This is a genomic window from Catellatospora coxensis (assembly GCF_016862635.1).
Classification (GTDB): domain Bacteria; phylum Actinomycetota; class Actinomycetes; order Mycobacteriales; family Micromonosporaceae; genus Catellatospora; species Catellatospora coxensis.
On sequence record NZ_BONI01000077.1, the window covers coordinates 1 to 44,870 of the forward strand.

General features: G+C 72.6%; 36 protein-coding genes. 25 read left to right on the forward strand and 11 right to left on the reverse strand.

Annotation, left to right across the window (positions count from 1 at the left end):
* The 5 genes from Cco03nite_RS33255 to acs form a co-directional block, all read right to left on the reverse strand.
* On the reverse strand, nucleotides 1–1,134 hold a 1,134-nt coding region (locus tag Cco03nite_RS33255; protein ID WP_203697633.1), incomplete at its 3' end, for an immune inhibitor A domain-containing protein.
* A gap of 407 nt (nucleotides 1,135–1,541) precedes the next feature.
* Nucleotides 1,542–2,108 carry a hypothetical protein gene (locus tag Cco03nite_RS33260; RefSeq protein WP_203697635.1) on the reverse strand — a complete coding sequence of 189 codons (567 nt, stop codon included), beginning with the start codon at nucleotides 2,106–2,108 and terminating at the stop codon, nucleotides 1,542–1,544.
* On the reverse strand, nucleotides 2,105–3,175 hold the full coding sequence (locus Cco03nite_RS33265; protein WP_203697637.1) for a helix-turn-helix domain-containing protein: 1,071 nt from the start codon (nucleotides 3,173–3,175) through the stop codon (nucleotides 2,105–2,107). Before Cco03nite_RS33265 ends, Cco03nite_RS33260 begins: the two co-directional genes overlap by 4 nt.
* Before the next feature lie 144 nt (nucleotides 3,176–3,319).
* Nucleotides 3,320–3,550 (reverse strand): helix-turn-helix domain-containing protein, encoded by a 231-nt coding sequence (locus tag Cco03nite_RS33270; protein WP_203697639.1) that lies wholly within the window; start codon nucleotides 3,548–3,550, stop codon nucleotides 3,320–3,322.
* Nucleotides 3,551–4,028: 478 nt separating this feature from the next.
* On the reverse strand, nucleotides 4,029–5,981 hold the full coding sequence (acs, locus tag Cco03nite_RS33275) for an acetate--CoA ligase (protein ID WP_203697641.1): 1,953 nt from the start codon (nucleotides 5,979–5,981) through the stop codon (nucleotides 4,029–4,031).
* A 143-nt stretch (nucleotides 5,982–6,124) separates the two neighbouring features.
* On the opposite strand from acs, the gene Cco03nite_RS33280 reads away from it, so the two are divergent.
* On the forward strand, nucleotides 6,125–6,865 hold the full coding sequence (locus Cco03nite_RS33280; protein ID WP_203697644.1) for a Fic family protein: 741 nt from the start codon (nucleotides 6,125–6,127) through the stop codon (nucleotides 6,863–6,865).
* A gap of 443 nt (nucleotides 6,866–7,308) precedes the next feature.
* On the opposite strand, the gene Cco03nite_RS33285 is transcribed toward Cco03nite_RS33280, so the two are convergent.
* A complete protein-coding gene (locus Cco03nite_RS33285) occupies nucleotides 7,309–8,112 on the reverse strand; it encodes an HAD family hydrolase (protein WP_203697646.1) in 804 nt (267 codons plus the stop codon).
* A 506-nt stretch (nucleotides 8,113–8,618) separates the two neighbouring features.
* Between Cco03nite_RS33285 and ssd the strand changes: the two genes are divergently transcribed.
* The 6 genes from ssd (at nucleotide 8,619) to Cco03nite_RS33315 (ending at nucleotide 13,374) form a co-directional block, all read left to right on the forward strand.
* Nucleotides 8,619–9,716: a septum site-determining protein Ssd gene (gene ssd / locus Cco03nite_RS33290; RefSeq protein WP_203697648.1), complete on the forward strand. Its 1,098-nt coding sequence runs from the start codon at nucleotides 8,619–8,621 to the stop codon at nucleotides 9,714–9,716.
* A 36-nt stretch (nucleotides 9,717–9,752) separates the two neighbouring features.
* On the forward strand, nucleotides 9,753–10,862 hold the full coding sequence (locus tag Cco03nite_RS33295; RefSeq protein WP_203697655.1) for a TadA family conjugal transfer-associated ATPase: 1,110 nt from the start codon (nucleotides 9,753–9,755) through the stop codon (nucleotides 10,860–10,862).
* Nucleotides 10,863–11,704: 842 nt separating this feature from the next.
* A complete protein-coding gene (locus Cco03nite_RS42620; protein ID WP_373314392.1) occupies nucleotides 11,705–12,439 on the forward strand; it encodes a type II secretion system F family protein in 735 nt (244 codons plus the stop codon).
* A gap of 202 nt (nucleotides 12,440–12,641) precedes the next feature.
* The gene (locus Cco03nite_RS33305) at nucleotides 12,642–12,770 is read left to right on the forward strand and encodes a DUF4244 domain-containing protein (RefSeq protein WP_203697714.1); all 129 of its coding nucleotides are present in this window, start codon (nucleotides 12,642–12,644) and stop codon (nucleotides 12,768–12,770) included.
* Nucleotides 12,767–13,057, forward strand: coding sequence for a hypothetical protein (locus Cco03nite_RS33310; protein ID WP_203697657.1), 291 nt, complete (start codon nucleotides 12,767–12,769; stop codon nucleotides 13,055–13,057). Before Cco03nite_RS33305 ends, Cco03nite_RS33310 begins: the two co-directional genes overlap by 4 nt.
* Complete coding sequence (locus tag Cco03nite_RS33315) at nucleotides 13,054–13,374, forward strand: Rv3654c family TadE-like protein (protein ID WP_203697659.1); 321 nt, start codon at nucleotides 13,054–13,056, stop codon at nucleotides 13,372–13,374. Before Cco03nite_RS33310 ends, Cco03nite_RS33315 begins: the two co-directional genes overlap by 4 nt.
* Nucleotides 13,375–13,377: 3 nt before the next feature.
* Here the strand turns inward: Cco03nite_RS33315 and Cco03nite_RS33320 are convergent, their stop codons facing one another.
* Entirely contained in the window at nucleotides 13,378–15,792 is a 2,415-nt protein-coding gene (locus Cco03nite_RS33320; RefSeq protein ID WP_203697668.1) for a DEAD/DEAH box helicase, read from the reverse strand.
* 269 nt (nucleotides 15,793–16,061) lie between these two features.
* Between Cco03nite_RS33320 and Cco03nite_RS33325 the strand changes: the two genes are divergently transcribed.
* The 5 genes from Cco03nite_RS33325 to Cco03nite_RS33345 all read left to right on the forward strand — a co-directional run bounded on the left by Cco03nite_RS33325 (nucleotide 16,062) and on the right by Cco03nite_RS33345 (nucleotide 20,912).
* Nucleotides 16,062–16,397 carry an STAS domain-containing protein gene (locus Cco03nite_RS33325; protein WP_203697670.1) on the forward strand — a complete coding sequence of 112 codons (336 nt, stop codon included), beginning with the start codon at nucleotides 16,062–16,064 and terminating at the stop codon, nucleotides 16,395–16,397.
* Nucleotides 16,398–16,408: 11 nt separating this feature from the next.
* A complete protein-coding gene (locus tag Cco03nite_RS33330; protein WP_203697672.1) occupies nucleotides 16,409–16,819 on the forward strand; it encodes an ATP-binding protein in 411 nt (136 codons plus the stop codon).
* A 215-nt stretch (nucleotides 16,820–17,034) separates the two neighbouring features.
* Nucleotides 17,035–19,380, forward strand: coding sequence for a sodium-translocating pyrophosphatase (locus tag Cco03nite_RS33335; protein ID WP_203697674.1), 2,346 nt, complete (start codon nucleotides 17,035–17,037; stop codon nucleotides 19,378–19,380).
* A 192-nt stretch (nucleotides 19,381–19,572) separates the two neighbouring features.
* Nucleotides 19,573–20,106 (forward strand): hypothetical protein, encoded by a 534-nt coding sequence (locus Cco03nite_RS33340; RefSeq protein ID WP_203697676.1) that lies wholly within the window; start codon nucleotides 19,573–19,575, stop codon nucleotides 20,104–20,106.
* Nucleotides 20,097–20,912, forward strand: a complete 816-nt coding sequence (locus tag Cco03nite_RS33345) for a hypothetical protein (protein WP_239167867.1) — start codon at nucleotides 20,097–20,099, stop codon at nucleotides 20,910–20,912. Before Cco03nite_RS33340 ends, Cco03nite_RS33345 begins: the two co-directional genes overlap by 10 nt.
* Here Cco03nite_RS33345 and Cco03nite_RS33350 read toward each other — a convergent pair.
* Both Cco03nite_RS33350 and Cco03nite_RS33355 read right to left on the reverse strand, forming a co-directional pair.
* On the reverse strand, nucleotides 20,858–21,532 hold the full coding sequence (locus Cco03nite_RS33350; protein WP_239167868.1) for a M15 family metallopeptidase: 675 nt from the start codon (nucleotides 21,530–21,532) through the stop codon (nucleotides 20,858–20,860). The genes Cco03nite_RS33345 and Cco03nite_RS33350 overlap by 55 nt on opposite strands.
* Before the next feature lie 197 nt (nucleotides 21,533–21,729).
* Complete coding sequence (locus Cco03nite_RS33355) at nucleotides 21,730–24,756, reverse strand: AfsR/SARP family transcriptional regulator (RefSeq protein ID WP_203697678.1); 3,027 nt, start codon at nucleotides 24,754–24,756, stop codon at nucleotides 21,730–21,732.
* 247 nt (nucleotides 24,757–25,003) lie between these two features.
* Here Cco03nite_RS33355 and Cco03nite_RS33360 point away from each other — a divergent pair, with 247 nt between their 5' ends.
* The 10 genes from Cco03nite_RS33360 (at nucleotide 25,004) to Cco03nite_RS33405 (ending at nucleotide 39,423) form a co-directional block, all read left to right on the forward strand.
* Nucleotides 25,004–28,762: a S8 family serine peptidase gene (locus Cco03nite_RS33360; protein WP_203697680.1), complete on the forward strand. Its 3,759-nt coding sequence runs from the start codon at nucleotides 25,004–25,006 to the stop codon at nucleotides 28,760–28,762.
* Nucleotides 28,763–28,899: 137 nt separating this feature from the next.
* The gene (locus tag Cco03nite_RS33365) at nucleotides 28,900–29,895 is read left to right on the forward strand and encodes a helix-turn-helix domain-containing protein (protein ID WP_203697682.1); all 996 of its coding nucleotides are present in this window, start codon (nucleotides 28,900–28,902) and stop codon (nucleotides 29,893–29,895) included.
* 1 nt (nucleotide 29,896) lies between these two features.
* A complete protein-coding gene (locus Cco03nite_RS33370) occupies nucleotides 29,897–30,388 on the forward strand; it encodes a hypothetical protein (RefSeq protein WP_203697684.1) in 492 nt (163 codons plus the stop codon).
* A gap of 277 nt (nucleotides 30,389–30,665) precedes the next feature.
* Nucleotides 30,666–33,512, forward strand: a complete 2,847-nt coding sequence (gene topA / locus Cco03nite_RS33375; RefSeq protein ID WP_203697685.1) for a type I DNA topoisomerase — start codon at nucleotides 30,666–30,668, stop codon at nucleotides 33,510–33,512.
* Nucleotides 33,513–33,618: 106 nt separating this feature from the next.
* Nucleotides 33,619–34,248 carry a TetR/AcrR family transcriptional regulator gene (locus tag Cco03nite_RS33380; protein ID WP_203697687.1) on the forward strand — a complete coding sequence of 210 codons (630 nt, stop codon included), beginning with the start codon at nucleotides 33,619–33,621 and terminating at the stop codon, nucleotides 34,246–34,248.
* A 302-nt stretch (nucleotides 34,249–34,550) separates the two neighbouring features.
* On the forward strand, nucleotides 34,551–36,632 hold the full coding sequence (gene tmk, locus Cco03nite_RS33385; RefSeq protein WP_239167869.1) for a dTMP kinase: 2,082 nt from the start codon (nucleotides 34,551–34,553) through the stop codon (nucleotides 36,630–36,632).
* 153 nt (nucleotides 36,633–36,785) lie between these two features.
* Nucleotides 36,786–37,985 (forward strand): DNA polymerase III subunit delta', encoded by a 1,200-nt coding sequence (locus Cco03nite_RS33390; RefSeq protein WP_203697689.1) that lies wholly within the window; start codon nucleotides 36,786–36,788, stop codon nucleotides 37,983–37,985.
* A 99-nt stretch (nucleotides 37,986–38,084) separates the two neighbouring features.
* Nucleotides 38,085–38,414: a YbaB/EbfC family nucleoid-associated protein gene (locus Cco03nite_RS33395; protein ID WP_203697697.1), complete on the forward strand. Its 330-nt coding sequence runs from the start codon at nucleotides 38,085–38,087 to the stop codon at nucleotides 38,412–38,414.
* Nucleotides 38,411–38,692, forward strand: coding sequence for a hypothetical protein (locus Cco03nite_RS33400; protein WP_203697699.1), 282 nt, complete (start codon nucleotides 38,411–38,413; stop codon nucleotides 38,690–38,692). The genes Cco03nite_RS33395 and Cco03nite_RS33400 overlap by 4 nt, the downstream gene beginning before the upstream one ends.
* Nucleotides 38,692–39,423, forward strand: a complete 732-nt coding sequence (locus Cco03nite_RS33405; protein ID WP_203697701.1) for a hypothetical protein — start codon at nucleotides 38,692–38,694, stop codon at nucleotides 39,421–39,423. Before Cco03nite_RS33400 ends, Cco03nite_RS33405 begins: the two co-directional genes overlap by 1 nt.
* Before the next feature lie 8 nt (nucleotides 39,424–39,431).
* On the opposite strand, the gene Cco03nite_RS33410 is transcribed toward Cco03nite_RS33405, so the two are convergent.
* Entirely contained in the window at nucleotides 39,432–40,982 is a 1,551-nt protein-coding gene (locus tag Cco03nite_RS33410; RefSeq protein ID WP_203697703.1) for a hypothetical protein, read from the reverse strand.
* 223 nt (nucleotides 40,983–41,205) lie between these two features.
* Between Cco03nite_RS33410 and Cco03nite_RS33415 the strand changes: the two genes are divergently transcribed.
* Together Cco03nite_RS33415 and Cco03nite_RS33420 are read left to right on the forward strand one after the other, a co-directional pair.
* Nucleotides 41,206–42,060, forward strand: a complete 855-nt coding sequence (locus Cco03nite_RS33415) for a PSP1 domain-containing protein (RefSeq protein ID WP_203697705.1) — start codon at nucleotides 41,206–41,208, stop codon at nucleotides 42,058–42,060.
* Nucleotides 42,061–42,144: 84 nt separating this feature from the next.
* Nucleotides 42,145–42,498 (forward strand): hypothetical protein, encoded by a 354-nt coding sequence (locus Cco03nite_RS33420; protein ID WP_203697707.1) that lies wholly within the window; start codon nucleotides 42,145–42,147, stop codon nucleotides 42,496–42,498.
* An 82-nt stretch (nucleotides 42,499–42,580) separates the two neighbouring features.
* Here the strand turns inward: Cco03nite_RS33420 and Cco03nite_RS33425 are convergent, their stop codons facing one another.
* Entirely contained in the window at nucleotides 42,581–44,347 is a 1,767-nt protein-coding gene (locus tag Cco03nite_RS33425) for a metallophosphoesterase (RefSeq protein WP_203697708.1), read from the reverse strand.
* 133 nt (nucleotides 44,348–44,480) lie between these two features.
* Between Cco03nite_RS33425 and Cco03nite_RS33430 the strand changes: the two genes are divergently transcribed.
* Nucleotides 44,481–44,774: a DUF2218 domain-containing protein gene (locus Cco03nite_RS33430; RefSeq protein WP_203697710.1), complete on the forward strand. Its 294-nt coding sequence runs from the start codon at nucleotides 44,481–44,483 to the stop codon at nucleotides 44,772–44,774.
* Nucleotides 44,775–44,870: the final 96 nt, after the last annotated feature.

Here is a 44,870-nt window from a genome sequence, read left to right on the forward strand (position 1 = left end):
CGACACCTTCAGGTTCGTGCCGGGGATGGTGTAGCCGCCCGCGACCGCGGACGAGTGCGCCCAGATGGCGTACGCGCCCTGCGCGCCGCCGCCGCCGGACTTGTCCTCACCCGCGTGCACCATGACCAGGTGGTCGATGACGCCGTCGGGCTCGTAGAAGTTGCCGTCGCCGTCCCGGTCGCCCTGGTCCTCGATGTCGTAGTCGGCCCACGGGAAGTTCGGCTGGGCCGCGGCGAGCGCGTCCACCGCGTCCATGGCCATCTTCTGCGCGCCCAGCGGGTTGTCCGGGTGGCCGTTCATCGACTGGATGGCCGGCATCTGCCAGACGCCGTTCTCGTCCTGGAAGCAGCGCGTCGCGCCGTACCAGGCCTCCGAGTGCGGCAGCGTGATCCACGGGGTGGCCTGGCCCTCGACGGTGTAGGCGCCCTTCGACATCTCCAGGTACATGTTGCGCATCGTGAGACCGGAGATGTCGATGCCCGGCTTGCCGTCCGGACCGGTGAGGTCGGGGCGGACCCGCTCGGTGATGCCCGTCGAGGTGTAGAGCATCTTGTTGTAGTGGTCCTGGTTGAAGTCCTCCACCCACATGGAGTTGTTGTCCGGGTGGGACAGCGTCGCCGGGTTGGGGATGGTGTTGTTCGTGGGACCGTTCTGGATGTTGCCGAGGCCGCAGGAGCGGTCGGCGTCGGTCGTGTTGGTCACCATGACGTTCGAGAAGTCGTCGTTGGCGGTGGTGCTGTACTCGACCAGCATCGTCAGCAGCCGGGCGACCTGGGTGGTCGGCGCCTGCTTGAGATTGCGCGGGTTCTTGCCCGTCTTGATGGACTTCGCCTCGAGCTTGGCGAGCTGGTGCGCGGTGAGCGGGTTGCCGTTGGCGTGCTTGCGGTCGAAGGCGCGCGTCTTGTCGGCCGCGCTGCCGTAGATGCCGTTGGCGCCCTTGGTCTCCTTGCCCGTGGTGTCCGGCTGGACGGCGGGCTCGGCGTAGTTGATGTAGAACTCGCTGGGGCTGATCACAGCCGGTGCGGCAACGGCATTCGCCGTTCCCGGGCCGTACAGCCCGACAGCGGCCAGTGCCAGCGCGGGGACCGCGGCGAATAGCCGGCGTCTCCTTCGCGCATGGATGGCGTGCTTCATGGTCACTCCATTCCTCGGGGGTCTCCGCCGCGGGCGTAGGGCGCCGTAGCGGTAGCAGGTGGAGACGAGAGGCATGGGAGCCTGCCCTCCCACGCCGACGCGGCTTCACGCGGCTGGTGGAGGTTGCGGCTCACGTGAAGCAAGCACTTCACAATCGCAAATGAAGGCACGGCCAGGCATGGCCCGGACATCGGAGGCCACCGTGGCAGGCGACGGCGGCGGTGCGACACGGGGCTGTCACGTGTCGACGCCAGGCATCGGCTGTTCGGATGATCCGGTACTGGTTCAGGGCGGTGCCGCGGTCGCCGCACGACGAAGCGGACGCGACACGAAGTAGCCGCCGCCGGGCGGCTCCGCGACGCCGCCCCGCGACCCGCTGGGCGGGGCGGGGCGGCGTCCGGGGTCGGTCAGGGAGTCGGGCAGATGATGCAGGTCGGCCCGCCGGGCGAACCGCCGGGGAAGACCAGCTGGGTGGTGGCGGGCATGGCGACCAGCGGTGAGTCGACGGGCAACGGGCCGACGACGCTGTGGTAGTCGGCCCCGCCGACGGTGGTCCAGCTCAGCTCGACGCAGGCCAGGCGGGTGGTCTCATTGGCGATCACGCACACCGCCCGCGCGCCCGGGTAGACGCGGATGGCCGACGAGTACGGGCGCACCGGCGTCAGCTCGCGCGGGAACGACCGGATCACGCCGTAGGCGCTGGCGCCGCTGTACGCCGCCAGCGCGAACACCTCGTTCTGCAGGGGCCCGCGGCAGGGCGCGATGGTGCCGACGAGCTCGACGAAGTGGTAGTCGAAGATCTCGTAGTACTGCTGTGTCCCGGTCCTGTCGATCGTGGCGGTCGTGCTGGTGCCCGCCGGGCAGGTGAGCCACCGGTACGTGACGTCCTTCAGCGGGTCCCCCGCCGCGGCGGGCGTGCCGGTGACGACGACGGCCAGCAGCGCCGCCGCCATGGTACGGATGATCCTGTTCACGGATGTTGCTCCTCGTCGATCTCGTGCGTTGTGGCCTTCGCGGTGGACGCCTGCCGCGCTGCTTCGGCACCGAGCCGCAGGCCCAGCTGGAACCTGTTTGTCACGTCGTATTCGTCCATCAGCGTGGCCATGGTGTAGGCGATGGTGCGCTGGCTGATATCGAGCTTCTTGGCGATGGCCGCGTCGGTGTGGCCCCTCGCCAGTAGCACCAGGATCGTTCTCTCCCGTGCGCCCAACCGCATCGGCGGTGTCCAGTCCCGGCCCGGCTCCGTGGCCCGGTCCCACTGCCGCAGGAACAGGGCCAGCAGTTCGGCCACCACGTCCGGCGCGGTGATCTCCCACATTCCGCGGGTGCGGTCCGAAGGGTCCCGCGGCACCAGCGCCGTGGTGCGGTCGAACATGATGAGCTTGCCCGGCACCTCCGACAGCTCCCGGTAGTTCAGGCCGTTGAAGCGCAGTTCCTCGTCGTGCCCCTCCGACTCGTCCTCCGCGGAAGCGGGCACGCCCAGGCTGAGGACCGTCACGCCCCGGTCGAGCAGCCGGCGCTCGGCCGGCGCCACCGCCTTGAGCGACGCGGCGGAGAAGGCGGGCTCCGGGTTCATCGCGATGTGCTCGTGACGTTCCGCGGCCGTCAGCTCGATGAGCCGTTCCACGGTCCGGGCCAGCCCGTGCAGCGGCCGGGCGCTGGTCGGGGACAGCCGGCCGGGATCGCCGACGATGTCGGGGTAGGTCATCCGGGCCTGCCGGTTGCGCGCCTGGTGCCTGGCGAGCGCCGCCCGGTGGTGGCGGTCGCGGAGCAGGGCGAGCACCTGGGCGGGTGCGCGGCCGGCCCAGACACGGTCGTTCTCGGTGGGCGGCGTGCCCAGCGTCTCGTGCGCCGGAACGGCCGCGCCGACCTCGGTCAGTTCGTCCAGGGCGGTCCGCACGAGCCGTGCCCTCATGTCGAGGGACCGGCTGAGGTGGGTCACGGACCAGGGCCCGAAGGTGAGGAGAGTGCGGTAGACGAGGTCCGCCTGCGGGGAGACTCCCCACTTCGTCAGTGCGGGCACGATCTGTGCGTGCAGCATCACGGTCTCCCCCGGCCGGACCTGCCGAGCGGATGATTCCGTTCGGACACCAGCAACCTAGACACCGGGATCCACCTACGACAGCACCGCCCGCCCGATTGCATGTTTCTGCAATCGGCGTTATCGATCATGGACCAGGGAGGCCTAATCGGATTCGTTCAGGTCCGGCTCCTCGGTGTCGGGATGTGTCGGGGTCTCGGCGCCCACCCGTAGCCCGAGCTGGAAACGGGTCGAGACGCCGTACCTCTCCATGAGCGAGGAGAGGGTGTAGGCGATCGTCCGGACGCTGAGGTCGAGTTCCGCCGCGATGGCGGCGTCGGTGTAGCCCTCGGCCAGCAACGTCATGATCGTGCGCTCACGCGGTGTCAGGTTCATTCGGTGGTGTCCTATCACGGCCCCGGTCGTCGGCGATGTACCAGCGCGGCGGGAAGAGGGCCGTGAGCCCGGCCCGATCGATCCTGCTCCGGCGGGCATGCCGAAGCCAGGGCCGGTGACCGGTGCGCAGGTCTCCCCGTGGCGGCTGCTCCGGCCCGGGGCGGCGCCCGGCCGGACATGAGAAACCTAGTCATCTCGTACGGCCCGGAACAGTGCTTGGGCTGCGATTGCACCTTTCTGCAATCGGCAATGAAGATCTTGGACGGTTCCGTTGCGCCCCTTAGGTTCTGTGACAGGAGGCCCCTCGCCGGGGCCGACACTCCGGGCTCGGCCGGTCGGCGGTGACACCGACCGGCCGTCCTGCCCGCGGGTCGCCGCGTACGTGCGTGCTCGCAGCCGCGAGCACGGGGGACCACGTCCCGGCGACAGCGAAAGGGGCGACCGCCGCACGGCGGTCGCCCCTTCGGCGGTGGAGCGGTCAGTCCTCGTCGGACTTGCTCGACTGCATACCCGCGGAGATCAGGTTCATCACCGCGGAGTCCTGCAGCGTGGTGACGTCACCGAGCGAGCGGTTCTCCGCCACGTCGCGCAGCAGCCGCCGCATGATCTTCCCGGAGCGGGTCTTCGGCAGCTCGGTCACCAGCATGATCTGGCGCGGCTTGCAGATCGGGCCCAGCGTCTTGGAGACATGCTCGCGCAGCTCCGCCACGCCGACCTCGGCTCCGCCCTTGAGGATCACGAAGGCGACGATGGCCTGGCCGGTGGTCGGGTCGGTGGCGCCGACGACCGCCGCCTCCGCCACCGCCGGGTGGGCGACCAGCGCCGACTCGACCTCGGTGGTGGAGATGTTGTGGCCGGACACCAGCATCACGTCGTCGACCCGGCCGAGCAGCCAGATCGCCCCGTCCTCGTCCCGCTTCGCGCCGTCGCCGGCGAAGTAGAAGCCCTGCTCGGCGAAGCGCGACCAGTACGTCTCCAGGAAGCGCTTGTCATCGCCCCAGATGGTGCGCAGCATCGACGGCCACGGGCCGGTCAGCGCCAGGTAACCGCCGCCGCCGTTGCCCACGATCGAGCCGTCGTCCGCGACGACCTCGGCCTTGATGCCCGGCAGCGGGCCCATCGCCGAGCCCGGCTTGCAGTCGGTCACGCCCGGCAGCGGCGAGATCATGATCGCGCCGGTCTCGGTCTGCCACCAGGTGTCCACCACGGGGCACCGGTTGCCGCCGATGTGCTCGCGGTACCACATCCACGCCTCGGGGTTGATCGGCTCGCCGACCGAGCCGAGGATGCGCAGCGAGCTGAGGTCGAACTGGGCCGGGATGTCGTCGCCCCACTTGGCGAACGTGCGGATCGCGGTCGGCGCGGTGTAGAGGATCGTGACGCGGTACTTCTCCACGATCTCCCAGAACCGGCCGCGGTGCGGGGTGTCCGGGGTGCCCTCGTACATGACCTGGGTGGCGCCGTTGGAGAGCGGGCCGTACACGATGTAGCTGTGCCCGGTGACCCAGCCGATGTCGGCGGTGCACCAGTAGACGTCGGTCTCCGGCTTCAGGTCGAACACCGCGTGGTGGGTGTACGAGGCCTGGGTCAGGTATCCGCCGGTGGTGTGCAGGATGCCCTTCGGCTTCGCCGTGGTGCCCGAGGTGTACAGGATGAACAGCGGGTGCTCGGCGTCGAACGGCTGCGCCTCGTGCTCCGGGCTGGCGTTGCCGACGGCGTCGTGCCACCACACGTCACGGCTGTCGTCCCAGGCGACGTCCTGCCCGGTCCGGCGGACCACCAGGACCTTCTCCACGGTCGGGCACTCGGCCACGGACTCGTCGACGGTGGGCTTGAGCGCGCTCGGCGCGCCCCGGCGGTAGCCGCCGTCGGCGGTGATGACGACCTTGGCGCTGGCGTCCTGGATCCGGCCGCCCAGCGCGTCCTTGCTGAAGCCGCCGAACACCACCGAGTGTGTCGCGCCGATACGGGCGCAGGCCAGCATCGCGACCGCCGCCTCGGGGATCATCGGCAGGTAGATCGCGACCCGGTCACCGGCGTCCACCCCGAGGTCGGTGAGCGCGTTGGCCGCGCGGCACACCTCGGCGTGCAGGTCGGCGTACGTGATGGTGCGGGTGTCGCCCGGCTCGCCCTCCCAGTGGATGGCGACCCGGTCGCCCAGCCCGTTGGCCAGGTGCCGGTCCAGGCAGTTGTACGCGATGTTGAGCTGACCGCCGACGAACCACTTCGCGAACGGCGGGTTGGACCAGTCCAGTACCTCGTCCCACGGCCGGGCCCAGTCCAGCCGCTTGGCCTGGGTCTCCCAGAACGCCAGCCGGTCGGCGTCGGCCTGCGCGTAAGCCTCGGCGGTGACGTTCGCGTGCGCGGCGATCTCCGCCGGCGGGGGGAACCGGCGCGACTCGTGCAGCAGGTTTTCGAGGGTCTCGCTCACTACAGCGCCTCCCTAGGGGTGATGGTCATGCCATGTGACCTGGGTCTCCGGGTGATGTTACGGCCCGATGACCGACCTTTACAGTAAGGGTCCCTAACTATTTTGCCCGGCTGCTCCCCGCCGGGCTTCGTTACGCTCTGGCTGTGACTATGGATCCGCTGGCACCGCTGTTGAAACTGGCCGACGTCGAATCTGCGGTGAATGGCGCACGCGCTGCGGTGGACGGTGCGTACAAACACCGTGCCTTGCGGCGGCAGGGTGGCGTGGTGGCCGCGGAGATCAGCCTGCGCTGCGCGGTGGCCAGCGCCGCGCTGGAGGGCCACCGGTACGAGCTGAGCGACGTGCGCGGCGGCACCGTGCTGGACGCGGTGCTGCAGGGGGCGCTGCGCGTCGCCGAGGCGCTGCCCGGCCTGCACCAGCACTGGCACACCTCGCCCCGGCAGGTGCTGGCGAAACTGCACCTGCTGGCCGGGACCGGTGTGCTGCCCGACGCCACGCTGGGCAGACCTGCGGCGGACAGCGCCGCCCGGCTGGACACCCTGCTGGAGATCGTGTCCGCTCAGGCGGGCAACCCGCTGATCCGCGCGGCCGTGGTGCACGGCGAGCTGCTGGCAATCGAGGCGTTCCCCGGCGTGAACGGGATCGTGGCTCGGGCAGCGGCCCGGCTCACCCTGGTCGGCAGCGGCTTCGACCCGCGCGGTCTGGTCGCGGTGGAACTGGCCCACCTGGCCCGAGAACCCGAGTACATCGGCGCCGCCGGGGCCTTCGCCACCGGCACCCCGGACGGCCTGCGCTCCTGGCTGCGCCACTACGCCACCGCGGTCGAGCAGGGCTGCGCCGAGATCGCCGTCGTCGGCGACGCCGTACTGGCCGCAGTGGGCTGACCGCGACGATCAAGGGCAGCGACCACAACTGCCTTCGGCCGCCGACCGCACCTGCCAGGAGCGGAAGTCCGCGCAGCGGACGAGCGACCGGCAGGTAAGGGAGGCTTCCGAGGCCGAACGCCGCGCCCGCGGAGGCGGGCGCCAACACTATGGATGGCGCCGCACTGTTCGCGGCGCCATCGCGCACGTCCCACCGGGTTACCAGGCGTGCACCTCTTAGCAACCGCCCTCAGTGGACCCGAAGATCACACCGGGACTTTGCCTTCACGACGGCTAGATCGCGCGTGGGTGCCCGGAGGCCGTGCCCGAAAGCCGGCTTCTGCCAGCTACTTCCAGCTGGAGAATGCTTCCGTAACCACTTTTCTACGCCCGTTCGGCGGTGATGGCCAGGCTTCGGGCGCAATGTGTGACAGGTGGGGCTGTTGTGGCAGCCAAATCACCCGTCAGAGGACAGAAGCCGCGGCGCGGGCACGCTTGCGGCGGCCGTACCACGCGATGCCGATGGCGACGCCGACCCCGATGCCGAGCGCGGCCGCGACCGGCACGGCAGGGCGGTTGCGCAGCCGGCGGCCCAGCGGCACGGGGTGCCGGAACTCCAGCACCGGCCAGCGCCGCTCGTTGGCCTCGCGGCGCAGCGCCTTGTCCGGGTTGACCGCGCTGGGGTGGCCGACGGCGGCGAGCAGCGGGATGTCGGAGATCGAGTCGGAGTAGGCGTAACACTCGCCGAGGTCGTATCCGCGCTCGGCGGCGAGCTTGCGCACCGCCTCGACCTTGGCCCCGCCCGCGGCGTAGAACTCGATCTCGCCCGTGTACTGGCCCTCGGCGACCTTCATCCGGGTGGCGATGACGTCGGTGACGCCGAGCTGAGCGCCGATCGGCTGCACCATCTCCTCGCCGGACGCCGACACCAGCACGATGTCGCGCCCGGCCGCCTGGTGCTCCTCGATGAGGGTCGCGGCCTCGGCGTAGATGTACGGGTCGATCAGCTCGTGCAGGGTCTCGTTGACGATCTGGCGGACCTGGTCCACCCGCCAGCCCTTGACCAGCTCGGCCATGTAGTCGCGGGTGCGGACCATCGCCTGGTCGTCGGCGCCGCCGCGCTTGAACATGAACTGGGCGAACGCCGTCTTAACGACGTCACGCTTAGTGATCAGGCCGTCACGATAGAACGGTCTGCCGAATGCCAGCGCGCTCGAAGTCGCGATGACGGTCTTGTCCAGGTCGAAAAACGCGGCGCTGCGGCCCACGGTCGCAAAGTGTAGCCGGGTGGCCGGCGCGGTGGTGTCCGCCCGTCCGTCGGATAGCGGCAGACGCTCGTACGAGGGTGCGCGCGGATGCCCGCAATCGCCGGTTACTGAGCGACGACTCAGTGATTGCGTAGCGTAGGATCTTGGATTCATCTACGGCGTGTCGTCGCGTGTCGGCCCCGATCCCTCTCGACGGCGCGCCGTCAAGTCAGGCATGCTTTCGCAACAGCCCTCAGCGGGTGCCACCCCCCCCGCAGCCGCTGAGCGGGCTCCGGCTCACCATCCCCCCTGAGAGCCGGACCCCAGGACGACCCCCGTCTCCCCGGACGGGGGTCGTCGTCATCTGGACCCCGAAGGTCGTGAGCTGCGGATCCGCCCGCCCGACGGGACCCGCGCATAGCAGATCCACACGATGATCGGCGCGCTGTCCACAAGCACTCGCCCGTCCACAGGCGGCCGACCCGAGCGCTGGTCCGGCACCGCCCCGCCCGCGCACAGTGCCGGGCATGACCCGTCCGTTCGTCCCGCCCGCGCCCGCCCGCGCCCTGCTGGTCACCGCCGACACCGACCTGCTCGACGACCTGCTGCGGCTGGGCTCCGCCGCGGGCATCGAGGTCGAGGTCGCCCACGACCTGTCCGCGGCGCGCCTGCGCTACGGGCCCGCCCCACTGGTGCTGATCGGCGGCGACATGGTGCCCGGATGCGTACGCGCCCGGCTGCCGCACCGGGCCGGGGTCGTCGTGGTCTGCCGCGACAGCATCGACACCCGGCCCTGGGACCACGCCCAGGCGCTCGGGGCCGAACACGTCGCACTGCTGCCCGCGGCCGAATCCTGGCTCGTCGAACGCCTCGCCGGCATCGGCCGCGCCCCGGCCGCCGGGACCGGGCGGGTGCTGGCGGTGCTCGGCGGGCGCGGCGGGGCCGGAGCCAGCGTGCTGGCCGCCGGACTGGCCGTCACCGCATGCCGCACCCGGCTGCGCACCCTGCTCGTCGACGCGGACCCGCTCGGTGGCGGCGCCGACCTGCTGCTGGGCTGGGAGGAACTGCGCGGGCTGCGCTGGCCCCAGCTCGCCCGCGCCAGCGGACCCGTCGACCCGGCCGCGTTCGTCGACGCCCTGCCGAGCCGCGGCGACCTCGTGGTGCTCTCCTGCGCCCGCGACATCCCCGACGAGGACACCCCGACCTCCCCGGCGCTGCCGCCCGACGCCATGGCCGCCGCACTCGACGCCGGGCGGCGCGGCCGCGACCTGATCGTCGTCGACCTGCCCCGCCGCCTCGACGACGCCGCAGCCGTGGTGCTCCAGGCCGCCGACCGGGTGCTGCTCGTCGTACCCGCCGAACTGCGCGCCGCCGCCGCGGCGGCCCGGGTGGTCGACGTCGCGTCGGCGTACCGGCGGGAGATGTCCGTGGTCGTCCGCGGCCCGGCCCCCGGCCGGCTGGGACCCGACGACCTGGCCCGGGCGCTCGGCCTGCCACTGGCCGGAATGCTGCCACCAGAGCCGCGCCTGGCCGCCGCCCTCGAACGCGGCCACGCGCCGGGCAGCGCACCCCGCGGCCCCCTGGCCACCCTGTGCGCCCGCCTGATCCGAGAGGTCATGGCATGAGCGAGCGCAGCGAGCGAATCAGCGGGCTCGGTTTGCATGGCGTCGACGAGCGCAGCGAGGAGCAGCCATGAGCGAGCGCAGCGAGCGAATCAGCGGGCTGGGTCCTCATGGCGTCGACGAGCGCAGCGAGGAGAGGCCATGAGCGAGCTGGTCGGGGCCGGGCCGTTGGGGCCGCTGCTGGCGGTGCCTGAGGTGACCGATGTGCTGGTCAACGGGGTGCAGGTGTGGACCGACCGGGGGTCCGGCCTGGTCCGTGAACCGTTCACGATGCCGTCGGCCGACGCGGTGCGGCGGCTCGCGCAGCGGCTCGCGGCCGCGTGCGGGCGGCGGCTCGACGACGGGCAGCCGTACGTCGACGCGCGGCTGGCCGACGGGACGCGCCTGCACGCGGTGTTGCCGCCGGTGGCGACCGCGGGGCCGTACCTGTCATTGCGCACCTTCCGGCAACGGCCGATGGCGCTGGCCGATCTCGTCCCGCCGGAGACGGCCGGGCTGCTGTCCGCGATCGTCGCGGCCCGGCTGACCTTCCTGATCTCCGGCGGCACCGGGTCGGGCAAGACCACGCTGCTCGGGGCGATGCTCGCCGCGGTGCCCGGCCGGGAACGCATCGTGCTGGTGGAGGACTCGGCCGAGCTGCGTCCCGCGCACCCGCACGTGGTCACCCTGCAGGCCCGCACCTCCAACGTGGAGGGCGCGGGCGTGGTCGGGCTGGACAAGCTGGTGCGGCAGGCCCTGCGGATGCGCCCGGACCGGCTGGTGGTGGGCGAGTGCCGGGGCGCGGAAGTGGTGGACCTGCTGGCCGCGCTCAACACCGGGCACGAGGGCAGCGCCGGGACGCTGCACGCCAACGCCCCCGCGGACGTGCCCGCGCGGCTGGAGGCGCTCGGCCTGCTCGGCGGGCTGCCCCGCCCCGCGCTGCACGCGCAGGTCGCCGCGGCCATCCGGGTGCTACTGCACCTGCGGCGTACGCCGTCGGGCCGGGTGCTCGACGAGATCTGCCTGCTCACCCCCGACGGGCCGGAACGCCTGGTGACGGCCCGGCCGGTATGGCGGCGCGACGGTGCGCCGCTGCCCGCGGCCGCCGAACTCGCGGCACTGCTGCGCGCCCGCGACGTCACCCCGCCGACCTGGCTGGAGACACGGTGAGCCCCACGGAGACAGCCACCGGGCCCGACAACCCGGTGCACGCCACGCCCCTGCACGCCACGCCCCTGCACGCCACGCACCGGACGACCACCGCCGCCGGGCACGACCGCACGGCCGTGTCCGGTGTGCCGGCCAGGACGGGGATCTCCTGGCGGGACGCCGTCGCGGCCCGGCTGCGTGATCTCACCGGCCCCGTTCTCGCACCCGGCGCGCGGCGTCGCCTCGCGCGGGCCACGGGGCGCGCAGTTTCCGCTCCGGCCGGTGCGGGCTCGGGCGGGCCGGGCCCCGGCGCGGGATGGTCCGGTGGGCCGGCGGCCGTGGCCCTGTCGCCGCTCCGCACGCGGGGCGTCGCCGCGGTGACCGGCGTGGGCGCGTGGCTGCTGCTGGACTCGCCGGTGGGTGGGCTGATCGCGGCCGGGTACGCCCTGCTCGCGCTGCGGATGTGGCGCGAGCAGCGCATCGCCCGGCGTGACTCGGGGCACCGGCAGCGGGCCCTCGACCTGCTCGCCGCCGCGGCTGCCGAGCTGCGGGCCGGCGGTGCGGGCACGATGCTGCTGCTGCCCGACGACGAGCTGGACCGGGCGGTGCACGCGGCGCAACGCCTCGCCGCGAGCACCGGAGCACCCCTGGCCGACCTGCTGGAACGGCTGGAGGCGCAGTGCCGCGCCGCCGACCGGGCCGACGCCGCCGCCCACGCGCAGGCGGCCGGCGCCCAGCTGACCGCGGTGCTGCTCGCCGCGCTGCCGATCGGCGGCATCGGGCTCGGCCACCTCATCGGCGTCGACGCGCTGCGCATCCTGCTGCACACACCGACCGGCGTCGCCTGCGCCTGCGGAGCCGCCGTGCTGCAGGCGGCCGGCCTCGCCTGGACCCGCCGGTTGCAGCGGCCCGCCGCACGTTCCGCCGTGGACCGGGCCGTCGGGCGGTTCACCGCCCGCAGGCGGCTGAGCCGGTTGCCACTGCGGCGGCCCGCGGAGCAGCCGAGCGGGCGTACCCCCTGGTTGTTCGGGGTCGTGGCGGGCGGTGCGGTGCTCGCGCTGCTGCCGTCGCCGGGCGGCGGCGTGCTGGGCGTCGCCGTGGCCGGCGGGACCGTGCTGGTGCTGCGGCGGATGGAACCCGCGGCCGTGCGTACGGAACGCGAGCGGGCGCTGGCCGACCTGCCGTGGGCCGTGGACCTGATCGGCACCGCGCTGCGCGCCGGAGCCCCGCTCGACCATGCCGTGCTCAGTGTGGGGGCGGCGCTGGACGGGCCGCTCGGCGTCCGGCTGCAGCGGATCGGGCGGTCCCTGCGCCTCGGCGCGACCGCGGCCGAAGCCTGGTCACACCTGGCCGATCTGCCGCCCGCGGGTCGCCTGACGGCGGCGGTGGAACGCAGCTCCGCCAACGGATCCGCGCTGGCCGGGGCGCTGCACCGCTGCGCCGACGACCTGCGCGCCGACACCGCCGTACGCCGCCAGGCCGGGGCGCAGCGCGCCGGTGTCCTGATCGTCCTGCCGCTCGGGCTGTGCTTCCTGCCCGCCTTCGTACTCGCCGGCCTGGTGCCGGTGGTCCTCGCCGTGCTCGGCGAGGTGCTCTGACCCGCCACGAAAGGAGACAGTCATGCCCCGACAGAGGCCACCGCGAACGGAGGTCCCACCCGTGGACACCACGGTGCCGGCCGCGATCCGCCCGCCCGTGCCCGCGCCTGCCCAGCTGCGCGACGTCGACGCCGACGCCGCCGCGATCCTCGCCGAGTCGGTGGGAGCGGAGGCGGCACGGCGGCCCGTGCCCGACGCCGGCATGAACACCGCGGAGTACGCCGTCGGCACGCTGGCGGCGGTCGCCTTCGCCGGACTGCTGCTCAAGGTGCTGACCAGCGACGGTGTGCAGGCGGCGCTGGCCGGTGTGATCCAACGGGCCCTCGGGTGAGCCGAACGGACCGGGGTAGCGCCACCGCTGAGCTGGCGGTGGCGCTACCCGCCGTGGTGCTGCTGCTGGTCACCGGTATCGGCGCGGTCGCCGCGGTGACCGTGAAGCTCGGCTGCGTGGCCGCCGCCCGGGACGCGGCGCTCGCCGCCGCCCGCGGTGACGGCGGGTCCAGCGGGGCGAGCGTCGACGTCACCGGGGACACCGTCACGGCGACGGTACGGCGCTCCGTCCGGGTGACCGTGCTGACCTGCACCGCGACCGCCGCCCGGGAACCGGGTGCGCCGTGAGCTCGCTGTACGCGCTCGGTGTGGGGCTGGTGTTCGTGGCCGCGGGCACCGTGGTGGCCGTGGACGGCGCGCACCTGATCGCCCGGGAACAGGCTCGGACGGCCGCGGACCTGGGCGCCCTGGCGGGCGCCGCGGTGGCGATCGAAGGCGCCGCCGCGGCGTGCGAGCGGGCCGGGCAGATCGCGGCCGCCAACGCGGCGACAGTCACGGCCTGCCGGCTCGACGGCCTCGACCTCACCCTCTCCGTACAGGTCGTCACCGGGGCCGGCGCGGCCGAGGCCACCGCCGTGGCAGGCCCGGTCCGCGAGGTCACCTGACTGTCAGGCGGTGGGCGCGGGGAGGTGGGTGAGGATGGTGTCGAGGACGGTGACGGCGCCGGCCTTGTCGAGGGGGTTGTTGCCGTTGCCGCATTTGGGGGACTGGACGCAGCTCGGGCAGCCGCGTTCGCAGGCGCACTCGGCGACCGCGGTCCGGGTGGCGCCGAGCCACTCGGCCGCCATGCCGTACGCCCGTTCGGCGAAACCCGCCCCGCCGGGGTGGCCGTCGTACACGAAGATGGTCGGCGCGTCGGTGTCGGCGTGCCGGGCGGTGGACAGGCCGCCGATGTCCCACCGGTCGCAGCTCGCGACCAGCGGCAGCAGCCCGATCGCGGCGTGCTCGGCGGCGTGCAGCGAGCCGGGCAGGTCCTCCAGCCCGGCGACCGCGGACTCCGCGATGGTGGCCCAGACCGCGACCGTGCGCAGGGTACGGGTGGGCAGGTCGAGGGGCCAGGTGCCGAGCACCTCTCCGCTGTCCATCCGCCGCCGCTGGAACGACACGACCTGGCTGGTCACCTCGACCTCGCCCAGGAACAGCCGGACCGGCCCCGCGTCCACCTGGGAGCGCACTTCGAGCACGGTGAGGTCGATGGTGTCGCGGGCGTGCGTGGAGTACGGCGGGTTGTCCGCCTCGACCAGGGCGACGCCGTCGGCGAGGTCGAGTTCCCGTACCACGTAGGTGCGGCCCTGGTGGGTGTAGACCGCGCCGGCGTGCAGGTGGTGGTGGGCGGCTCCGGCGTCGGCGGTGCCGATGAGGCGGCCGGTGGCGGCCTCGATGACGGCGATCGGCGGCCCGCCGGTGCCGCGCAGGTCGATCTCGGGGCGCTGCGGGTGGGTCCAGTACCAGCCGGTGGGGCGGCGGCGCAGCGCGCCCGCGGCGACGAGTTCGTCGAGCAGCGCGGCGTCCGCGCCGAACAGCGGCAGGTCGGCCTCGGTGAGGGGCTGCTCGGCGGCGGCCGTGCACAGGTGCGGGGCGAGCACGTACGGGTTGGCGGGGTCGAACACGGTCGCCTCGACGGTCTTGCCGAACAGCGCCTGCGGGTGGTGCACGAGGTAGGTGTCCAGGGGATCGTCCCGGGCGACGAGCACGCACAGCCCGTCGCGCCCGGCTCGGCCGGCCCGGCCGGCGCGCTGCCAGACGGCGGCGCGGGTGCCGGGGTAGCCGGCCAGCAGCACCGCGTCCAGGCCGGTGACGTCGATGCCCAGTTCGAGGGCGTTGGTGGTGGCCAGGCCGGTGAGGGTGCCGTCGGTGAGCTGCTGCTCCAGGGTGCGCCGTTCCTCGCGCAGGTAGCCGGCCCGGTAGGCGGCGACCTGGCGGCCGAGCCCGGGCTGCGCCTCCTCCAGCGCGGCGCGCGCGTTCACGGCCACGACCTCGGCGCCGCGGCGGGAGGGCACGAAGGCGAGGGTGCGTACGCCCTGGACGACCGCGTCGGCGAGCAGGTCGGCGGTCTCCCGCAGCGCGGAGCGGCGGACCGGCGCGGCGTCGCCGTTGCTGTCCGCGCCGGGCAGCTCGGGCGGCTCCCACAGGGCGAAGGTCATCGACCCGCGAGGCGCGGCATCCTCGGTGACCGCCCGCACGGGCCGGCCGATCAGCTTGCTCGCGCTGCCCGCCGGGTCGCCGGACGTGGCCGAGGCCAGCAGGAAGACAGGCCCGCCGGTGGGCTGGCGCGGCGCGGTGCGGCCGGGCTGCCCCGTCCCGCGCCGCACGCCGCCCCCACCTGCCTGGCCACCCACCCCGTGACCAGGTGTTCTGTCCTGGTCGGGGTTAAGAAGGTGCCCTTCCTCTACAGATAGCGATGGGAAGGTGCCCTTCCTTTCGGTGAGGCGGCGGAGGCGGCGGAGGATGTGGGCGACGTGGGCGCCGAAGACGCCGCGGTAGCTGTGGGATTCGTCGACGATGACGTACTGGAGGTTGCGGAGCACGCCGGACCAGCGCTGGTGGCCGGGCAGCAGGCTGTGGTGCAGCAGGTCGGGGTTGGTGAGGATGACGTTGGCGTGCTGGCGGATCCAGTCGCGCTCCTCGCGCGGGGTGTCGCCGTCGCAGACCGCGGCCCGCAGGCCGGGCAGGTTGAGGCCGGTCAGCGAGCGGTGCTGATCGGCGGCGAGGGCCTTGGTGGGGGCGAGATAGAGGACGCGGGCGCGGGGCCGGGTGAGCACGGCGGACAGGGCGGGCAGCTGGTAGGCCAGCGACTTGCCGGAGCCGGTGCCGGTGGAGATGACCACGTCGGCGCCGCCCCAGGCCAGCTCGGCGGCCTCGACCTGGTGCTCCCAGGGGGCGGTGATGCCGCCCGCGTGCAGCGCGTCGAGCAGCGGCGCGGGGACCCAGGACGGCCACGCGGCGGCGCGCCCGACCCGCGCGGGCAGCAGCTCGACGTGCGTGACCTGGTCACGCTTGAGCCAGTACGGCAGCAGGTCCACCCCAGCACTCTGCCACCGCGGGCCGGGCCACGGCCAGCGGCCGACCTCACCCTGTCATGCGGAGCCCGCTCCGCGGCCTCGATCGGTTGTCCGGCCTACGCTGCGCTACGGCCGTACACCGAGCGGCCGCTCCGACGGGCTCCTGGCCCCGAGTGCGCGTTAAGGGCAAAGGGCGCGTAGCCCGGAAACCCGGCCAGTGGTTAGATGCATGAGGATCGGATGCACGGAGTGATTCCGGGCAGTGACCGGACGTCGTAGAGGAGGTGCCGATGGAGCTGTCGCTGGCCACGCGTGTCGTCGCCGCGCACACCGTGCTCGAAGTCGGCGGCGAGGTGGACGTCTACACCGCTCCGAAGCTGCGCGAACGCATCGCCGAGCTGCTCGACAGCGGGGTGACCGCGGTGGTGGTCGACCTCGCCCGAGTCGACTTCATGGATTCGACCGGCCTGGGTGTGCTGGTCGGCGGGCTGCGCAAGGCGCGGACCGCGGGGGCCACCTTCGGTGTGGTCTGCTCGCGGGAGTCGCTTCTCAAGATCTTCCGGATCACCGCGCTGGACCAGGTGCTGCCGCTGTACCCGTCCGTCGACGCGGCCACCGCGAGTTGACCCGCGCGGACATGGCGACCGTCCGGCTCGAATTCACCCCTGAACCCGCGCACGTGCGTACGGCGCGGCTCGTCGGCGTGGCCGTCGCCCGGCGCGCCGGGGTGCCCGACGACCAGCTTGACGAGGTGCGCCTGGCGATCGGCGAGGCGTGCGCGCGGGCGGTGGCCCGCCACCAGCGGGTCGGCCTGCGCGACGTGGTCGCGGTCGCGTTCAGCGACGGCGACCGTTATCTCGTGCAGGTGTGGGATCACGCCGGCGACGAGGAGCAGATCACCGACGAGGAGCAGCTCACCGTCGACGTGAGTGCCAGCCTGCTGCAGGCGATCGTGAAGGATCTGCAGGTCCGTCCACTGGAGAGCGGACCGGGCACCGAGGTGCAGATGGCTTGGCCGGTTCGGCGCGCCTCGCGTCTTGGGCGCTGATTCACTCATCTGCGGGCATAGAGTCGCTGAGCGTACACCACAACCCGCGATCGGCGCAGCAACGAAGATCACCGCGACACAGCAGGTGGCGAGTGTGACCCGGACCACGTGTCCGGTTTACAGTTCACGGGTTGTTTCCAGGCCGTAACCGACGTCACTCGTGACCCTCGGCGCGGCTGCCTCACAAGTAGATCGTGATCTTTGGGAGGACAAAGATGTCCGGGTCCATCCTCGCTGCCCCCGGCAGCGAGCTGACCCTTACCGGCGCAAACGTTTCATACGTGGTCGTCGCGGCTGTGATCGCACTGGTGGCGCTGGGTTTCGCCGGCGTACTGGTCAGGTCCGTGCTGGCTACCGGTAAGGGCACCGAAAAGATGCAGGAGATCGCCGGCGCCGTCCAGGAGGGCGCGTCGGCATACCTGTTCCGCCAGTTCAAGACGCTCGGCATCTTCGTGGTGCTCGCGGTCATCCTGCTCTTCCTGCTGCCGGTCCACGGCGACGGTGACAACGACACCGCGCTGAAGATCGGCCGTTCCGCGTTCTTCGTGGTGGGCGCGCTGTTCAGCGCCTTCATCGGCGGCGCCGGCATGGCGCTGGCGACCCGCGCCAACCTGCGGGTGGCCGCGGCGGCCCGCGAGGCCGAGGGCGGCCGCGAGTCCGCCATGGCGATCGCTTTCCGCACCGGTGGCGTGGTCGGCTTCCTCACCGTCGGCCTCGGCCTGTTCGGTGCGGCGCTGGTCGTCTTCATCTACGGCGTCGACGCCGCGACCGTGCTGGAGGGCTTCGGCTTCGGCGCGGCCCTGCTGGCGATGTTCATGCGGGTCGGCGGCGGCATCTTCACCAAGGCCGCCGACGTCGGCGCCGACCTGGTCGGCAAGGTCGAGCAGGGCATCCCCGAGGACGACCCGCGCAACGCGGCGACCATCGCCGACAACGTGGGCGACAACGTCGGCGACTGCGCCGGCATGGCGGCCGACCTGTTCGAGTCGTACGCGGTGACCCTGGTCGCGGCGCTGATCCTGGGCCGGGCCGCGTTCGGCGTGGAGGGCCTCGTCTTCCCGCTGATCGTGTCCACCATCGGTGTGCTGATCGCGATCGTCGGCGTGTTCCTGACCCGCCTGCGCAAGTCCGACAAGAACGGCCTGCAGGCGATCAACCGCGCCTTCTACATCTCGGCCGCGCTGTCCGCGGTCGCGGTGGCCGGCGCCTCGCTGTACTACCTGCCGAAGACCTTCGGCGAGCTGGGCAAGCCGGAGATCAGCGGCAACCCGCAGACCGTCGCCATCGGCGCCGTCGTCATCGGTATCGTGCTGGCCGCCGCCATCCAGGCGCTGACCGGCTACTTCACCGAGACCGGCCGCCGCCCGGTGCAGGACATCGGCAAGTCGTCGGAGACCGGCCCGGCCACCGTGGTGCTCGCGGGCATCAGCGTCGGCCTGGAGTCGGCCGTCTACTCGGCGCTGCTCATCGGCGGCGCGGTGTACGGCGCGTTCCTGCTGGGCGGCGGCACGCTGGTCGTGTCGCTGTTCGCCATCGCGCTGGCCGGCTGCGGCCTGCTGACCACCGTCGGCGTCATCGTGGCCATGGACACCTTCGGTCCGATCTCCGACAACGCGCAGGGCATCGCGGAGATGTCCGGCGACATCGACGAGCAGGGCGCGCGCACCCTGACCGAGCTCGACGCGGTCGGCAACACCACCAAGGCGATCACCAAGGGCATCGCGATCGCGACGGCCGTACTGGCCGCGACCGCGCTGTTCGGGTCGTACACCGACACCCTGGGCGTCTCCCTGGCCGAGGCCGGCGAGACCGCGGAGGGCTTCGTCAACGACATGCTCAACGTGGCGAACCCGGCCAACCTGGTCGGTCTGCTGATCGGTGTGTCGGTCGTCTTCCTGTTCTCGGGTCTGGCCATCAACGCGGTGTCGCGTTCGGCCGGCGCGGTGGTGCACGAGGTGCGCCGCCAGTTCCGCGAGCTGCCGGGCATCATGGACGGCACCCAGCGGCCCGAGTACGGCAAGGTCGTCGACATCTGCACCCGGGACGCCCAGCGTGAGCTGATGACCCCGGGCCTGCTCGCGGTCCTCGCCCCGATCGCGGTCGGCTTCGGCCTCGGCGCGGGCGCGCTGGCGGCGTACCTGGCCGGCGCCATCGGCGCGGGCACCCTGATGGCGGTGTTCCTGGCCAACTCCGGTGGCGCGTGGGACAACGCGAAGAAGATGGTCGAGGACGGCGCGCACGGCGGCAAGGGCTCGCCGTCGCACGAGGCGACCATCATCGGTGACACGGTCGGCGACCCGTTCAAGGACACCGCCGGTCCGGCCATCAACCCGCTGCTGAAGGTGATGAACCTGGTGTCGCTCCTGATCGCCCCCGCCGTGGTGGCGCTCTGGTACGGCTCCACCGAGAACGCGACCGCCCGCAACCTGATCGCCCTCGGCGCGGCCGCGGTGATCGTGGTCGCCGTGGTCATCTCCAAGCGCAAGCCGATCACCGTCGGCGGCGACGACCAGGGAAAAGCTGACGCTGCGCCGACGCAGCGCGAAAAGGTCAACGCCTGACGCACCGCAACCCAGCGGCGCCCTCCCCACCCGGGGAGGGCGCCGCTCCCTTTTGCTCCACCACCACCGTCCCGCCCGTCCGCGGCGGCGATCTTGCGCGAATGGCCCGTTCGATGCCCCGTTTGCCCGTGTCGCGGGGTACATCCGTGCAAGATCGCCGCGCGCGTCGGGGTCGGCGCTAGGCTGCACATCATGCGTAGGCCCCGCGCTGGATTCGTGCCGCTGCTGGTTGTGACGGCGGCGGTTGCGGGTGGGTGTGTGGCGGACGGGCCGCCGCCGAGGGTGTGGGCGGCGTCGGTCTGCTCGGCGCTCAACCCGTGGCGCGAGGAGATCGCGACGCTGACCACCCGGGCGCAGCAGCAGACGCCCACCTCGACGACGCCCCAGCAGGCCAAGGAGAACCTGGTCCGCATGCTGGAGGGCGCCCGCGACGCCAGCGAGAAGGCGCGCGGCCGCATCGCCGACGCGGGCGTTCCCGAGGTCGAGGGCGGGGACGCCATCGCCGGCGGGGTGACCGGGTCACTGGCGGAGGTGCGCGACGCCTACGGGCGGGCCGGCGAGGCGCTGCGCGCGCTGTCCACGGACGACGCGTCCGCGTTCTACCAGGGCGTCAGCACGGTGATGACGCAACTGCAGCAGGAGTACGACGACAGCGCGCTGGACACCAGCGAGCTGCGCTCCACCGAGCTGCAACAGGCGTTCGGCGAGGTGCCGGAGTGTCTCTGAATCGCCAGCTCGCCATGTTCTCCGCCGAGTCGGCCCGCCCCTCGGCGTACGACCTCGCGGGCCTGCTCGTCGGGCCGGGCCAGGTGACCCGGATGGGCGGCACGGCCCGGGTGTCGGTGGTCGTCGACGCGGCCTGGCGGGTGCACGCGCTGGCGGCCGAGTTCACCGCGCGCGGGCTGGAGACGAGCTGGGAGCCGGCGGCGATCGAGGGCCACTTCGGAGTGCGCACCGCGTACACCGGGATGCTCGCGCCGCTGGCGGAGGCGTGGCTGCGCGGGTCGGGCAAGCGCCCGCCGGCCGGGTTCGCCCTCGACGGGGCGCGGCTGCGGCTGTGGTTCGCGGCGGCGGGTTCGGTCGACCCGGAGGGCGACGGCGCGGTGCTGCGGCTCGGGGCCAGCGACGAGCACTGCGCGGCCCCGGCGTCGCGCGCGTTCACGGCGCTGGCCTGCATGGCGGAGCTGGGCCGGGGTCCGGTGCTGCGGATCAGCGGGCGGCGGCGGGTGGCCCGGCTCCGCGAGCTGGTCGGCGAGCGTCCGACCATGGCACCGCTGGGCGTGTGGCCCGGCGACCAGGCCGCCGCAGACGAACCAGGCGACCAGGCGCTCGCCCCGGAGCAGGCAGAACCGCGTCCAGTGCGGGTCGCGCGGGCTCCGCGGCTGCGACCCGTGGCGGCCGGACAGCTGGACACCGGTCAGATCGAGCCGCTCCCGGCTGAGCCGGAGCAGGCGGCCCTGGTCGACGCCGGGCCGGATCAGGCCGGGACGACCGGGCCGGTGCGGACCGGCAGTGACTTGACCGGACCGTAGCGGGCCACCGGTGCGCCGGTGACGTGCGCCCAGTAGCGGTCGCCGTAGGACCAGTGCCACCACTCGGTCGGGTAGTTCACCATGCCGACCGAGGTCAGCGCGTCGCACAGGTAGCGCCGGTTGCGGGCGGCCTCGGCGGAGACGTTCGCGGAGTCGGTGTGGCAGGCCTCGCTGTCGGTGTCGTTGACCTGCGTTCCCATCCACAGCTCCACGCCGTCGGCGGTGCACAGGGTCAGGTCCACCGCGGCGCCCGCGACGTGCGGGGCGACCTCCGGCGGGGAGATGTACCGGCTGGCCCGGCGGTGGTACCAGGCCTCGTCGTGGCCGGGCTGGATGACGCGCAGCCGCTGCTTGTGGGAGTCGAAGTACTCCTGCTGCAGGGTCAGCGGGCGGTAGCACTCGACGATCAGCAGCCGCATCCCCGCGGGCAGCAGCGTCTGCGCGGTGACCAGCCGGTCCACCACGCTCAGGCGTACGTGGGCGAAGGCTCCCTCGCCGTCGGCCAGCCGTGGGTCGAGCCGCAGCGCGCCGACCGTACGCAGATCGACCAGACACTCGTCGCACTCGGCGACCGGTGTCTCCACGACCGCCGTGTCCGACAGGAGCACCATCTCCGCCATGACATCCCTCCCGCGCCGGCCGCCCCGGTGACCGCCCGATGTGCGCCCGAGGGGTCCCCCACCTGCCCGGTCGCGATGTGAACGCCGGGACGGGTGGCTCGCCCCGTGCCGAGCCACCCGTATCTCCGACAGGAGGGAGACTCGCAGGCCGCGCTGGAACTTTTCTGTAATAGACGAGCGTCAGGCCCGTGGCCGCCTCAGTGGTCGCCGTCGAGCTCGCGGATCTCGCGGGCCCCGTGGTCGTGGAAGGCGCTGCGGGCCCGGGCGCGGGCCGTCTGGGCGGCGCCGGTGTCGCCGCGGGCCGCCAGCAGCCGGGACCGGTCCAGTTCCAGGCGGGCCTGCCAGACCGGCACGTCCATGGACTGCCAGATGTCGTGGGCGGCGTCGAAGCAGGCCTCGGCCAGGTCGAGCCGGTGCTCGGCGAGGTGGAGCTGGCCCAGCACGCGCAGCGTCGCGCCCTGGCCCCAGCGGTCGCCCATGGTGTGGCTGACCGACAGCGCCCACTCCAGCCGGGGCAGCGCCTCGCCGTGGTGGCCCTGGCGCATCCGTGCCTTGGCCAGCGCGCGCACCGCGTACGCCTCCATCAGCTCGTCGCCGAGGTCATGGAAGATCGCGGCGGATTCGGCGCAGCGCCGCTCGGCCTGCGCCCACTCGTCCCGGGCCCGGTGGTAGAGCCCGAGCGTGCGCAGGGTGTGCCCCTCGCCGAGCCGGCTGCCGGCGCGCCGGTAGGCGGCCAGCGACTCGGTCAGGTCGGCCAGCGCCCGGTCGTAGTCGCCCAGCTCCAGCCGCACCGAGCCGGCGATGCGCCGGGAGTAGCCGATGCCGATGTCGTCGCGGGCGTCGTGCAGCAGGGTCGCGGCCTGGTCGAGGAAGTGCACGCCCTCGGCGAAGCGGCCCGGTTCGCGGCAGGCGATGCCCAGCCCGGCCAGCGCGGCGGCCTGCCCGGGGAGGTCGTTCAGCTCGCGGAACAGGCTCAGCGCGGCCCGGAACTGCCGCCGCGCCTCGGTGTAGTGGTCCTGGTCGTAGCGCAGCTGGCCCAGTTCGGTGAGGATCACCGCCTCGTCGTGCGGCTTGCCCGCGCGCCGGGCCGCGGTCAGCGCCGCCTCGATCACCCGGGTCCGGGCCGCGAACCGGTTCGCGCCCATGAAGGCCGACGCGTTGCGGGCCGAGGCGAACTCGCAGACCAGGTCGTACAGGCCGAGCGCGAGCGCGCGTTCCACCCCGGACGCCAGCGCGGACTGCTCGGCCTCGAACCAGTCCCAGGGGTCGGCGATGACCAGCGCGGTCAGCTCCTCCGACACGTCGTGCGGGCTGAACGGCCGCCGCCACCGGATCTCGGCCGGGGGCGAGTCGGCGGCGGTGCGGTGGATCAGCCCGAGCCAGCCGCGCAGCGCCCGGGCCACCGCGTCGGCCAGGTCCTGGGCGGGCTCCTCCAGGGCGGCGCACTCGCGGGCGTACAGCCGGATCAGGTCGTGCAGCCGGTAGCGCAGCCCGCCCATGCGGTCCACCCCGACGAACTCCACCAGCTGCGCGTCGACCAGCTGCTCCACCAGCTCCTCGGCCTCGGCCGGTGAGCTTTCGACCAGCCAGGACACCACCCAGGGCGAGAAGTCGGGCACGCCGAACCAGCCCATCCGGCGCAGTGTGGTGCGGCAGTCGGGGTCCAGCGCCCGGTAGCTCAGCTCGATGCTGCTGCGCACGCCGACGTCACCGGCGGACAGGTGGTTGAGCCGGCGGCTCTCGTCGGCGAGCCGGTCGGCCAGCGGTTTGAGCGGCAGCGCGCGCCGCCCGGCCAGCCGCGCGCTGACGATGCGCAGCGCCAGCGGCAGGTTGCCGCAGTACTCGACGATCCGGCGGGCGGCGTCGAGGTCCTCGTCGACCCGCTCGTCCCCGGCGAGCCGGCGCAGCAGCAGCAGCGCCTCGTCCGGCTCCAGGACGCGCAGGTCGGTCAGCGTGGTGCCGGACAGCCCGGCCAGGCGGTCCCGGCTGGTGATGACGACCGCGTTGCCCGCGTGGCCGGGCAGCAGCGGCCGCACCTGCTGCTCCGACGCGGCGTCGTCGAGCACCACCAGGATGCGCCGCTGTGCCAGCAGCGAGCGGTACAGGTCGGCCCGCTCGCCGAGGCCCTCGGGCAGCTGGGCCTGCTCGACGCCGAGCGCGCGCAGGAACCGGGCCAGCACCTCGCCCGGCTCGGCCGGGGCGTCGCTCATGCCGCGCAGCTCCGCGTACAGCTGGCCGTCCGGGAAGTGCTCGGCCAGCCGGTGCGCGACCGCGGTGGCCAGGGTGGACTTGCCGGTGCCGCCCGGTCCGGCGATGACCTGCACGGCCGGGGAGCCGCCCGCGGGCAGCAGGGCCTGTGCCAGCGCTTCGAGTTCGGCGGCGCGGCCGGTGAAGTCGGCCGGCACCGGTGGCAGCTGCGCGGGCACCGGGTGCACGGTGCCCGGTCCGGCCAGTTCGGGCGACTGTGCGGCGACCGCCAGCTGCTCGGTGCCACCCCGCAGGATGGCGTGGTGCAGGGCGGTGAGTTCCGGCCCGGGTTCCACGCCCAGCTCGGCGATGAGCACGTCGCGGCCCTCGCGATAGCAGGCCAGCGCCTCGGCCTGGCGGCCCAGCCGGTACAGCACGGTCATCAGCTGGCCGCGCAGCCGCTCGTTGGTCGGCCGGTGCCCGATCAGCACGGTCAGCTCGGCGACCAGGTCGCCCCACAGCCCGGCGGCGATCTCCGCGGCGATGCGCTCCTCGACGGCCGCGGTGCGCAGCTCGTCCAGCCGGGACGCCTGCACGGTCAGCTCGGCGGCGTCCAGGCCGGACAGCGCCGGTCCCTGCCAGAGCGCGTCGGCGCGGCGCAGCAGCTCGGCGGCGCCCGCGTGGTCGCCGGCGGCCGCCGCGGCCCGGCCCTGCGCCAGCAGCCCGGTGAAGACCTCGACGTCGAGCATGTCCGGCTCGATCCGGATCACGTAGCCGGGGGCGGCGGTGGTGATGAGGTCGCCGGCGCCGTGCTTGGCGAACGTGCGGCGCAGCGTGGAGACGTAGGTCTGGATCAGCGCGCGGGCGGTGTCGGGCGGGTCGTCGGCCCACAGGATGTCGACCAGCCGGCTGGCGGACACCACCCGGCCGTGCTCCAGGAGCAGCGTGGCGAGCAGGGCTTTCGGTTTCGCGCCGCCGAGCGGCACCGCCTCGTCGCCGGCGACCGCCGAGACGGGTCCGAGCAGCCGGAACTCCACCTCGCACTCCTCCGCCGCGCAACTAGATCGATCCAGCGTACGGCCGGACGGTGGCAGAGGACCACAGCCCGGCACGACATCGCAGGTCAGAGGCTAGCGCACCGCCGATACGGCCAATTTGTCCCGGTCCTCCCAGCGGGGCGCCGGGGGCAGTGTCCCCACCTGCGGGTTGGCGGAGTCTCGCCATGGCGTAACCCCGCCAACGCCATCTATTCACTCCGAAACAGCGGGCCGGTAGACCGTTGTCATGTTCTCCCCCTCACAGCCTTCCCGCTTCCGGCGCAGGCGCTGGCAGCTGATATCGGCGGCCACCGCGGCACCGCTGCTGGCGGCGGGTCTCGCCGTCCTGCAGGCGCCCGCGGTCGCCGCGCCGAGCAAGCCCACCACCCCCGCCAAGCCGTCGGCGACCCACAAGGTCACGCTGGTCACCGGCGACGTCGTCACGGTCACCACGATGGCCGACGGCAAGCAGATCGCCGATGTGGACCGGCCGGACAACGCGGTCGGCGGCGTGCGCATGCAGCAGATCAAGGGCGACCTGTACGTCATCCCCGACGAGGCGGTGGCGCTGCTCGGCGCGAACAAGCTCGACCGGCGGCTGTTCAACGTCACCGACCTGATCGAGATGGGCTACGACGACGCGAAGTCGTCGGGCGTGCCGCTGATCGCCACGTACACCGCGGCGCAGGCCCGTACGGCCACCGAGCCGAAGGCCCCGCACGGCAGCAAGCTGACCCGCAAGCTCAAGGGCATCCGGGGCGCGGCGCTCACCGCCGACAAGAAGCAGGCCCGCACGTTCTGGAAGACCGTCGCACCACAGGGCAGTGTGACGGCGGGCCAGGGCAGCGCGGTGCTCGGTGAGGGTGTGGCCAAGCTGTGGCTCGACGGCCGCGTCGAGGTCAACCTGAAGGAGAGCGTGCCGCTGATCGGCGCGCCCGAGGCCTGGGCCGCCGGGTACACCGGCAAGGGCGTCAAGGTGGCGGTGCTGGACACCGGCATCGACGTCAACCACCCCGACCTCAAGGACCAGATCGACGGCACTGCCAGCTTCGTGCCCGGTGAGGCGGTCACCGACGTCAACGGGCACGGCACGCACGTGGCCGGCACCATCGTCGGCACCGGCGCGGCCTCCGGCGGCGAGCTGAAGGGCGTCGCCCCCGACGCCGACCTGATCGTCGGCAAGGTGCTCGGCGGCGAGGAGGGCTACGGCCTCGACTCGTGGATCATCGCCGGGATGGAGTGGGCAGCCCAGCAGGGCGCCGATGTCGTCAACATGAGCCTCGGCGACACCTACCCGACCGACGGCAGCGACCCGATGTCGCTCACGGTCGACGCGCTGTCCGCGCAGTACGGCACGCTGTTCGTCATCGCCGCCGGCAACGCGGGCCCGGAGAGCATCTCCACCCCCGGCGCGGCCGCCTCGGCGCTGACCGTCGCCGCGACCGACAAGCAGGACAACCTCGCCTACTTCTCCAGCACCGGCCCGCTGGCCTACTCCGGCGGCATGAAGCCGGACATCGCCGCGCCCGGTGTGGACATCACCGCGGCCCGCTCGCAGGAGATGACCGACGGCGGCGAGGGCCTCTACCGCACCATCAGCGGCACCTCGATGGCCACCCCGCACGTGGTCGGCGCGGCCGCGATCCTGGCCCAGCAGCACCCGGACTGGACCGGCGCGGCGCTCAAGGAACACCTGATGAGCAGCGCGAAGGGCCTGGCCGAGTGGTACTCGCCGTACGAGGTCGGCACCGGCCGGCTCGACGTGGCCGCCGCCGTGAAGACCTCGGTCCGGGGCACCGGCTCGCTGTTCTACGGCAACTACACCTGGCCGCACGACGCGAGCGACGTCGCGGTCACCAAGGACCTGGTCCTCACCAACACCGGCGCCACCGACGTCACGCTCAACCTGGCGCTGACCAACGCGGGCGGCCCGTTCACCCTGGGCGCGACCTCGGTGACGATCCCGGCGGGCGCGAAGGCGACCGTCCCGGTCACCGGTGACCCGCAGGCCGCCGCCGCAGGCCAGCGCCACGTCGGCTACGTGATCGGCACCGACGCGAGCACCGGCCAGCCGGTGACCCGCACCTCGGTCGCGCTGATCAAGGAGGACGAGCGCTACGACCTCACCGTCAAGCTGATCGGCCGCGACGGCAAGCCGGCCTCCGGCTACGTCGGCATCAACATGGCCGGCGACCAGTGGCCGTACTCGGTCTACGTCGAGGGCTCGGCCACCCTGCGCCTGCCCAAGGGCACCTACACCCTCGCGGCCTACCTGGACGTCGCGGGTGAGAAGGCGGACCGCACCGGTCTGGCCACGCTCGTCGACCCGGAGACGGTGCTCGGCGACGGCCCCGCCGAGGTGGTGCTGGACGCGAGCAAGGCCCGCCTGCTGCAGACCGACGCGCCGCAGCGCACCGAGGACCGGCAGCGCAAGGTGGACTTCAACGTCCACTTCACGGGTATGGACTCGTGGTTCGACGTGCGCAGCGCGTACCAGGTCCCGCCGATGTACGACGACCTCTACGTGTCGCCGACCGAGCCGATGACCAAGGGCGAGTTCGTCTTCACCTCGCGCTGGCGCAAGGGCGAGCCGATGTTCCGCCTGACGGCGTTGGGCGGGCTGTTCGACATCCCGGCCACCACGCAGGCCGGATCGGTGCTCGACACGGCCACGGACCGGCTGAAGGCCGTGTACGCGGGCAAGGGCTCCGCGGCCGACTTCAAGAAGGTCGACGCCAAGGGCAGGATCGCCGTGGTGGAGCGCAGCGACGAGGTCACCGCCGACGAGCGCGTCGCCAACGCGATCGCCGACGGGGCCAAGGCCGTCGTCATCGTCAGCGACCGCCCCGGCACCTCGATGGAGTACGCCGGCGAGTCCACCGTTCCGGTCGCCTCCGTGCACCGGGACGCGGGCCGGCTGCTGATCAAGATGGCGAAGCTGGGCTGGGTCACCTTCACCGCCAAGCGCGTCGAGTACACCCCGTTCGTCTACGACCTGGCCCGCGACTACCCCGGCCAGGTGCCGGACAAGCCGCTGGTCTACCAGCCGAGCCAGCGGGACCTCGCCAAGATCGACGCTCGCTGGTACAACGCCGCGACGCCGGGCGACGCCTCCGGCTACCGGTACGACCTGACGCTCAGCCCGTCGCTCGGCTTCCACGAGCGCGAGTGGCACCCGGGCACCCGCACCGAGTGGGTCACCCCCGGCCAGGTCTGGGTCGAGTCGCACGCGCAGCAGATCGCCACGGACACGCCGTGGGAGATGGTGTCCGGCGTCAACACCTTCGCCAAGGGCAGCACCACCCGCACCGACTGGTTCGCCCCGGCGGCCCGGCCCGGCTTCAGCGACTCGTTCGGCGTGTACAACTCCCGCGCGCAGAACTACATGACCTGGAACGTGCAGCCGTGGAGCTCGGCCAGCGACACCATGCGGCTGGGCGGCTACCTGCCGTGGGGCGCGACGCCGACCCACCTGCAGATGTTCCAGGGCGACACGCTGATCCACGACAACGCGTTCAGCGCGGACATGCAGTGGAAGGAGGTGCCGGCGGAGAACCTGCCGTACCGTGCCGTGCTCGACGCGGAGCGGTCCGCCGAGCAGTTCCGGCTGTCGACCCGTACGCACAGCGAGTGGACCTTCATGTCCGGCTTCGTCGACTCGGACTACTTCCAGCCGTTCTCGGTGCTGAACCTGGACTACCTGCTGGAGAGCGACCTGCACGGTGACGTGAAGGCCGGCGCCTGGCAGCAGATCCGCCTGCACCCGGTGTCGATGGACCTGGGCACCGTGCCCGGCAAGATCAAGACGGTGACCCTGGACGTCTCCTACGACGACGGCAAGACCTGGCAGAAGGTCAACGTCGTCAAGGGCGCCGACGGCTACTGGACGGGCTCGTTCAAGGCCACCGGCAAGTCCGGCGGCTTCCTGTCGATCCGCGGCAGCGCGGCGACCGACGCCGGTTTCAGCGTCAAGCACGAGATCATCCGGGCTTACGGCCTGCGATGAGTCCCAGTGTCGGGCCCCGGGGAGGCGACTCCCCGGGGCCCTTCCCGTCACCAGGGTCGCCAGCAGGGTCTATTCAAGATCTGCCGGTATGGCGCATACTCTCCCCGCCGCCGCTGACGGAAAGGGGCAGGTCGCCGATGCTGGGTGTGCTCGGGCTCGACCCTGAGGAGGAGTTCGTCTACCGGGCCCTGCTCGGCCGGCCCAGCGCCACCGCGATGCTGCTGGCCGACCTGCTGGAGCGACCCGAGACCGTGGTCGAGCAGGCATTGTCCCGCCTGGTGGAGAACGGGCTGGCGCTGCGCTCCGGCGGGGAGGCGTTCGTCGCCGCGCCGCCCGCCATGGCGCTCGGCGCGCTGATCACCGAGCGCCGCGACGGGCTGCGCATCGCCGAGCAGGCGCTGGTCACCCTCGCCGAGGAGCACCGGGCGGCGGTCGCCGGGCGCAGCATCAGCGAGCTGATCGAGGTGGTCTCCGGCGTCGACGCCATCCGGCACCGCTTCCAGCAGGTGCAGCAGGCGGCTCGTACGGAGATCCGCAACTTCGTCACCGCGCCGTACATCGCCGTGCCGCCGGGCTCCAACGCGCAGGAGGACGCCGCCGCGGCGCGCGGGGTGCGCTTCCGGGTCGTGCTGGAGCGCTCGGTGCTGGCCCAGCCCGGCATCATCGACGAGGTCGTCGACTCGCTGGAGCGCGGCGTGGAGCTGCGGGTGGCCGACCAGCTGCCGATGAAGCTCATCCTCGCCGACGGCGACCTGGCCCTGGTGCCGGTCACCGCCCAGCACGCGGCGCAGCCGGGCGGCGAGCCGGGGGCGGTGCTGCTGCACCGCAGCGGTCTGCTCGCCGCGCTGGAGGCGCTGTTCGAGACGGTGTGGCAGCGCGCGTACCCGCTGGAACTGTCGAGTCTGGGGCCGAACGGGATACCGTACGTCGAACTGGACACCGACGGGCCCACCGACCTGGACCGCCGGATCCTGTCGCTGCTGCTGTCGGGCCTGACCGACCAGGCGGTCGCGACGCAGCTCGACCTGTCGCTGCGCACCCTGCAGCGCCGGCTGCGCCACCTGATGGACCTGGCCGGCGTGGAGACCCGCATGCAGTTGGGTTGGCACGCCGCCCGACACGAATGGGCCTGAGTTGAAGCGACCGCTGCTGATCCTGTTCACCACCGCCCTGCTGGCGACGTCGGCGGCCGGCTGCGGCGACGACGACGGCGCGATGCCGCTGCGGCCGGGCGAGACGCTGACCCAGGACGCGGACCGGCTGGTCCGTCAGCTCATGGAGATCGACTTCAAGGCCCGCACCGCGCCGGACGGCGGCGCGGTGGCGTGCAGCGTGCGCTCGTTCGGCGCGGCGCCCGAGGGGGCGAGCAATGTCGGGCAGCTCACCACCATCTGGGCGAAGACCGTGTGCGGCGCGCCCGGCCCGGACGGGATGCTCGGCATGTCGATGGTGCCCGTCAAGATCACATTGGGCGGGCAGCCGGAGCTGTTCATGCCGCAGGACGGCGCGCAGTACGCGGCTGACCTGGAGAAACTGTTCCCCGATCTCGGGGTCGACCTGACCGGGGAATGGTCGGAGTTCCCGGAGATGCGGGCCGAGCTGGAGGCGCGCGCGGCCGGGCGGTGAGCGGGAGCACCCCGATCAGATGGTTGCCACCCGGGAATCCCCCTTGTCCGTATTGTGGCGGGGAGTATGGTGTCTGCGGTCACAGGAATGTGCCCGTACGTCGATGGGGTGCGCAACCCCTGGCGCACACTGAGCGTTACCTTGGACATCCGCGGACCGTGTCGCTCCCGCGACGCCCACCGTGCACCGACCGCTGCGTAACCTCAGACCGAGCCACCTCAGACCGGCCGCCACCACCCGGCGGCGCCAGCCACCCGGACCACTGCGGAGAGAGAACGTGCCGACAGCTTCCAGGAACCGTCTCGTCATCGTCGAGTCACCGGCGAAGGCGAAGACGATCTCGGGGTACCTCGGCCCGGGTTACGTCGTCGAGGCGAGCCTCGGGCACATCCGCGACCTGCCTGCCGGCGCGAAGCAGATGCCGGAGAAGTACAAGAAGGAGCCGTGGGCCTACCTCGGCGTCGACGTCGACAACGGCTTCGCCCCGGTATATATCGTCAACCCGGACCGCGCGAAGCACGTCACACGGCTCAAGGCCCTGATGAAGGACGCCGACGAAGTCCTGCTGGCCACAGATGAGGACCGCGAGGGCGAGGCCATCGCCTGGCACCTGGTCGAGACCCTGAAGCCCAAGGTACCGGTCAAGCGCATGGTGTTCCACGAGATCACCAAGCCGGCCATCCAGGCCGCCGTGGCCAACCCGCGCGACATCGACCGCGACCTGGTCGACGCGCAGGAGACCCGGCGCATCCTGGACCGGCTCTACGGCTACGACGTGTCCGCGGTGCTGTGGAAGAAGGTCCAGCGCGGCCTGTCCGCGGGCCGGGTGCAGTCGGTCGCGACCCGCATCGTGGTCGAGCGCGAGAAGCAGCGCATGGCGTTCCGCGCCGCCGACTACTGGGACATCACCGCCACCCTGGCCGTCGAGAAGGCGAGCGAGACCGGCCCGCGCACGTTCACCGCGACCCTGATCGCGCTGGACGGCGACCGCATCGCCACCGGCAAGGACTTCGAGCCGACCACCGGCCGGCTGCGTCCCGGCTCCGGCGTCGTGCAGCTCGACGGCGACGGCGCGCGCGGCCTGGCCGCCCGGCTCGACGACCGGCCGTTCACCGTGACCAAGGTCGAGGAGAAGCCGTACCGGCGCAAGCCGTACGCGCCGTTCATCACCTCGACGCTGCAGCAGGAGGCGGCCCGCAAGCTGCGCTTCTCCTCGGCGGCCACGATGCGCACCGCGCAGCGGCTGTACGAGAACGGCTACATCACCTATATGCGTACCGACTCGGTGAACCTCTCCGAGTCCGCGATCGCCGCCGCGCGCACCCAGATCGCCGAGCTGTACGGCTCCGGCGCGGTGCCGCCGCAGCCCCGCCGCTACTCCGGCAAGGTCAAGAACGCGCAGGAGGCGCACGAGGCGATCCGCCCCGCGGGCGACACCTTCCGCACCCCGGGCTCGGTCCGCAACGAGCTGTCGACCGAGGAGTACCGGCTCTACGAGCTGATCTGGCAGCGCACCATCGCCTCGCAGATGTCCGACGCGGTCGGCATGACGGTCAGCGTGCGCATCCGCGCCACGACCGCGCAGAACGAGGACGCCGACTTCGCGGCCAGCGGCCGGACCATCACCGACCCCGGCTTCCTGCGGGCGTACGTGGAGTCGTCCGACGACGAGTCCGCCGAGGCCGACGACGCCGAGCGCAAGCTGCCGGTGCTGGTCAAGGATCAGAAGCTGACCGAGGAGGGCCTGGAGGCCGTCGGCCACACCACCCAGCCGCCCGCCCGCTACACCGAGGCGTCGCTGGTCAAGGCCCTCGAAGAGCTGGGCATCGGCCGCCCGTCCACGTACTCGTCGATCATGCAGACGATCCAGGACCGCGGCTACGTCATCAAGCGCGGCCAGGCGCTGATCCCGACCTTCGTCGCGTTCGCCGTGATCGGGCTGCTGGAGCAGCACTACCCGCGGCTGGTCGACTACGGCTTCACCGCGGCGATGGAGGACCAGCTCGACCAGATCGCGGGCGGCGACGCCACCGCGCTGGAGTTCCTGACCTCTTTCTACTTCGGCTCGCCGAGCGCCGAGGTGGGCAGCGTCGCGCAGGCCGGCGGCCTGAAGAAGCTGGTCACCGAGCACCTGGGCGAGATCGACGCGCGCAGCATCAACTCGATCAAGCTGTTCACCGACGACCAGGGCCGCGACGTGGTGGTCCGGGTCGGCAAGTTCGGCCCGTACCTGCAGCGCGGCGCGCACGCCGGCAACGGCAAGGGCCCCGTCGCCGACGACGCGGACCCGGACGCCGAGACCGCGTCCGAGGGCGACCGCGTCTCGATCCCGGACGGCGTCGCGCCCGACGAGCTGACCCCGGAGAAGGTCGACGAGCTGTTCCTCGGCGGCGGCGGCGAGCGCAAGCTCGGCGAGCACCCGCAGACCGGCGAGCCGGTGGTGCTCAAGTCCGGCCGGTACGGCCCGTACGTGTCCAGCGGCGAGACCAACTCGTCCCTGCTCAAGACCCAGGCGCCGGACCAGTTGACGCTGGCCGACGCGCTCCGGCTGCTGTCGCTGCCCCGGCTGGTCGGCAAGGACGCCGAGGGCCAGGACATCTTCGCCAAGAACGGGCGGTACGGCCCGTACATCGAGCGCGAGGGCGACTCCCGGTCCCTGGAGAACGAGGAGCAGCTCTTCACGGTCACCCTGGAGCAGGCGCTGGCGCTGCTGGCCGCCCCGAAGCAGCGGGGCCGCCGCGCGGCGCAGCCCCCGCTGCGGGAGATGGGCGTCGACCCGCTCACCGACAAGCCGCTCGTCATCAAGGATGGCCGGTTCGGGCCGTACGTGACCGACGGCGAGTCCAACGCGTCGCTGCGGCGCGGGCAGACCCCGGAGAGCCTGACCATCGAGCAGGCGAGCGAGATGCTGTCGGAGAAGCGGGCGAAGGGTCCGGCTCCGAAAAAAACTCCGGCGAAGAAGGCGCCCGCGAAAAAGGCGACGGCGGCCAAGGCGACGAAGGCCACAAAGGCAGGAGCTGCGAAGAAGGCCACCACGGCCAAGGCGGCGACCGCGAAGAAGGCCGCCACGGGCGCTGCCAAGAGCGTGCCAAAGAAGGCTGCCGCGAAGAAGACAGCGGACTGACCGCTTACCGACCCTGCCCAGGGTCGTTGACCCTGGGTAGGGTGTCGATGCGAGCGTGGCGACCGGTTCGGTTCCCGGAACGTACGCCGCGGTGAGGAGCGGATCAGTGTCCACACCAGCTGTCAGTGCCGGGCCGTTGCGCCGGGTGCCGGTACAGGGGCGCAGTGTCGCGCGGGTGCAGCGCATGCTCGACGCGTGCGCTGAGTTGATCGACGAAGTCGGGTACGACGGGCTGAGCACGACGCTGCTCGCCGAGCGGGCCGGCGTCGCGATCGGGTCGGTCTACCAGTTCTTCCCGGACAAGCGGGCCATCGTGCAGGCGCTGACCCTGCGCAACGTCGAGGCGTACCTGGAGCGGCTGGCCGAGCGGATCCCCGCCGGCGAGCTGGCGCACTGGTGGGACGGCGTCGACGGGGCCATCGAGGAGTACATCGAGCTGCACCGCAGCGTGCCCGGCTTCCGGACGCTGCACTTCGGCGACGTGGTGGACGTGCACCTGATCGACCCGGAGCGCGACAACAACGCGGTCATCGCCGATCACCTCGCGGACCTGCTCATCCGCTTCCACAACGCGCCGGACTCGCGGGAGCTGCGCTTCGCGCTGACCGTCTCGGTCGAGGCCGCCGACGCGCTGATCAAGCTCGCGTTCCGCCGTCACCCGGACGGCGACGCCGCGGTGCTGGCAGAATCGAAGCGGCTCGTACGCGGCTACTTGCAGACCTTCGCTCTGACCTGAGCGGGCGTCAGGCCGTACCACTCCCTCGTTTTTGTGGCAAGTCTTCAGGGTCGAACCAGGGTCGGCCCTCGCCGGGGCAGGACTAGAGTGAAGCCGCAGGACGCCCGGGCGCTATTGCCATGGCCAAGGCACAGCGAGCACGCTGAGGCCAGGACGGGCAGTGACGCGGGGAGGGTACGGCCATCAGCACGCCATCGCAGGGAGCGGACGCCGCGCCGTTCCTGGCCGCCCAGGCGGATCTGACCGGCGGCGCCGAGCTGCGCGCGATCCTGCGTATCCGGCCGTTCCGCCGGCTCTGGCTGGTGCTCAGCGTGGCCTCGCTCGGTGACTGGCTGGGCCTGCTGGCCACGGCGACGTTCGCGTCCGCTCAGGTGTCCGGCAACGCCGCGAAGGGCCTGGCCTTCGGCTCGGTCATCGCGGTGCGCCTGCTGCCCGCGCTGGTGCTCGGCCCGCTGGCCGGCGTGATGGCCGACCGGTGGGACCGGCGGTACACGATGGTCATCTGTGACCTGCTGCGATTCGTGTTGTTCGCCACGATCCCGACCGTCGCGCTGTACTCTGCCGACGCCAAGATCACGGTCGGCTGGGCGGCCGCCGCGACGTTCCTCATCGAGGCGATCACGCTGATCTGGATCCCGGCGAAGGACGCCGCGGTCCCGAACCTGATCCCGCGGGCCCGGCTGGAGGCCGCGAACCAGCTCACCCTGATCACGACGTACGGCATCACGCCGGTGCTCGCCGCCGCGGTGCTGGCCGGGCTGAACCAGTTCTACCAGTGGCTGGAGCGCTCCGGCGTGACCGTCGCGGCCTGGGCCGCCCCGTCCAGCCTCGCCCTGTACTTCCTCGCCTTCTCCCGCCTGGCCAGCGCCCTGGTCGTGCTCTACGGCATCCGGGAGATCTCCGGCCACAACGGCGGTGTGCGCCAGGAGACCAGCATGGTGCGCCAGTTCATGGACGGGTGGCGCTTCATCGGCCAGACGCCCATGGTGCGCGGCCTGGTGCTGGGCATCCTGGGCGCGTTCGCGGCCGGCGGCGTGGTCATCGGCACCGGCCAGTTCTTCGCGCTGTCCCTCGGCGGCGGCGACGCCACGTTCGCCATCCTGTTCGCGGCGATCTTCATCGGCCTCGGGCTGGGTATCGCCCTGGGCCCGCGCCTGATCGGCGGCCTGTCCCGGCGGCGCTGGTTCTGCCTGAGCATCATGCTGGCCGGCGCGTCCGTGGCGCTGCTGTCGCTCGCCCCGCACCTGTCGCTGGCCGTCGTCGGCGCGCTGCTGGTCGGCTCCGGCGCGGGCATGGCCTTCCTGTCCGGCACCACGCTGCTCGGCGGCGAGGTCGACGACGAGGTGCGCGGCCGCGTCTTCGCGGTGGTGCAGACCGGCACCCGGGTGGTGCTGATGCTGGCCATCTCGCTGTCCGGCGTGCTCGTCGGCCTGGGCGGCTCGCACGACGTCGGCGGCACCGGCGTCCCGATCTCCTCGACCCGGGTGCTGCTGGCCGTCGCCGGAGTGCTGGGCGTCCTGGCCGGGTTCTGGGCGCTGCGCCAGATGGACGACAAGCCCGGCGTGCCGCTGCTGGCCGACCTGATCGGCTCGGTGCGCGGCCGCCCGCTGGGCCTGGCCGAGCCGGCGCCGCAGACCGGCGTGTTCATCGTCTTCGAGGGCGGCGAGGGCGCGGGCAAGTCCACCCAGATCGCGCAGCTCGCCCAGCGCCTGCTGGCCGACGGCCGCTCCGTCGTGGTGACCCGCGAGCCCGGGGCGACCGAGGTCGGCGCGCGCATCCGCCAGATGGTGCTCGACACCCACACCACCGGCTCCGGGCCGGTCGGCGCGAGCGCGCTGGCCCCGCGGGCCGAGGCGCTGCTCTACGCCGCCGACCGGGCCCACCACGTGTCGACCGTGGTGCGTCCCGCGCTGCGCCGGGGCGAGATCGTCATCTCCGACCGGTACGTGGACAGCTCCCTGGCCTACCAGGGGGCCGGGCGCACCCTGCCGGTCGACGAGATCTCCTGGCTGTCCACGTGGGCCACCGGCGGGCTCAAGCCCGACCTGGTGGTGCTGCTCGACATCGACCCGCAGACCGGCCTGGCCCGGGTCGGCCGGCGCGGCGAGGCCGACCGGCTGGAGCAGGAGTCGATCGAGTTCCACGAGCGGGTCCGGCACGGCTTCCTGGACCTGGCCGCCGACGATCCGGCCCGCTACCTGGTGCTCGACGGCGCCCGGGAGGAGCAGGAGCTGGCCGCGGAGGTCGCGATCCGGGTCGCGAAGCTGCTGCCGCCGCTGCCCGCCTCCGCCGACGGTGGCGGCGCCGCCGGCCGGGTTCCCGCGCCGGGTGAGCCGCCCGCCGCCGACGGCACGCCGGCCGAGTTACGGGCCACGCGGGCGTGAGCCGGGGCAGCGCGTGGACCGTGTCAGCGGGTCCCCGTACTGTCGGTGGGTGCGGCGAGCAGGTCACTGGACCCGACCGGTCTGCCGCGGCAGAGTGCGACGAGATGCCGGCCGACCATGGGGTCGTGTCGAGGTGAACGGGCGGGTGGCAGCGTGACGGACGTCTTCGACCAGCTCGTCGGTCAGCCCGAGGCCGCCGCGACACTGCGGGCCGCCGCCGCGGCGGGTGACGCGGTGCTGCGCGGCGAGGCCGTCGGCGCGGGTGCGATGACCCATGCCTGGCTGTTCACCGGCCCGCCGGGGTCCGGCCGCTCGGTCGCCGCCCGCTCGTTCGCGGCCGCGCTGCAGTGCACCGACCAGGCTGCGGGGCCCGGCTGCGGCCACTGCGCCGGCTGCCACACCACGCTCAGCGGCACCCACCCGGACGTGCGTTTCGTGGTGCCCGACGGGCTGAGCATCCCGGTCGCGCTGATGCGCGAGCTGGTGCTGCGCTCGGCCACCACCCCGGCCAACGGCCGCTGGCAGGTGCTGCTCATCGAGGACGCCGACCGGCTCACCGAGGCCGCCGGCAACGCGCTGCTCAAGGCGGTCGAGGAGCCGCCGGATCGGACGATCTTTCTGCTCTGCGCGCCCTCGGACCACCCCGACGACATCTCTGTCACCATCCGGTCGCGCTGCCGGGTGGTGCCGCTGCGCCAGCCGGCCGCCGAAGCGGTGAGCACGCTGCTGGTGGAGCGCGACGGCGTCGACCCGCGCACCGCCGCCTGGGTCGCCGCGGCCGCGCAGGGCCACGTCGGGCGGGCACGCCGGCTCGCCGGAGACGCCCAGGCACGCGACCGCCGGGCCGCGGTGCTGGCCGTGCCGCGCCAGCTCACCGGCGTGGGCGCCTGCTTCGACGCCGCGAGTGCGCTGATCGAGGCCGCCGAGGCGGAGGCCGCCGCCGCGGTCGCCGAGACCGACGCCGCCGAGCGGGCGGCACTGGAGACGGCGCTCGGCGCGGGCGGCACCGGCAAGGGCGCCGCAGGTGCGGCCCGGGGCATCGCCGGGCAGCTCAAGGACCTGGAGAAGCGGCAGAAGTCGCGGGCCACCCGGGCCCAGCGCGACGCCCTCGACCGCGCCCTGCTGGACCTGGCGGGCTTCTACCGGGACGTGCTCAACGCCCGCTGGGGCGGCCCGGTCTCACCCGTGCACGCGGACACCGCGGCGCTCGCCGAGGCCGCCGCCCAGCGCTGGACCGCCGAGAGCGCCCTCCGCCGCCTCGAATCGGTGCTCGCCTGCCGCACCGCCATCGACGCCAACGTCAAACCCCGCATCGCCGTCGAAGCCATGATGCTCGAACTCTGGCGCGGCTGACCGACTTATCCACAGGGGTTGTCCACAGGGGTGTCCTGGGTGGGGGATCTACCGGTACCGTTCTGGCGGTATCGATGCCGTCCATTGAGGAGCCGCCGCATGCCGCGGGAGATCGACGACGCCTGGGTCGAGGAGGCGATCGCGTCCTACCGGCGGATCGAGGAGCGGCAGGCCAGCCTCGCCCGCGCCCTGGCCGAGCTGGAGGTGACCGTGCACGACCCCGACAACCTGGTCGAAGTCGTGGTGGGCGGCGACGGCGCGGTGCGCAAGGTGGTGGTCACCGGCTCGCTCGACGGGCTGACCGGCCCGCAGCTGTCGCGGGCCATCCAGCAGGCGATCACGGCGGCGCACGACGCGGCGGCGTGGGCGCGGCGCAAGGTGTACGAGGAGACGTTCGGCGACTTCACGGCGCTCGGAGGTGCCCGGTGACGGACGAACTGGCAGATCGGCTCGACGGGCTCGCCGCCGACGTGGCGGGGCTCGCCCCGGCGCTGGATCGCACGGCGCCCGCCCCGGTGGCGGTCGACGTGCCGGGCCGCCTGTCGCGCCTGGCCGGCCGGGTCGACCACTGGCAGCGTACGGCCTGGTCCGGGCACCAGGACGCCGCCCGCCGCCTCGACCGGGAGCTCACCGAGCTGGCGCACGGCGTGCGCGCCGCCGGAAGCGCCTACCGGTTGACCGAACAGGACCGGGGCGGGCTGGTGTGATGGACGCGCTGCGGCAGCTGCAATCGAACACCGCCGGCCTGCTGGCGCAGGTCGACGAGAGCCTCGCCCGCTGGGGCGCGCCCGAGCAGCACCCGGTGTGGCCGCTGCTGCGGCGTACGGGCGCGCTGCCCGGTGACGCCGTGGCCGGGCTGGCGGGTTGGTCGCCGGAGCCGTGGCGGCAGCAGGCGGCGGCGCTGCGCGCGCATGCCGCGGTGGTGGCGGCCGTCGGCGTGGACCTGGGCAGGCTCCCGTCCTGGGACGGCCGGGCCGGGGACGCGTTCGCGGCCGCCCGGCGGCGGATCGGCGTGGACACCGCACACCGGGTCGACCGGATGCGGGCCGACGCGGCGCACCACGAGGAACTGGCCGACGTCCTGACGGCCGGACGGGCGTCCGCCGCCCGCGCGCTCGCCCGGGTCGCCGGCAGCGCGGAAGCAGTGTCCCTGGTCACCGGCATCACCATCGGAACCGGCCGAGGCTCCGCGACCGCGCCGGGCATGGGGGCCGGGCCGGGCTTCGGCCTCGGGGCGAGCGGGGACTTCGGGCTCGGGCCGGAGCCCGCCGCGCGGGCCCAGGCGGCCGCGACGATCGCGGCGGAGCTGCTGGCCGTGGTCGACACGCTGCTGGCGGAGCTGGAAGCGTTGGTGACCCGCGGCCCCGTGGTCGTGGAGACGACGGTGGTGGCGGCGGACGTCCCGTCCACCGCCACCACGTTGCGCGTCGAGCTGTAGATACGGCGTCAGCCCAGCAGGTCCTCCGGCCCGCCCGAGGTGCGGCGGCGGGTCAGCAGGAGCAGGAACCGGCCCGCCACGAACAGCAGGGTGCCGGTGCCCGCGATCAGGGCGATGCTCGTGCCCGTACGCGGCAGGCTGCAGCCGGGACCGCCGCAGCCGTCGTCGTCGTCATCGGTGCCGGAAGCCGGCGAGGGAGTGGCGCCGCCACCGCCGTTGCCGGGCCCGTTGGTGCTCGGCGAGGTCGACGGCCGTGCCGAAGGCCCGGTGGTCGGCGCGGTCCGGGCCGGGGCGGTCGCCGACGCCTTCAGCAGGCCGACACCCAGGTCGAGCACGGTGGCCGGCTTGCTGTTCGGGCGGCTCAGCGCCAGCACCTGGATGCGGATGCTCGCGGCCTGCGCGGTCGCGCCGCGGTCGGTGACCCGCTTCTCCAGCTCGCCGATGGAGATCTTCACGACGGCGAGTTCGCACAGCCCGGCGAGGTTGCCGCCGCTGCCGCTCAGCAGGCCGCCCAGGTCGGGCAGGCCGCCCAGCTCCGGCAGCGCGGGCAGGCCGGTGCCGCCGCCGCCCGAGCCGCCGAGGCCCTTGACGGTCTGCGTCAGGCTGCCCAGCGGGAGCCCGTCGAGCAGGCCGCCGAGCGGGTTCGCGTCGAGCAGCGGCAGGCCCTCGGCCTGGGCGCGTCGCTGCACGCCGCCGAGGTCGAGCGAGCCGAGCAGGCCACCGGCGGACGGGGCCGGGACCGCGAACTCGATCTCACGGTGTACGCCGGAAAGGGTCTTGGTGCCGATGCCGGGACCCGTGATCTTCAGGACCGGCGCGTCGTAGTCGACCACCGAGGTGGCCGCGCGGCCGGTGGCCAGCACGGTGAGCTTCGGCGGCTCCAGCACCTCGACGTCGATCGCGCCGCCGAGCAGCTCCAGGTCGGCCAGGCCGATCTCGGCCTGCGCGCCCGACGCGATGGTGCGCTCGTCCATCTTCACGGTCGCGGTCCGCGCCTCACCGGAGGCGTTGTGCGTGGCCTTCACCAGGGCGCCCCGCGAACCGGGCAGGATCGCGGCGTCGACCAGGGCGGCGTCCGCCTCGCCCGCGGGGCCGTCGGTCTTGCCGCAGGCCATGCCCTCGGCCCAGCGCGCGTGCGCGGTGAGGTCACCGGTGCCGGCCTTGACCAGCCCGAGGTCCACCGACAGCGCCCGGTTCTTCACCCCGGTCGCGTTCGTGGGCGGGGCCTGCTGGTACACCCGCCCGTCCAGCGGCCCGGTGGGCACCTGGAGGCCGAGCAGCTTCGCGTCGGCGTAGCGGGCCGCGGCGGAGCTGGTGACCCGGCTCGTGGCGGACATGCCGGCGTTGGCGGAGGCGATCGTCAGATCGGCCACCGTGGGCAGCTTCAACCCGAGCGGGCCCAGGTTCAGCACGCCCACCTTCAACAGGTCGGCACCGGCGCGCGCGGCGTATCCGGCGGGCCGGTCGCACACCCCGGCCGTGGCGGGCGCGGACAGGATCGTCAGTGAGCTGAGCGAGACAAGGGCGACCGTGCTGGCTGCGGCGAGATGGCGGCGCATGCTTCCTCCGGGGCGGACGGGTGCGCGGGGGTGCGCACCTACGTCGTGGCCCAACGAAGGCTTCTGGGCAGGGTTACGGGGGAATCCGAAGACCTATCCACATGAGCTAACGACGAATCAACCGAAAAGGTACGCAAGTAGATCTGTTTCTCCAGACGTCTTCCGCCGATCCCGGAGCGTCGCGGATCTCCGCAGATGCCCGGAACCGGGCTATCGTGTCCCGATGGGCATGCTCTGCGCGGTCACCTTCAACCGGTACGGGAAGCTGTACTACCTCGATCCCGGTGAGTTCCGGCCGCGGGTCGGCGACAAGGTGCTGGTCGCCACCGACGACGGCCCCGAGGTCGCCGACTGCGTGTGGGCGGCCGAGTGGAGCGACGAGGACACCACGGGCTTCCCGAAGGTTATCGGCATCGCCAGCCCCGACGACGTGACCCGCGACGAGCTGATCCGCCAGCGCAAGGCCGAGGCCCGCGTCGCCGCGAACCGGCTCATCCGCGAGCACCAGCTGCCCATGAAGGTCATCGCCGTGGACCACGTGCCCGGCGGCCCGGCCGACGGCGACGAACCCGGCCCGAGCCCGCGCACCACCGTCTACTTCACCGCCCCGCACCGGGTCGACTTCCGCTCGCTGGTCCGCGACCTCGGCGCGACCCTGCGCTGCCGGGTGGAGCTGCGCCAGCTGTCGGCCCGCGACTCGGCGAAGGTCCAGGGCGGCATCGGCTCGTGCGGCCGCGACCTGTGCTGCTCGACGTTCCTGACCGAGTTCGAGCCGGTCAGCATCCGCATGGCCAAGGAGCAGGACCTCCCGCTCAACCCGATGCGCATCTCGGGGGCGTGCGGGCGGCTCATGTGCTGCCTCAAGTACGAACACCCCATGTACCAGGACTTCCACGGCAACGCCCCGGCCATCGGCGAGCAGGTGAGCACGCCCGAAGGCGAGGGCCGCGTGGTCGGGCACTCGGTGCCGCGCGACGCGGTCGTCATCCGCCTGGCAGCGGACGGCTCCCGCACCGTCTGCCCGAAGGCGTCGGTGTGCGGGAGCCGCAAAGCTTACGAGGACCGCTACGCCGTGTGACTCGGATCCTCGGGGATCGCACGAGAGACGGGCTCCAGTCTGTCTCGTGAAAGCTGATCAGCTTCAAGCCGAGATGCTGGGGGCATGATGACCGGTGGCGAGACCTTCCGCGAGGCGTGGATCGCCGGGGTGCGCAAGCACTTCCCCGGTGAGCCCAAGCCGTCCTACGTCGCGCCGTGGGACGACACCCCCGACTGGGAACGTGCCAGTGCCGCCGCCGTCTACGAGCAGGTGGCGCTCCTGATCCGGCAGGGCGGCACCGACAAGCTCTCGCGTGAGCAGAAAGGCCGCTTCGTGGCCCTGTGCTGGATCGCCCAGATCTACCGGCACATCCCCGACCCCAAGCCCGCGTACGTCGCCGACTGGGAGCAGCTGCCCGAGTGGCAGCAGGAGACGGACGCCGACATCTTCGACCACATCGCCGTCACATCGGGGTGATGACGCGGCCCTGAACAGAGCGGCTCCCGCACCGTCTGCCCGAAGGCGTCGGATGCGGGAGCCGCGATCTGTCCGAGAATGACTACGCCGTGTGACTCGGGTCCTCGGCGTCGGAGGGCAGCACGGCCGGCGGGGCGGCGTGCTGCTTGGCCGGGCCGAGCGTGATGACCTCGTCCACCAGTCGCGGCTTGAGCGCCGTGGCCGGGCGGAACCAGGAGCCCGCCGCCTGCGGGACCCACTTCTTCGAGATCTTGTCGATGCCGACCACGTAGATGCTCAGCGTGCCGTCGGGGGCGAAGCGCATGCGCAGGAAGCTCTTGAAGTCCTCGATGCCCTGGCCGGCGTACAGCTCATTGACGTTGACCTTGAACGAGGCCGCGATCAGCAGGTAAAGCGAGACCAGTAGCGCCGCCGCGACCCCCGCCGGGGTCAGGTAGATCAGCACCGCCAGGGCCGCCTGCACCGCCGGCTTGTAGCCGTCGAACGGCAGCAGCCGCCACAGGGACAGACCCAGCACGCCCAGCGCGATGTGCGCACAGCCGTGCAAGGCGCCCAGCACCACCGGGGTTATCTTCGCCGCCGCCTCGGTGAGGCCGACCGAGAAGAACACGCACGAGAACATCACCAGCGCCGTCATCATGAAGATCGGCACGGTGAGGATGCGGCCCGCCGCGTTGTTCAACGCCAGCATCAGCATCGTGTGCATGATGCCGAGCATCGTGGCGAAGCCCGGGTTGCGCCACGGCAGCCGGGCGAACACCCCGCTGCCCAGCCAGCGTGAGCGCAGCTTCGTCGGGTACGTCTTCTGCAGCTTGTACGGCAGTCCGGTGCTCTGCCGGCGTACCTGCGAGTGCTTGGGCGGCACGGTGATCGCTTCGGGCAGGTGGTTGGTGGCCGCCATGTAGGCCCCGCCGCCACCGCAGGTGATGAGCTGCTGGCCGCTGTCGCTCTGCGCGTAGCGCGCGTAGTGGTGCAGGTCGCCGCTGACCATCAGCGCGACGCTCGCGCCGGTCGGGTCGATCACGGTGCGCAGGAAGTAGTCGATGGTGTCGTAGTAGAGCGGGTGCTCCTCGGACTGCACCCAGGCCGGCTGCGGGGTGACCAGGATGATCCGGTCACCTTCCTCGATGTTGGCGGCCACGCCCCGGAAGTACTCCAGCTGCGGGTCGTCCATGTAGGCCGCGCCCTGGGCGTCCAGCGCCAGCAGCCACCAGCGGTGCGGCAGCTGCAGCGCGAAGTACGAGCGGGTCTGCTTGGTGCGCCAGCCGCCGATGCGGGAACCCTCGCGCCGCGCGAACAGGCGCAGGAACGCGGTCAGGCCGTCGTACCAGTCGTGGTTGCCCGGCAGGGCGAACAGCGTCGGCCCGTTCTCGGCCGGGACCTGCGGCAGCGCGGCGCGGAACGGCCCTTCGAACCGGTCCTCGTACGCCTTGCCGCTGGCCGTCGGGTACACGGAGTCGCCCCCGAGCACCAGCACCCGGCCGCGGGGCAGTCGCTCACCGCTCGCCTCGATCTCTTCCTGAGCCATGAGGTAGGCGACCGAGTAGGTGGCGTTGAACCCGTCGCCGAGGTCGGCGACGTAATCCATCCACAACTCGTCGTCGTTCATGTGCTCGTCGTGGACCTTGGTGGGGAAGGCGTTCTGCAGCTCGCGTTTGTCCAGATAGGCGCCGAACTGTGCGGCGAACGCGACGCGTACGCCCGTGGCGGCGAGCTGCAGGGGGCTCAGCCAGGCCACCGGAGGTTGCGGGGTGAACCCGAGCTCGGCCGGTTCGAGTTTGCTCGGACGGTGCGTCCGGCCCGACACCGGCGTCGGGTCTGAGGGACTGCGCGGAGGGATCACGGTCACAGCAGCGCAGCCTAGTCCGCAGTGGAACGGGTCGCAGCGGCCCGATCGGGCAATCCGCACCGGCTGCCGCCAACCGGACACCCGCCGTCGCCTTCGAGTGGGCGACCAGCAATAGTTAGGTTAACCTAACTCCATGATGATCGTTGAGGGGAACGCCCCCACCACGCGCGCCGCCCGCTACCTCAAGCAGGTGCTGTCCCACTTCAGCCACAAGATCGACGTGGAGCTGGGCGAGGAGCACGGCAGTGCCCGCTTCGAGGCCGGCCGAGCCGAGCTGACCGCCACCGCCGAGGCCCTCGTGGTCCGGATCGAGGCCGAGGACGCCGAGCGGGCCGCCACCGTGCAGCGGGTGATCGTGAGCCACGCCGAGCGCTTCGGAGAGAAGGACGGGCTCAAGTTCGGGCAGTTCACGCCCGTCGGCGCGTGAAGATGTGACCCGCCGCCTACCCGTTGGCCGTGGGCGCATCTGATCGCGTATAGTGATGCGACGTTGCCGCCTTAGCTCAGTCGGTAGAGCGTGTTA

Coding starts and splice junctions, on each gene's coding strand:
- Cco03nite_RS33265 (WP_203697637.1), bottom strand. CDS start 3,175: ATGCTGCACGCACAGATCGTGCCCGCACTGACGAAGTGGGGAGTCTCC.
- Cco03nite_RS33270 (WP_203697639.1), bottom strand. CDS start 3,550: ATGAACCTGACACCGCGTGAGCGCACGATCATGACGTTGCTGGCCGAG.
- ssd (WP_203697648.1), top strand. CDS start 8,619: ATGACCCGTCCGTTCGTCCCGCCCGCGCCCGCCCGCGCCCTGCTGGTC.
- Cco03nite_RS33295 (WP_203697655.1), top strand. CDS start 9,753: ATGGCGTCGACGAGCGCAGCGAGGAGCAGCCATGAGCGAGCGCAGCGA.
- Cco03nite_RS33305 (WP_203697714.1), top strand. CDS start 12,642: ATGAACACCGCGGAGTACGCCGTCGGCACGCTGGCGGCGGTCGCCTTC.
- Cco03nite_RS33325 (WP_203697670.1), top strand. CDS start 16,062: ATGGAGCTGTCGCTGGCCACGCGTGTCGTCGCCGCGCACACCGTGCTC.
- Cco03nite_RS33330 (WP_203697672.1), top strand. CDS start 16,409: ATGGCGACCGTCCGGCTCGAATTCACCCCTGAACCCGCGCACGTGCGT.
- Cco03nite_RS33335 (WP_203697674.1), top strand. CDS start 17,035: ATGTCCGGGTCCATCCTCGCTGCCCCCGGCAGCGAGCTGACCCTTACC.
- Cco03nite_RS33340 (WP_203697676.1), top strand. CDS start 19,573: ATGCGTAGGCCCCGCGCTGGATTCGTGCCGCTGCTGGTTGTGACGGCG.
- Cco03nite_RS33350 (WP_239167868.1), bottom strand. CDS start 21,532: ATGGCGGAGATGGTGCTCCTGTCGGACACGGCGGTCGTGGAGACACCG.
- Cco03nite_RS33360 (WP_203697680.1), top strand. CDS start 25,004: ATGTTCTCCCCCTCACAGCCTTCCCGCTTCCGGCGCAGGCGCTGGCAG.
- Cco03nite_RS33365 (WP_203697682.1), top strand. CDS start 28,900: ATGCTGGGTGTGCTCGGGCTCGACCCTGAGGAGGAGTTCGTCTACCGG.
- Cco03nite_RS33395 (WP_203697697.1), top strand. CDS start 38,085: ATGCCGCGGGAGATCGACGACGCCTGGGTCGAGGAGGCGATCGCGTCC.
- Cco03nite_RS33405 (WP_203697701.1), top strand. CDS start 38,692: ATGGACGCGCTGCGGCAGCTGCAATCGAACACCGCCGGCCTGCTGGCG.
- Cco03nite_RS33410 (WP_203697703.1), bottom strand. CDS start 40,982: ATGCGCCGCCATCTCGCCGCAGCCAGCACGGTCGCCCTTGTCTCGCTC.
- Cco03nite_RS33415 (WP_203697705.1), top strand. CDS start 41,206: ATGGGCATGCTCTGCGCGGTCACCTTCAACCGGTACGGGAAGCTGTAC.
- Cco03nite_RS33420 (WP_203697707.1), top strand. CDS start 42,145: ATGATGACCGGTGGCGAGACCTTCCGCGAGGCGTGGATCGCCGGGGTG.
- Cco03nite_RS33430 (WP_203697710.1), top strand. CDS start 44,481: ATGATGATCGTTGAGGGGAACGCCCCCACCACGCGCGCCGCCCGCTAC.